The 57,671-nt window shown below is 38.4% G+C and carries 49 protein-coding genes (2 of these 49 running past the window's edge); 23 read left to right on the forward strand and 26 right to left on the reverse strand.

Features of this window, described 5'->3' with window-relative positions; all coding sequences use genetic code 11:
- Positions 1 to 301, reverse strand: partial view of a Crp/Fnr family transcriptional regulator gene (locus ACE1ET_RS09785; RefSeq protein WP_375728214.1) — the 5' portion only. The gene continues 266 nt to the left of window position 1, outside the view; only the first 301 of its 567 coding nucleotides appear in the window; the start codon lies at positions 299 to 301; its stop codon lies beyond the left edge, outside the window.
- A 147-nt stretch (positions 302 to 448) separates the two neighbouring features.
- Positions 449 to 2,143, reverse strand: a complete 1,695-nt coding sequence (gene ggt / locus ACE1ET_RS09790; RefSeq protein WP_375728215.1) for a gamma-glutamyltransferase — start codon at positions 2,141 to 2,143, stop codon at positions 449 to 451.
- Between the two features lie 128 nt (positions 2,144 to 2,271).
- On the opposite strand from ggt, the gene ACE1ET_RS09795 reads away from it, so the two are divergent.
- The gene (locus ACE1ET_RS09795) at positions 2,272 to 3,675 is read left to right on the forward strand and encodes a hypothetical protein (protein WP_375728216.1); all 1,404 of its coding nucleotides are present in this window, start codon (positions 2,272 to 2,274) and stop codon (positions 3,673 to 3,675) included.
- Here ACE1ET_RS09795 and ACE1ET_RS09800 read toward each other — a convergent pair.
- Entirely contained in the window at positions 3,672 to 3,929 is a 258-nt protein-coding gene (locus ACE1ET_RS09800; RefSeq protein WP_375728217.1) for a YkgJ family cysteine cluster protein, read from the reverse strand. The two genes, ACE1ET_RS09795 and ACE1ET_RS09800, sit on opposite strands and share 4 nt — an antisense overlap.
- A gap of 90 nt (positions 3,930 to 4,019) precedes the next feature.
- Entirely contained in the window at positions 4,020 to 5,297 is a 1,278-nt protein-coding gene (locus tag ACE1ET_RS09805; protein WP_375728218.1) for a bifunctional folylpolyglutamate synthase/dihydrofolate synthase, read from the reverse strand.
- Between the two features lie 158 nt (positions 5,298 to 5,455).
- Here ACE1ET_RS09805 and ACE1ET_RS09810 point away from each other — a divergent pair, with 158 nt between their 5' ends.
- From ACE1ET_RS09810 to xseA, 3 genes are all read left to right on the forward strand, one after another.
- Positions 5,456 to 6,784 carry a PhoH family protein gene (locus ACE1ET_RS09810; protein WP_375728219.1) on the forward strand — a complete coding sequence of 443 codons (1,329 nt, stop codon included), beginning with the start codon at positions 5,456 to 5,458 and terminating at the stop codon, positions 6,782 to 6,784.
- A gap of 134 nt (positions 6,785 to 6,918) precedes the next feature.
- A complete protein-coding gene (locus ACE1ET_RS09815; protein ID WP_375728220.1) occupies positions 6,919 to 8,523 on the forward strand; it encodes a S8 family serine peptidase in 1,605 nt (534 codons plus the stop codon).
- Complete coding sequence (gene xseA, locus ACE1ET_RS09820) at positions 8,523 to 9,902, forward strand: exodeoxyribonuclease VII large subunit (protein WP_375728221.1); 1,380 nt, start codon at positions 8,523 to 8,525, stop codon at positions 9,900 to 9,902. Before ACE1ET_RS09815 ends, xseA begins: the two co-directional genes overlap by 1 nt.
- Before the next feature lie 5 nt (positions 9,903 to 9,907).
- On the opposite strand, the gene ACE1ET_RS09825 is transcribed toward xseA, so the two are convergent.
- From ACE1ET_RS09825 to ACE1ET_RS09835, 3 genes are all read right to left on the reverse strand, one after another.
- Complete coding sequence (locus tag ACE1ET_RS09825) at positions 9,908 to 10,090, reverse strand: (2Fe-2S)-binding protein (RefSeq protein WP_375728222.1); 183 nt, start codon at positions 10,088 to 10,090, stop codon at positions 9,908 to 9,910.
- A 22-nt stretch (positions 10,091 to 10,112) separates the two neighbouring features.
- A complete protein-coding gene (locus ACE1ET_RS09830; protein ID WP_375728223.1) occupies positions 10,113 to 10,490 on the reverse strand; it encodes a response regulator in 378 nt (125 codons plus the stop codon).
- 122 nt (positions 10,491 to 10,612) lie between these two features.
- The gene (locus ACE1ET_RS09835) at positions 10,613 to 12,121 is read right to left on the reverse strand and encodes a DUF6242 domain-containing protein (protein ID WP_375728224.1); all 1,509 of its coding nucleotides are present in this window, start codon (positions 12,119 to 12,121) and stop codon (positions 10,613 to 10,615) included.
- 160 nt (positions 12,122 to 12,281) lie between these two features.
- Here ACE1ET_RS09835 and ACE1ET_RS09840 point away from each other — a divergent pair, with 160 nt between their 5' ends.
- The 4 genes from ACE1ET_RS09840 (at position 12,282) to fabF (ending at position 19,059) form a co-directional block, all read left to right on the forward strand.
- Positions 12,282 to 15,032 carry a hypothetical protein gene (locus ACE1ET_RS09840; protein WP_375728225.1) on the forward strand — a complete coding sequence of 917 codons (2,751 nt, stop codon included), beginning with the start codon at positions 12,282 to 12,284 and terminating at the stop codon, positions 15,030 to 15,032.
- 85 nt (positions 15,033 to 15,117) lie between these two features.
- Positions 15,118 to 16,758 carry an AMP-binding protein gene (locus ACE1ET_RS09845; RefSeq protein ID WP_375728226.1) on the forward strand — a complete coding sequence of 547 codons (1,641 nt, stop codon included), beginning with the start codon at positions 15,118 to 15,120 and terminating at the stop codon, positions 16,756 to 16,758.
- A gap of 424 nt (positions 16,759 to 17,182) precedes the next feature.
- Positions 17,183 to 17,743 (forward strand): TetR/AcrR family transcriptional regulator, encoded by a 561-nt coding sequence (locus tag ACE1ET_RS09850; protein ID WP_375728227.1) that lies wholly within the window; start codon positions 17,183 to 17,185, stop codon positions 17,741 to 17,743.
- Between the two features lie 68 nt (positions 17,744 to 17,811).
- Positions 17,812 to 19,059, forward strand: coding sequence for a beta-ketoacyl-ACP synthase II (fabF, locus tag ACE1ET_RS09855; protein ID WP_375728228.1), 1,248 nt, complete (start codon positions 17,812 to 17,814; stop codon positions 19,057 to 19,059).
- Positions 19,060 to 19,225: 166 nt separating this feature from the next.
- Here the strand turns inward: fabF and ACE1ET_RS09860 are convergent, their stop codons facing one another.
- The 4 genes from ACE1ET_RS09860 to ACE1ET_RS09875 form a co-directional block, all read right to left on the reverse strand.
- Complete coding sequence (locus ACE1ET_RS09860) at positions 19,226 to 19,699, reverse strand: GNAT family N-acetyltransferase (RefSeq protein WP_375728229.1); 474 nt, start codon at positions 19,697 to 19,699, stop codon at positions 19,226 to 19,228.
- Positions 19,700 to 19,970: 271 nt separating this feature from the next.
- On the reverse strand, positions 19,971 to 20,774 hold the full coding sequence (locus tag ACE1ET_RS09865; RefSeq protein WP_375728230.1) for an SDR family oxidoreductase: 804 nt from the start codon (positions 20,772 to 20,774) through the stop codon (positions 19,971 to 19,973).
- 43 nt (positions 20,775 to 20,817) lie between these two features.
- Positions 20,818 to 21,630, reverse strand: a complete 813-nt coding sequence (locus tag ACE1ET_RS09870) for an SDR family NAD(P)-dependent oxidoreductase (RefSeq protein ID WP_375728231.1) — start codon at positions 21,628 to 21,630, stop codon at positions 20,818 to 20,820.
- 275 nt (positions 21,631 to 21,905) lie between these two features.
- Positions 21,906 to 22,229 (reverse strand): hypothetical protein, encoded by a 324-nt coding sequence (locus tag ACE1ET_RS09875; RefSeq protein WP_375728232.1) that lies wholly within the window; start codon positions 22,227 to 22,229, stop codon positions 21,906 to 21,908.
- Positions 22,230 to 22,446: 217 nt separating this feature from the next.
- On the opposite strand from ACE1ET_RS09875, the gene ACE1ET_RS09880 reads away from it, so the two are divergent.
- A complete protein-coding gene (locus tag ACE1ET_RS09880; RefSeq protein WP_375728233.1) occupies positions 22,447 to 23,328 on the forward strand; it encodes a helix-turn-helix domain-containing protein in 882 nt (293 codons plus the stop codon).
- A 237-nt stretch (positions 23,329 to 23,565) separates the two neighbouring features.
- On the opposite strand, the gene ACE1ET_RS09885 is transcribed toward ACE1ET_RS09880, so the two are convergent.
- Positions 23,566 to 24,450, reverse strand: a complete 885-nt coding sequence (locus ACE1ET_RS09885) for a YitT family protein (RefSeq protein ID WP_375728234.1) — start codon at positions 24,448 to 24,450, stop codon at positions 23,566 to 23,568.
- A gap of 178 nt (positions 24,451 to 24,628) precedes the next feature.
- Between ACE1ET_RS09885 and ACE1ET_RS09890 the strand changes: the two genes are divergently transcribed.
- The gene (locus tag ACE1ET_RS09890) at positions 24,629 to 25,411 is read left to right on the forward strand and encodes an amidohydrolase (protein ID WP_375728235.1); all 783 of its coding nucleotides are present in this window, start codon (positions 24,629 to 24,631) and stop codon (positions 25,409 to 25,411) included.
- Between the two features lie 7 nt (positions 25,412 to 25,418).
- Here ACE1ET_RS09890 and ACE1ET_RS09895 read toward each other — a convergent pair whose 3' ends face one another.
- The 8 genes from ACE1ET_RS09895 to ACE1ET_RS09930 all read right to left on the reverse strand — a co-directional run bounded on the left by ACE1ET_RS09895 (position 25,419) and on the right by ACE1ET_RS09930 (position 37,078).
- Positions 25,419 to 27,188 carry a sensor histidine kinase gene (locus ACE1ET_RS09895; RefSeq protein WP_375728236.1) on the reverse strand — a complete coding sequence of 590 codons (1,770 nt, stop codon included), beginning with the start codon at positions 27,186 to 27,188 and terminating at the stop codon, positions 25,419 to 25,421.
- A gap of 25 nt (positions 27,189 to 27,213) precedes the next feature.
- Complete coding sequence (locus ACE1ET_RS09900) at positions 27,214 to 27,900, reverse strand: response regulator transcription factor (RefSeq protein WP_375728237.1); 687 nt, start codon at positions 27,898 to 27,900, stop codon at positions 27,214 to 27,216.
- 174 nt (positions 27,901 to 28,074) lie between these two features.
- A complete protein-coding gene (locus ACE1ET_RS09905; protein ID WP_375728238.1) occupies positions 28,075 to 29,322 on the reverse strand; it encodes a hypothetical protein in 1,248 nt (415 codons plus the stop codon).
- 28 nt (positions 29,323 to 29,350) lie between these two features.
- Complete coding sequence (locus tag ACE1ET_RS09910) at positions 29,351 to 32,128, reverse strand: TonB-dependent receptor (RefSeq protein ID WP_375728239.1); 2,778 nt, start codon at positions 32,126 to 32,128, stop codon at positions 29,351 to 29,353.
- Positions 32,129 to 32,372: 244 nt separating this feature from the next.
- The gene (locus ACE1ET_RS09915; RefSeq protein ID WP_375728240.1) at positions 32,373 to 33,041 is read right to left on the reverse strand and encodes a 2-C-methyl-D-erythritol 4-phosphate cytidylyltransferase; all 669 of its coding nucleotides are present in this window, start codon (positions 33,039 to 33,041) and stop codon (positions 32,373 to 32,375) included.
- A gap of 2 nt (positions 33,042 to 33,043) precedes the next feature.
- Positions 33,044 to 34,690: an AMP-binding protein gene (locus ACE1ET_RS09920; protein WP_375728241.1), complete on the reverse strand. Its 1,647-nt coding sequence runs from the start codon at positions 34,688 to 34,690 to the stop codon at positions 33,044 to 33,046.
- 85 nt (positions 34,691 to 34,775) lie between these two features.
- Positions 34,776 to 35,849 (reverse strand): glycosyltransferase, encoded by a 1,074-nt coding sequence (locus tag ACE1ET_RS09925; protein ID WP_375728242.1) that lies wholly within the window; start codon positions 35,847 to 35,849, stop codon positions 34,776 to 34,778.
- Positions 35,850 to 35,851: 2 nt separating this feature from the next.
- Entirely contained in the window at positions 35,852 to 37,078 is a 1,227-nt protein-coding gene (locus tag ACE1ET_RS09930) for an alanine dehydrogenase (RefSeq protein ID WP_375728243.1), read from the reverse strand.
- A gap of 129 nt (positions 37,079 to 37,207) precedes the next feature.
- Here ACE1ET_RS09930 and ACE1ET_RS09935 point away from each other — a divergent pair, with 129 nt between their 5' ends.
- A complete protein-coding gene (locus tag ACE1ET_RS09935) occupies positions 37,208 to 38,371 on the forward strand; it encodes a sigma-54-dependent transcriptional regulator (RefSeq protein WP_375728244.1) in 1,164 nt (387 codons plus the stop codon).
- Positions 38,372 to 38,447: 76 nt separating this feature from the next.
- Here ACE1ET_RS09935 and ACE1ET_RS09940 read toward each other — a convergent pair whose 3' ends face one another.
- Positions 38,448 to 39,686, reverse strand: a complete 1,239-nt coding sequence (locus ACE1ET_RS09940; RefSeq protein ID WP_375728245.1) for a lytic transglycosylase domain-containing protein — start codon at positions 39,684 to 39,686, stop codon at positions 38,448 to 38,450.
- A 244-nt stretch (positions 39,687 to 39,930) separates the two neighbouring features.
- Between ACE1ET_RS09940 and ACE1ET_RS09945 the strand changes: the two genes are divergently transcribed.
- The 3 genes from ACE1ET_RS09945 to ACE1ET_RS09955 all read left to right on the forward strand — a co-directional run bounded on the left by ACE1ET_RS09945 (position 39,931) and on the right by ACE1ET_RS09955 (position 42,026).
- Positions 39,931 to 41,124: a hypothetical protein gene (locus ACE1ET_RS09945; protein WP_375728246.1), complete on the forward strand. Its 1,194-nt coding sequence runs from the start codon at positions 39,931 to 39,933 to the stop codon at positions 41,122 to 41,124.
- Positions 41,125 to 41,264: 140 nt separating this feature from the next.
- On the forward strand, positions 41,265 to 41,651 hold the full coding sequence (locus tag ACE1ET_RS09950) for a response regulator (protein ID WP_375728247.1): 387 nt from the start codon (positions 41,265 to 41,267) through the stop codon (positions 41,649 to 41,651).
- An 18-nt stretch (positions 41,652 to 41,669) separates the two neighbouring features.
- Entirely contained in the window at positions 41,670 to 42,026 is a 357-nt protein-coding gene (locus ACE1ET_RS09955) for a diacylglycerol kinase family protein (protein WP_375728248.1), read from the forward strand.
- A 51-nt stretch (positions 42,027 to 42,077) separates the two neighbouring features.
- Here the strand turns inward: ACE1ET_RS09955 and ahcY are convergent, their stop codons facing one another.
- Positions 42,078 to 43,502 (reverse strand): adenosylhomocysteinase, encoded by a 1,425-nt coding sequence (ahcY, locus tag ACE1ET_RS09960; RefSeq protein WP_375728249.1) that lies wholly within the window; start codon positions 43,500 to 43,502, stop codon positions 42,078 to 42,080.
- 209 nt (positions 43,503 to 43,711) lie between these two features.
- Between ahcY and ACE1ET_RS09965 the strand changes: the two genes are divergently transcribed.
- The gene (locus tag ACE1ET_RS09965; protein ID WP_375728250.1) at positions 43,712 to 44,254 is read left to right on the forward strand and encodes a carbonic anhydrase; all 543 of its coding nucleotides are present in this window, start codon (positions 43,712 to 43,714) and stop codon (positions 44,252 to 44,254) included.
- Between the two features lies 1 nt (position 44,255).
- Here ACE1ET_RS09965 and ACE1ET_RS09970 read toward each other — a convergent pair whose 3' ends face one another.
- On the reverse strand, positions 44,256 to 45,185 hold the full coding sequence (locus ACE1ET_RS09970; protein WP_375728251.1) for a bifunctional riboflavin kinase/FAD synthetase: 930 nt from the start codon (positions 45,183 to 45,185) through the stop codon (positions 44,256 to 44,258).
- 93 nt (positions 45,186 to 45,278) lie between these two features.
- On the opposite strand from ACE1ET_RS09970, the gene ACE1ET_RS09975 reads away from it, so the two are divergent.
- From ACE1ET_RS09975 to ACE1ET_RS09985, 3 genes are all read left to right on the forward strand, one after another.
- Positions 45,279 to 46,223 (forward strand): Ppx/GppA phosphatase family protein, encoded by a 945-nt coding sequence (locus tag ACE1ET_RS09975; protein WP_375728252.1) that lies wholly within the window; start codon positions 45,279 to 45,281, stop codon positions 46,221 to 46,223.
- Positions 46,224 to 46,264: 41 nt separating this feature from the next.
- Positions 46,265 to 47,299 (forward strand): zinc-dependent alcohol dehydrogenase, encoded by a 1,035-nt coding sequence (locus ACE1ET_RS09980; RefSeq protein WP_375728253.1) that lies wholly within the window; start codon positions 46,265 to 46,267, stop codon positions 47,297 to 47,299.
- A 147-nt stretch (positions 47,300 to 47,446) separates the two neighbouring features.
- A complete protein-coding gene (locus ACE1ET_RS09985) occupies positions 47,447 to 48,013 on the forward strand; it encodes a hypothetical protein (protein ID WP_375728254.1) in 567 nt (188 codons plus the stop codon).
- Between the two features lie 15 nt (positions 48,014 to 48,028).
- Here the strand turns inward: ACE1ET_RS09985 and ACE1ET_RS09990 are convergent, their stop codons facing one another.
- Both ACE1ET_RS09990 and ACE1ET_RS09995 read right to left on the reverse strand, forming a co-directional pair.
- Entirely contained in the window at positions 48,029 to 48,682 is a 654-nt protein-coding gene (locus ACE1ET_RS09990) for an outer membrane beta-barrel protein (protein WP_375728255.1), read from the reverse strand.
- Entirely contained in the window at positions 48,679 to 49,134 is a 456-nt protein-coding gene (locus tag ACE1ET_RS09995; RefSeq protein WP_375728256.1) for a type I restriction enzyme HsdR N-terminal domain-containing protein, read from the reverse strand. The genes ACE1ET_RS09990 and ACE1ET_RS09995 overlap by 4 nt, the downstream gene beginning before the upstream one ends.
- Positions 49,135 to 49,185: 51 nt before the next feature.
- Here ACE1ET_RS09995 and ACE1ET_RS10000 point away from each other — a divergent pair, with 51 nt between their 5' ends.
- The 5 genes from ACE1ET_RS10000 to ACE1ET_RS10020 all read left to right on the forward strand — a co-directional run bounded on the left by ACE1ET_RS10000 (position 49,186) and on the right by ACE1ET_RS10020 (position 56,255).
- Entirely contained in the window at positions 49,186 to 49,962 is a 777-nt protein-coding gene (locus ACE1ET_RS10000) for an AMP nucleosidase (protein ID WP_375728257.1), read from the forward strand.
- Positions 49,963 to 49,967: 5 nt separating this feature from the next.
- Positions 49,968 to 50,969 (forward strand): DNA polymerase III subunit delta, encoded by a 1,002-nt coding sequence (gene holA, locus ACE1ET_RS10005; protein ID WP_375728258.1) that lies wholly within the window; start codon positions 49,968 to 49,970, stop codon positions 50,967 to 50,969.
- 407 nt (positions 50,970 to 51,376) lie between these two features.
- Positions 51,377 to 52,051 (forward strand): tRNA (5-methylaminomethyl-2-thiouridine)(34)-methyltransferase MnmC2, encoded by a 675-nt coding sequence (mnmC2, locus tag ACE1ET_RS10010; RefSeq protein WP_375728259.1) that lies wholly within the window; start codon positions 51,377 to 51,379, stop codon positions 52,049 to 52,051.
- Entirely contained in the window at positions 52,048 to 54,717 is a 2,670-nt protein-coding gene (locus tag ACE1ET_RS10015; protein WP_375728260.1) for a cytochrome c biogenesis protein, read from the forward strand. Before mnmC2 ends, ACE1ET_RS10015 begins: the two co-directional genes overlap by 4 nt.
- 152 nt (positions 54,718 to 54,869) lie before the next feature.
- The gene (locus tag ACE1ET_RS10020; RefSeq protein ID WP_375728261.1) at positions 54,870 to 56,255 is read left to right on the forward strand and encodes a tetratricopeptide repeat protein; all 1,386 of its coding nucleotides are present in this window, start codon (positions 54,870 to 54,872) and stop codon (positions 56,253 to 56,255) included.
- Positions 56,256 to 56,262: 7 nt separating this feature from the next.
- Here the strand turns inward: ACE1ET_RS10020 and ACE1ET_RS10025 are convergent, their stop codons facing one another.
- Positions 56,263 to 57,671, reverse strand: the 3' portion of a protein-coding gene (locus tag ACE1ET_RS10025; protein WP_375728262.1) for a family 43 glycosylhydrolase. 115 nt of this gene lie beyond the right edge of the window; 1,409 of the gene's 1,524 nt are visible here — the last part of the coding sequence; the start codon falls outside the window, past its right edge — the gene reads right to left on this strand; it ends in the stop codon at positions 56,263 to 56,265.

The following is a 57,671-nucleotide window of genomic DNA, read 5'->3' on the forward strand; positions in this document are numbered from 1 at the left end:
CTTCTGTATCCTCGCATGCCTGTAGAAATTCGTCAGACGGGGTATTTTGAGCATAACTTTGCAGGGATGTAAACGTTTCATTTTCAGTATGAATCCATGTTGTAATCTCCTTGCCATCACATAAATGGAATTTTCGTACCATTCCCTTTTTCAGGAACCAGATTTTGTTGCAACGTTGTCCGTTTTCAAGGATATATTGGTTTTTTCTGTAGATCTCAATTTCTGCAAGGTCCTTCAGTGCCTGAATAGCCTCATCATTCAGTTTCACAAATTGTGTGATATAATCAATAAGTTTTTGCATGTTTGAATCTCAACCTTAGTTAGAATAATTATAAACCTTTCTTAATGCAATATCTACCTTTCCTGAGTTTATTTTAATAGTATGTATGTTCTGCATCATCTTTATGTATATGGGCAATAGATTAACAGGATTGCAAGATATCTTTTATCAATATCCGGCAGCCTGTCCGTCTTTTCTGGATTCAGATGCACCATAATACACACCTTTTTCGGCATCGTACATTATGGCCTGGTAACCGCCGTAAATGCCATCGTCAAAACCCACTTGATGTCCCATGCGCATCAGTTCCCTGATGACAACCTGTGAAAAACCGCTCTCCAACGTAATTTCTCCGGTATCTTCTGCTTTTATTCCTGTTGGTGTGGATGACCCGTTATGATTGATACGCGGTGCGTCGCCTGCTTCCTGGAGGTTCATTTTAAAGTCGATCAGGTTCATCACAATCTGCACATGTCCCTGGGGCTGAAAATCGCCACCCATAACACCAAAACTTATATAGGGTTTGCCGTCTTTGGTAATAAATGCCGGGATGATGGTGTGGAAAGGCCGTTTCCCGGGTTCATATACATTGGCATCCTCCGCGTTAAGACTGAAGAGTTCACCACGGTCCTGCAACATAAAACCCAGGCCGGGAGGTACCATGCCACTTCCCATACCGCGGTAGTTGCTTTGAATCATCGAGATCATATTACCATCCTTATCGGCCACCGTAAAATAAACTGTTTCGCCTTTGCTGATATCACCTGCATTGTATTTTCCAGCTCTGTGCAGATCAATTTCTTCTCTGCGTTTATCTGCATACGCTTTTGAAATCAGGTAATCAACCGGAACATTTGCAAAATCCATATCTGCATAATATTTAGCGCGATCCTCGAATGCCAGTTTTTTCGCTTCTGTGAACAGGTGAATGTGACGTGCTGATCCGTATTCTCTGGGAGAAAATTCATAACCTTCCAGAATATTAAGCATTTCAAGTGCCGTGATGCCCTGTCCGTTTGGCGGAAGTTCCCATACATCATAACCACGGTAGTTGGTTGACACCGGTTCAACCCATTCCGAATGGTGTTTGGCCAGATCCTCAGCCGATAAAAATCCTCCCTGATCCTGAATGAACCTCACCACAGTTTCAGCCACTTTCCCTTTGTAAAATCCATCGCGTCCTTTTGTTGCGATCAACCGGTAAGTGTTTGCCAAATATGGATTCTTAAATACATCACCCTTCCCGGGCGCTTTCCCATTAATAGTATAGGTTTCTCCTACATTCGGAAAACCTTTTGAAATGTAGTAGGGAACGGATCTTTGAATGTAATAGCCGATTAGTTCGGTCACAGGAAAACCGTTTTCTGCATATTCGATAGCAGGTTGCAGGATTTCTTTCATTGATAGCTTTCCGAATTTTTCATGCAGCGTAAACCATCCGTCCACACATCCCGGAACATTGACCGGTAAAGGACCCAGCGGCGGAATCTGCTTATATCCGTTTTCGGTGAAATATTTCAGGGTCAGCTTTTCCGGTGATCTTCCACTGCCGTTTAATCCGTACAGTTTTTGGGTTTTGGCATCCCAGACTATCGCAAATACATCACCTCCAATTCCGCTACCGGTTGGTTCCATTAATCCTAAGGCGGCATTAACTGCAATAGCCGCATCTGCTGCTGTTCCTCCTTTTTTAAGAATGTCAAGTCCTATTTGAGTGGCCAAAGGATGGCTTGTAGCCACCATACCGTGCTGACCCAAAACTTCAGAACGGGTAGCAAAGGGCTTGCCTGTTACACGATCCTGTGCGGATAATGAAGTTAAAAGACACGCAAGCATTGCAGACATTACTATTTTTCTGACCATAATGTTCTGTTTTACGTCCTAAAGATAATAAGCTTTTATTTGAATTCATGTGCAAACATCCGGCTATCTTTGTTGTTAATACATCAAACACCTGCAATTATTTTTACATTTGTATAAATGCTGATATTATGAAAACCCTTGGAATAAAAGAAAAGTCTGTTCATATCAACCTCGATTCAAATTACTATGGAACCATAGCTGAGATTGGTGGAGGACAGGAAACTGCACGTCATTTGTTTCAGGCCGGTGGTGCGTCAAATACTGTTGCCAAATCTATTTCAGCATACGACAAACTGTTTAGCGATCATTTTTACAACGAAGGTAAGCCGGCACGTTATGTTGCTCAGGACCGTTTAAGAAAAATGGTGACGTATGAATATAATGAGCTTATAAAAATACTTGATAAAAAGAACGATCAGAAATTTTTTGCCTTTGCCGATACTGTTGAAACACTGAATTACCATAAAACAAATAATGGTCACGGTTGGCTGGGAATAGCAGTTGAAGGTACACAACGGTATGAGCCAAACCATATATATATTCACGTAAAACTACTTGAAAACGATACCCTTTTGCAACAGTATACACTTGGAACGCTGGGCGTGAATTTGATCTATGGTGGATTGTTTTTGTGGGAGGATCCACGAAAAATTTTACAGGGACTCCTTGATAATCTGGATAGTGACAGGGTGGAGGTGGATTATGTGTATGTGGAAGGTCCCGATATGGATTGGGTAGATAACCGATTGCTAAATCTTATGCTGGTTCGTACCAATATGACACCAGCCATTATGTTTGACAAGGATGGACAGGTGCAGCAACCGGGGGATATGTTATACCGGAAAAATGCCCTTGTTTTCAGAGGCTATTTCAGGCCGATCAATAAGCTTGGGATGGATTTCATTCAGGATAGCATGGAAATCTTTGAACATGACGAAGATTACAAGCCTGATAATACCATTTCGTTCTGCGAGATTTCGCTGAATTATCTGATACAGGATGCTAATCTGGATGAGAAGGACTTTCTGCACAGAGTTGATCTGCTCAATATAATGGGGCAAAGTGTAATGGTTTCCAAGTTTAACCGCTTTTTTCAGTTGGTAGATTATTTCGGACAATTTAAGATGATCAAACTTAGAATTGTTGTTGGATTGCCAACGTTTGAAAAAATTATTGACAGTACTTATTATAACGACCTTCGGGGCGGTTTACTTGAAGCTATGGGAGCCCTTTTCCAGGAGAATGTAAAAATGTATTTGTATCCTTCTCTTGATCATGAAACAGGGGAGGTTATTTATCCTGAAGATATCAGGTTTTCCGAAGAGAATGGTCTGTTATGGCAGTATTTGAATGCAACCAGAAAAATATTAATTCTGAGAGATATTTCACCTGAGCATCTTGGGATTACCACAGAACATGTTACGCAGTTGATAGAAACCGGTGATGAGAAATTATGTGAATACATTCCTGAAGAGGTGATGGATCATATCGCCAAACACCATCTGTTTGGTTACAAAGGAAAGCAATGTTAGGATTGCCTGCAGGATGCTTCCAATTCACTGAGAATCGTTAATGCTTCTTCTCTGCTGTGACCGCAAACCAGCTCTTCTGCCATAAATCCGGCACATACTTTGGGCCTTTCGGGACTGGTAAATATTCCGCATCTGAAATCATTCGTGAGATGGATACACTGTTCTCCGGCTTTTTTCCCGTTTGGCATTCCCGGTATGGGAGACGATATGGATGGAGCTATACAACATGCTCCGCAGTTTTCCCTACATTTCATGAAGCGCAAAAATAATGCAAAATATCAAATGATGGATGCAATTTAGTCAACGGGAGAATATATTAAATCTTTGAGCTACTCACCCGGTGACTAATTGAGATACTCCAGAGCATCTGCAATTAAAAAAATACTTCCGGTAATAACAATAACATCATCAGGTCGGGCCGCTTTTCGGGCCGCATCTATGGCTTGGTCAACTTTCGGATATGAGTTCCCGTTTAAGGCATATCTGCGGGCGTGGTTCTGAAGATCAGTTTCAGGCATTGCCCTTTCAACCTGTGCCCGTGTAAAATAATATCTGGCTTTTTGTGGCAACAGAGGTAATATGGCATCCGGGTCCTTGTCGTTAACCATACCAGTTATAATATGTATTTGCTTTGATCCAAACATTTTCAACTGTTCTACCATTTCCCTGATGCCGGCTTCGTTGTGGCTGGTCTCGCAGATGATATCAGGTGACTCACTGATCACATCCCATCTGCCTTTCAGGCCTGTAATCGATTTTACAGCAGTAAGGGCATTCGCAATAAGATCATCATTCAGATAATATTCAGATTTTAATACATCAAGTGCTGCCAATGCTGTGGTCAGGTTTTTGCGTTGGTAACTTCCTGTTAAATCTGTTTTGTAAGTTTTTTCTCCAACTTTAACTGTCTGAGAAAATGTTTCCCTTAGCAGGATATCAGATTTGTATCGCTGGTCAGCGAAAGTTATGGTTGAACCGGATTCGAGTGCTTTGCTTTTAAAAACAGGCTCCGTTTCTTTTTGAGTTTCTCCTATTACGACAGGAATTCCGGGTTTTATGATGCCAGCTTTCTCACCTGCAATGGCTTCCAGCGTTGATCCCAAGAACTGGGTATGATCGTATCCAATATTGGTGATCACCGAAACCAAAGGTGAAATTATATTCGTGGAATCCAGCCGTCCGCCCATGCCCGTTTCAATAATGGCAATATCTACGCCTTCATCCTTAAAAACTTCGAATGCCATAGCAACTGTCATTTCGAAAAAGGAGGGCTGAATGTTTTCGAAAAGTGCTTTGTGTTCTGCTACAAAGTCAATGACAGATTCCTTGCTAACCGGTTCCCCGTTAATTTTTATGCGTTCTCTGAAATCAAACAGGTGAGGAGAGGTATATAATCCGGTTTTAAAACCGTGCAACTGAAATACAGCTGCCAAAATATGAGAAACCGTTCCTTTGCCGTTTGTTCCGGCTACATGAACTGTTTTAAATTCACGATGCGGATGATCAAAATATGCATCCAGTGCATGAGTATTGTTAAGATTAGCTTTATAGGCTGCTTTTCCAACACGTTGGTACATCGGGAGGCTGCTGAATAAATATTGAAGTGTTTCTTCGTAGTTCATTTATTGTTGATAAAATAACCCGCCGTTTTAAGTTTTGATTTCCAGCTTTTAACCTAATTTATGCTGAGCGAACCAGATGTAAAATTGGGGATAAAAAACGGGGTAAAAAATTCGGGTTCGATATTTTTTTATCTTTAAACCATTACAATATTATACATATGCCTAAAGTAAAAAAATCTTTTGTTCTGGACACTAACGTTATTCTGCACGATTTTGAGTGCATCTATCAGTTTCAGGAAAATGACATTTACCTGCCAATACATGTACTGGAGGAGCTGGATAAATTTAAGAAGGGTAACGACCAGATAAATTTTAACGCGAGGGAATTTACACGAGAGTTGGATAAAATTGCAGGAGACGAACTTTTCACTAAGGGCGTCAGCCTCGGAAGGGGTAAGGGACGTTTGTTTGTGGTTGCCGGTAAGCCTTTCCCTGAATCCATGCAGGAATCATTTTTTGAAATGACGCCTGATCACCGGATCATTGCCATTGCAGACTGGATAAAAAACAATAATCCAAAACAACCAACCATTTTTGTTTCCAAGGATATCAACCTGCGATTGAAGGCTAAGTCTATTGGCGTTATGGCTCAGGATTACAGGACCGATAAGGTTAAGGATCCGGAGGTTATTCATAAGCAGATTAAAATTCATGAAGGCTATGACAGCGACCTGATTGCTAAGCTGTACAAAGAACATGAGGGCATGCCACTGGAGGAATTCAATTTTAAGGAGAAGGTAACACCCAACGACTGTTTCATCCTTAAAAATCATTCAAGCAGTGTTCTGGCTCGTTATGATGCATTTAGTGGTCATATAAAAAAGGTGATGAAGGAGAAATGTTTCGGTATTGAAGCACGAAATGCGGAACAAGCCTTTTCTCTGGATGTGTTGATGAATCAGGATATTAAACTGGTGGCGCTTACCGGTCGTGCCGGAACAGGAAAAACGTTGCTGGCGTTAGCCGCTGCCCTGGCACAACATCAAAGTTATAACCAGATTTTGCTGGCCAGACCAATAGTTCCGCTGGCTAACCGCGATCTTGGATTTTTACCCGGGGACGAGAAACAAAAAATTATGCCTTACATGCAGCCGCTGTTCGATAACCTGAATGTGATAAAACATCAGTTTACTCCGGCTTCAAAAGAGGTGAAGGAAATAGAGATTTTATCAGAAGAGGAAAGATTAATGATTACCCCGCTGGCTTATATTCGCGGACGCAGCCTTTCTGATACATTTTTTATTATTGACGAGGCTCAAAACCTTACACCACACGAAGTAAAGACTATCATTACACGTGCAGGTGAAGGTACAAAGATGATATTTACAGGTGATATTCAACAGATAGATTCTCCCTACCTGGATGAACATTCCAACGGACTGGCGTATCTCGCAGACAGGATGAAAGGACAGGATCTGTTTGCACACATTAACCTGGTGAAGGGCGAACGTTCGTACTTATCGGAATTAGCCAGTATGTTACTTTAATTAAGGCTCTTTAGTTTCAATTTTTCTATAATGGGGAGGTTTTACGGCTTCCCTTTTATTTTTCTAAAACAGATCAGGATTGTAGTGTTAAATTTGATCCTTTCTTTTGTAAATTTGTTGTGTAACTAAGTATTATGTTAAAACACCTGCTGATTATACTGTTCTTTTTAAGCCTGACCCTGAATTCTCAGGGACAGAATAAGAAATATCTTGTCTGGTTGCATGATAAAAACGGAACAGAATATTCCCTGGAACATCCCGAAAAGTATCTCTCTCAAAGATCTTTACAGCGCAGGTTGAACCAGAATGTTAGGATCGATTCGCTGGATATACCTGTATTAAGTAATTATGTGAATATTATAAGGAGCCTGGGGGTGGATATTCGCTGTACGAGCCGTTGGTTGAATACTGTAACCGTTATGACAGACGATACCCTCATAATTAAACAAATTCGGCAATTATCTTTTGTTGATTCGGTAAACCTGACGTGGATTGAACCGCAATTGAAATCCGCTAAAATGAAATTTGAAACCCTGAATCCTGCAACATTTGATTATGGTGCGTCACTGGATCAGATAGCCATGCATAACGGGCAGGAAATGCATGGCATGGGTTTTACAGGAAAGGGAAAATGGATTGCAGTGCTTGATGCAGGCTTTTATCACGTGAATGAACTTCCCGCCTATGATTCTTTGTGGATGAATAATCAGATATTACTCACAAAGGATTTTGTTAATCCGGGCGGGAATATTTTTGAAACACATTCGCATGGAATGGCTGTGTTAAGCATAATGGGTGGAAATATTCCCGGATACCTTATTGGAACAGCACCTGGTGCGTGTTATATGTTGATTCACACAGAAGATGCTGCTTCTGAATATCCAGTTGAGATGGATTACTGGATTGCAGGAGCTGAGTTTGCTGACAGTGTTGGCGCTGATATTATTAATTCATCCCTGGGGTATTCTGAATTCGATGATCCTTCTATGAATTATACACAAAATGACCTTAACGGAAAAAATATCAGGGTTACGCGTGGTGCTGATATTGCAGTTTCTAAAGGTATCTTAGTGGTTAATAGTGCCGGAAATGAAGGGAATAAGGTTTGGAAATCAATTATTGGTCCTGCTGATGGGAAAAAGGTGTTGGCTGTGGGGTCTGTAAATAAAGACAGTACATACACATATTTCAGTTCGCGTGGACCGACTGCGGATGGCAGAATAAAACCAGATGTTGCAGCCAATGGTTATCATACAGTTGTTCAGCTTACGAACGGAACGGTCGGAACCGGCAATGGAACCTCTTTTTCTTCTCCGGTAATGGCTGGTATGAGTGCTTGTTTGTGGCAGGCATTCCCGCGCAAAACAGCACTTCAGATCAGGGACCTTATCATATCTTTCAGCAACAGATATACCTTTCCCAATGACAGTGTAGGGGATGGTATTCCCAATATATACCAGGCATGGCTTGAGGAATCGAAAAAGGAAACCGAACGGTTTAGCATTATTAAAGTGTATCCCAATCCGGCTGTTAAATCGATTTTTGTGGAAACACCTCCGGGGGAAACACTTTCTGTTCTGACTTTATATTCCATGGAAGGCAGAGTTATGGAGGTACGTAGTTTAAATAACGAATTTATACAGAAAATATATTTCCCTGAAGGCATTGCACCCGGAATGTACGTCTTAAAAATTGTAACAAATAAGCGGACCGTAAGTCAAAAAATAAGCGTATTGTAATGCATAACGGTGGACAAAAGCAACTAACACTATCCGAATTATCATCAGTGATCAAACAGACGCTTGATGAACACCTTGAAATTTCATATTGGGTTATAGCAGAAATTGCAGAATATAAGGTCAATTCGTTTTCAGGGCATTGTTACCTTGAGTTGGTTGAAAAAGATGAACAGACCAATACTATCAGTGCCCGGATGCGGGCAACAATCTGGTCGGCTGCATTCAGAATGCTGAAGCCCTTTTTTGAAACCAGTACCGGTATTGAACTGGGAGCAGGATTAAAGGTTATGGTCAGGGGCGTGGTGGAGTACCACGAAATGTACGGAATGAGTTTAAATATCCGTGATATTGATCCTGCATATACTGTAGGAGAGATGGCCCTGAAGATGCAGCAAACTATTGATCTGCTTACAAAAGATGGTGTAATTGATATGAACCGGGAACTGGTACTTCCGGTGCTCCCCAAATCAGTGGCGGTTATATCTTCTTCCAGTGCTGCAGGCTTGCAGGATTTTATGGATCAGCTTAGTAATAATGGGTATGGTTATCACTTTCATGTTAAATTGTTTGAGGCAGTAATGCAGGGAGAAAAAGCGCCTGAATCCATAATGGATGCGTTTCACCGCGTGTTTGAATATGCTGATGTTTTTGATGCTGTAGTGGTACTAAGAGGTGGAGGTGCTGTTCTGGACCTGAATTGTTTTAATGATTATGAACTGTGTTTCATGGCGGCTCAGTTTCCTTTACCGGTTCTTACAGGCATAGGTCATGATAAAGATGAAACGGTACTGGACCTGGTGGCTCATACCAAACTGAAAACGCCAACAGCTGTGGCAGAATTTTTAATTTCCTGCTTTTCGGATTTCGATTCACGTTTAAATGATTTGGCTGACGGAATTTTTTCTGGAACAGAAGATATCCTGAATGACAGCAGAAACAGGCTGACGATGGCGATTTCACAAATTAAACCTGTAACGCAACAACGTATGCTGGAACATGGGTTCATTCTTGATTCATTATCGAAAGATATGCAGGCAGGTGTTCATTTAAGCATCGCGGGACAAAGAACACAGTTGAATTCATATATGAAAGAATTGCAGAAAGATTCGGTTCATTCTGCAAAGTCGAAAACTGAAGTGCTGAATCAGTTATGGTCAAAATTATATTCAGCAGTCTCACAGAAGATTGAGAATTCCCGCCAACTTTTAGTGAAGTATGAAATTAAAGTTAATTATCAGAATCCGGTTAAGATTCTCGAAAAAGGGTATTCAATAACCAGTAAGAACGGATTGGTTGTAAATAAAGTCAGTGAACTTAAGAAGGGCGACAGGATTGTTACTATATTCTCTGATGGTAAAAAATCAAGTACCGTGGATTGATTACTTTAGAGTTTTCCGTCCAGGACATCGTTAAGGATTTGTTCAATATCCGGAATACAGGTTCCACATACACTCCCGGCATCGGTTTCATCCAACACCTCGTCCAGAGTGGTCAGGTTCTTTTCCTTTATTATATTTATAAAATCATCTTTTGATATTCCAAGATGATTGCAAATTATTTCACTCATAAAATTTAAATTAAAAAGCCGATTATAAATAATCGGCCATTGTATCCAGTAAGAGTTTTGACTTTATCGGTTTGGACACATGGGCATTGAAACCATAGTTTCGTATTTTTTCTTCATCTTCCCGCATTGCATAGGCTGTAAGTGCAATGACAGGCATTTCACTATTCTCAGATTTTAATTTCTCCATGACCTCATATCCATCCATTTCAGGCATTCTGATATCCAGAAGTAACAAATCAGGCTTTAATCCATTTTCCAGTTGTTCAAAAACTCCCAGTCCATTTGTAACCCATGTTATGTTAATCTTTGTCTTTTTTAAAATAGCCTGAACTAACAGGAAATTGGTTTCCACATCTTCGGCAACCAAAACCTTTTTATCGTCCCATTGGTAGGTATCCATACAACTTTTTAATTCAAAAACCAGCGTAATATTAATAAAAAATTAACAGACTAAAAAAATTAATTTAGAATTTCTTAATTTAAAAAACCTTTCCGGCTTTTTTCAAACTTTAAAGCTAGACTTTAATTGGAATACTTTTTCATTTCTCCTTCCCAGAAATCATATAATACTTTAACCTTTAAAGTATATTCAGTGGAGTCACTATTAGGAGTTAATGTACTGTTTTCACCGCCAATAACATAGACGGTATGATCCGGAGTTAAAACAACCTGCTGGCCAGCCCTTGCAACGTAATCAAGACCAGGGAATAAATTTTCTTCTTCCAGGTCGTAACCAGACAGGAAGGTTAATCCTCCGTCTTTTGAAACCTGGATGGTATGATTCGTAACACCATCTGAATTTATTCCACCAAATAACCAAAGATTACGGTCCAGTGTAATAAGAGTGGCATCCGACAATGTTTCCATATCTGTTTTAGGGAAATTAATCCATACGTTTTTATCTTGAAACGACCAGAACAAGCCCGAATTGCTTCCATCTGCCAATTCTCCGCCATAAACCTGACCATGATCTTCGTATTCGCATGAGGTACTGAAGCGGACAGCCATATCCGAGGGAATATTTGCTCCCTGAGACCATTCACTGCCATCAAAATACCACGCGGTATAGTCAGGTTCTGGTACTTCTCCTGATGTTGTATAGGGCATATCTTCTACAGTTGTTGCAGCTGTGTTCAGAGAACTTCCACCCCAAACAACCAATTCGTTGTTGAATACATCGGCATTTTTAAATACGGAATGCATTCCTGCCGGATATTTGGTTTTCGCCCAGTTCAACCCATCTGGAGTACTCCATATTTCTTCGTTTGCCGTAAACGTGTGCGAACTGCTATCCCAGCCAATGTATCCAATGATGTAGGCTTTTCCGTTATATACTTTAACAGTGTGGTATATGCCGTTAGGAAAATCTCCACGTATACTTACATTTTGCCATGTTATTCCGTTATCTGATGAATATAATGTTGTCAGGACTTCATCTGTTTCGGGATCAATATTTCCGGATAAAACAAATAATTTATCATTTAAATAAAACGATTCAGAATAAGCGGTCAGACCGGTAGGGATGCTGTCGGAGAGCTGCGCCCAGGTCATTGAACCCGGATATGTTTTATTGGCATTAATCACCACATGGTAAAATGTAAGATGATTTCCATCCTGTGAAAGTACTTTTAGCAAAACAGTATCCGAAAAGTCAATTGCAGTTTTACCGGATGTAATAGAAGTAGTAATAAGAGAATCGATCATCACACTGTCTACCTCAACTTTTTCCATGTGTTGCCAGTATATTCCGGCTTGACCCTCTGCCACAAAAACAGGTACCAGGGGATCTTTCAATGAACCGTAGGGGAACACTTCATACGGGTTGGTTATTAATCCTGTATCTTCTTCTGTTGCAGGTTGTGTTATAATAAATTCAATATTTGATACTTCTATGGCATTATTCTGATCCGGAATATAGAAAGAAGTCATGATACCTTTGTCGGAATAAGTGACTGTATTATTGAAACAGGATGTCAAAGTGAAAATTATTGCTGTTATAAGCAGGAGTGTCCAAAGTTTAGTGTTTGTCATTTTTTATTATTTGTTTGCAAACCTATTAATAATTTTAATTCTACAAAAATAACTGTTTTTCGCTTATAATATTTTGTTGATTAAATATTAAAAACCTTCACTGCTGTAATGTTGGGATTACGTTCTGAATTTCAGAAATTTGCTGAAAACAATCACCGATATGTTACGCAGGATCCTTTATTTTCTTTCTGTCATTTTGTTGGCTCTTGTAATTATACTGTTTTATAGACGATTAAATGAAAAGCCTGTCAAAGAATTGGACAACCATATGTTTCAGGCTATTCCATCTGACGCAGCTTTTATTATTACGTCTGAGTCGATGATTAGTTTCATAAGCGAACTTGAAACGCAGAATTTAGTTTGGAAAGACCTGATTAAAACACCAATGATCGGAAAAATTTCTAAAAGTTTAACAGTTTTAGATTCCCTTCTAAGTAGTAAATCTGAATTGAAAGCGGGTCTTGATAACAGCGAGATAGCGGTCTCTTATCAGGTGACAGGAAAGGATGATGTGGTTCCGCTTGTTGTCATTCCTGTTCTTGCCAAAATATCTTCTGCGAACATGAAAAGTTTCATTAACAACAATTCACAAGGCACCAGGACGGATAAGAAATACGATAACATAACCATTTATAATTTTATTGACAGCAGTGGATATTCAGGATATTATGTATATGATAACTACCTGGTCTGGAGTTCGTCTGAAATTGCCCTGGAAAGAAGTGCCCGGGAGTTTCAGAATAAAGCTGGAGTTACCATTAAAAAGGGTTTTAATGAGATATTTGCTACAAGGGGATCGAATGCACTGGCAACTGTTTTTATTAATACAGACGAACTAATGTCCATGTTAAAACCTGTAGCTTCAAAACCATTGGTTAATAAGCTGGAACAAATTGCCGGAGATAACAGCTGGTTTGGTGTTGATGTAAGTCTTCAGAGTAACCTGCTTTCTTTTATGGGATTTTATTCCATAAATAACTCAAACTATGTTTCAGCTTTCAAGGGACAAAAACCTTCAGAAATCAATATTCTGGATGTTGTGCCTGTTGGTGCGCAGCAGTTCTCTGTAGCAAACATTAGTGACTTGAACCTTTTTCGAAGTAACTATAAAAAATATCTGGAAGCACAAAATAAGCTGGAAGCCTATAATATATGGATCAACAAGACCGGAGATCTTCTGGGGCAAAATCCGGAATTGTTTGCAGATGATTTCTTCAGTGGTGAATTTCTGAAGGTCACTTATGCCGGGTATACCAATAATAAAAGAAATTCCTATCTGATTGCTAAAGTTAAGGGAAACAGTCTTGCAGAAAATGCCCTGAACGGAAAAATAAAATATTATGCGGAAAAGGAACGCAAAAAGCCTAAGGCTTTTATCGATGAACTCAGGATTGACAAAGATTTACAATATATCTGTTACGATTTTGACCTGTCTGAAATGATTGGCATTCTGTACGGGAATATTTTAAAAAGTGACGATCTTCATTTCTGGGCACTCTATGACAATTATCTTTTTGCAGCACCGAGCAAAAAAGTCCTGAAGGATATTATTTATGCCAATGTTCTCGGTAAAACATTGCCCAGACAGTCGTATTTTGATGATTTCTACCACAATCTTTCCATCTCTTATAACCTGTTGTTTTATCAGGACAGCAGATCGATACCGCTGACATCAAAAGATTCCTGGAGTGAATCATTCTATAAATCTCTTCCGGGAAATAACGACGTATTTTCGAATCTTAACGGAATAGGATTTCAGGTTGATGCTTCCGGTAAATTTCCATACGTTAATATGATAATGGACTATTCAGGTCAGCAAAAGTCTGATGCTGAAACTATCTGGCAAAGTCTTCTGGATACAAGTTTCATCATGAAACCGGCTTTGGTATTGAATCATTATACCAAAGAGAACGAAATTTTTGTTCAGGATTTGAAGCATACAATATATCTCATTAATCCTTCCGGCAGAATTTTATGGAAGAAGTCGCTGGGTGAACCAATAATAAGCGAAATATATCAGGTTGACAGCTATAAAAACGGCAAATTGCAGCTTCTGTTTAACACAGCGACCCGGTTAATAATGCTCGACAGGAACGGTAATTATGTGGAACGGTATCCTGTTAAGCTACCTTCCGGGGCAACAACGGGTCTTGGATTGGCAGATTATGATAACAGCCGAAATTACAGGATATTTATACCTGTTAAGGATCGCAGAATATTGCTTTATTCAGTGGATGGGAACAGGGTTAAAGGCTGGAATTTCGGTAAGACGGATCACGAAGTATTACGTCCGGTTCAACATATAAGATTTGGTAAAAGAGATTATATTCTTTGTGCGGACAGAAACCGGGTATACATTCTTGACAGACAGGGAAAAGAACGTGTAACGCTTTCGGATCAGTTCAGTAAAAATGAGAATGTGGACTTCTACCCACTTGCCAAAGGCCCGGGAGGTGCAGAAGCGATACTGACCGGTGACACTCAGGGTAACCTTGTGACCATAATGATGTCAGGGGTGGTGAACAAACGTAAATTACCACTGAAAACCCAAACATATCAAATGGTAGTTGAAAATATAGATGGGAGTGGCGGTACCGAGATTATTACTGTTGAAGGCACATCGATGAAAGTTTTCGATTATACGGGTAACCTGCTATTCGAACGCGTATTCCCAAACAATATAACTGACTGTCCCAATATATATAAATTTTCTGCACGCGATTATAAAATTGGAATAGTGGACAGGATACAGCAAAACATTTATTTGTTTAATAATGACGGTTCTGAAAAAAGTGGATTCCCGCTGACAGGCAATACGCCATTTTCCATCGGATTTTTAAAATCTTCGGGAAGTTTTAATCTGATTGTTGGAGGAAGGGATAACTACATTTATAATTATATTGTAAAATAGCTTTAATCCATCCGCTTTTATAATTCACATGCAATTGCATTTATGGGAATTTATGCGTACTTTTCACGGGTAAAATCCCATGATGATGAAAAAGAAACTGAACAAAATCTTTAGTGATACCCTGAGATTAAACTGGAGTCTAAATGCTTTTTCTGACTATGAAGGTTCAACCTATGCCTACAGTGATGTTGCTAAACATATGGAGTTGTTCCATTCGCTGTTTAAAGATGCCGGTATAAATTCTGGTGATAAAATAATTTTATTAGGAAGAAATACTGCCAACTGGGCAATCTCATATATTACTATTGTTTCGTATGGTGCGGTAGTGGTTCCCATTTTACCGGATTTTAAACCTGACGACGTGCATTATATTGTTAACCATTCAGAAGCTGTACTGATGATAGTTTCGGATGCGTTGGCAAAACCCTTGGATATGGCTCAGATGAAAAAGGTTAAAACTACAATTTCGCTGGATTCATTTGACGTGACATGGGAACGACGTGGACAAAAGGTTGCCAGGTTACTGGCTGAAAAAAGAGGAGCTGATAAAGAGGATGAAGCGACACAACCTAATATTAAGCTGGATGAATTTCCCGAGAATGATCTGGCTGTGTTGTCCTATACTTCGGGAACCACAGGTTTTTCAAAAGGGGTGATGATCAGTCGGAATAATCTGGTGTCGAATATAATCTTTGCACAGGAGCACATGCCTTTGGAGGCTGGGAATAAAATTTGTTCCTTCCTGCCGATGGCGCATATTTATGGTCAATTATTCGAATTTTTATTCCCGTTCAGTCTGGGTTGTCATACAACCTTCATCGACCGAATGCCTTCGCCACAGATGGTAACCAAAGCCTTTGGTGAAATAAAGCCTCATCTTATTCTTTCGGTTCCGTTGGTACTGGAAAAAGTGTATAAAAAGCGAATTGCACCGGCTCTTGAAAAGGGGTCAATAAAATTTATGTTGAAGATTCCAGGTCTGAATAAAGTTGTCTACAACAAAGTACGGAAGCAGCTGACAGAAAGCTTTGGCGGAAAATTTTATGAAATTGTAATAGGTGGTGCACCTATGAACAAGGAAATTGAAGACTTCCTCCGTAAAATTAAATTCCATTTCACTATTGGATACGGTATGACAGAATGTGCCCCTTTAATCAGTTATGATGCGTGGGATACTACACAGCCGTATTCTGCTGGAAAGGTGGTAGACCGTATGGTGGTTAAGATAGACTCGGATGATCCGTATAATGTGGTGGGCGAAATTCTGACAAAAGGTGAAAATGTAATGCTTGGCTACTATAAGGATGAGAAGAGTACAAAAGCCACCATTGACAAAGACGGATGGTTGCATACCGGCGACCTTGGAGTGATTGATAAAAACGATTTTGTTTATATCAGAGGGAGAAGCAAAAATATGATTCTGGGTGCTAACGGAAAAAACATTTATCCCGAAGAGATAGAAAACCGCATTAACAATATGCCATTGGTAATGGAAAGCCTTGTGGTAGAACGCAACAGTCAGTTGGTAGCTTTGGTATTTGCTGATCAGGATGTATTAAAAACAGAAGGAATTACCGCAGAAGCTCTTCCCGAAAAAATGGAAGAGATGCGTAAAGAGGTCAATAAATCACTTCCGAAGTACGAACAGCTGCAAAAAGTTGAAATTCAGAAGGAAGAGTTCGAAAAGACACCCAAAAGAAGCATAAAGCGGTTTATGTACAGTTAAAACAGTGAGACTGTGATTCCAGCGAAGTGAACTGAAATTACAAAGTCGAACTGATCCCGGGCTTTTGTAGAGGGATCAATGGATTTTATTCCCCACCTCTTGGGCGTTTAAACGAATAATTCCTTATTGATAACCCGTTTACTCTGCGGCGGGGGCATTCATTCCTGAGGCTGAATGGTATATCTTATCGGGAGGATCTGTACCACAACTTTTCAAAAAGGATAATCTTCCAGGCCTGTCGGAAATATGGGTAAACTTTAAACCACTTCATAAAGATATCTTAATTTAGGTGGGCGCTATTTTCATATTATCATTTACTTGATGAGTTTCCCATCTGAAAGAATATTCAAAACATAAAAAGTCATAAATTTTTTTATACTTACTAATTAGTAAGTATATTTGCATGTAATAAAATTGAATAATCATGTCCGGTACCAGAGAAAGGATTATTGAGTTGGGTGAAGACCTTATAAGAACGAAAGGTTATAATGCATTTAGCTATCAGGATATTTCTTCTGAATTAGGCATTAAAAATGCAGCGATTCATTACTACTTTCCGGCAAAAGCTAATTTAGGAACAAGTATTATTAAGACAAATATCCAACGCTTTGAAGAAATGGTGGACAATATGCATAGCAGAGGATTTGATGAAGTTCAACAGCTAAATACCTTTATAAAAATTTATTTAAAGAGTCATCGGGAGAAAAAGGTGTGCTTAGTAGGGGCGTTAAGTCCTGCGTTTGACACACTAAATGAAGTCACGCAAAAGGAACTCAACAAAATGATTACGTTAATACTTCAATGGCTTTCAGATATTCTCAATACCGGAAAGCAAAAGGGATTGTTTGCATTTGATGAATCACCTGAAAACAAAGCTGCAATTATTTTTTCAGGTTTAGTTGCCAGCTTACAGCTTTCTAAGGTTATTAATACGATTGATTATAAAAATATGTGCCTTTCCATTGAAGAGAGTGTAAAAGTCTAAAAAAATTTATCCGATAAACTTATTTATTAGTAAGTATATTGTGATTCGTTCAGCATAAAATAATATAAATGAAAAGAGCAGTGATAACAGGAATGGGAGCAATAACACCAATTGGTAACAGTGTTAATGACTTTTGGAAGAACCTTCTGGAAGGCAGGAGTGGGGCTGCTCCAATAACAAAATTTGATGCAGCTAACCATAAAACAAAGTTTGCCTGCGAAGTAAAGAATTTTGACCCTTTGGCATATGTAACAAAGCCGGAAGCCAGAAAGATGGATTTATACACGCTTTACGCTTTAGCTGCAACAGAGGAATGTATTAATGATTCACACTTACATATTGAATCATGTGATTTAAATAAAATCGGGGTTATTTTGGCTACAGGTATTGGCGGCATGCAAACTTTTGAGAAGGAAATCATGAAGTTTAGTGAAAATATTAATTCTCCCAGGTTCAACCCTTTTTTTATAACAAAAATGATTTCGAATATTGCCGCAGGGCAGATTTCCATGAAATACGGGTTGCATGGCGTAAGTTATTCGGTTACATCTGCCTGTGCCTCATCCAACCACGCCATCGCAAATGCTCTGGATCTTATTCGTCTGGGGAGGGCAGATATTATTTTGGCCGGAGGGTCTGAGGCCACTATCACTCAGGCAGCAATTGGAGGTTTCAATTCAATGAAAGCCTTATCTACATTGAATGATTATCCTGCAAAAGCATCACGGCCTTTTGATAAAACCCGTGATGGTTTTGTGGCTGGGGAAGGAGCAGGAGTTCTTATGATTGAAGAACTTGAACATGCAAGAAAAAGAGGTGCTAAAATTTATTGCGAATTAGTTGGTTATGGGGTTGCTTCTGATGCCTACCATGTTGCTGCTACACATCCGGAAGGACTTGGTGCTAAGATTGCAATGACAGATGCATTAAACGATGCAAAAATTGCTGCCAGTGATGTGTCTTATATTAATGCACATGCAACATCAACTCCGGTTGGAGATATAAGTGAATGCATTGCAATTGAACATGTATTTAAAGATTCGTTGGATCAAATACAGATTAGTTCTACAAAGTCAATGACGGGACATTTGCTGGGGGCGGCAGGTGCAATAGAGGCAATAGCATGTATTAAGGCTGTTGAGCAGAATATAGTACCACCAACTATTAATCTTAATGAAACAGACCCGGAAATAAGTCCAAAACTCAATCTTACGCCGAACAATGCAATGGAGAAGGAAGTTGTTGTAGCGATCAATAATACCTTCGGATTTGGCGGACACACATCTACTTCTGTTTTTAAAAAGTATGAGTCTTAGTTGAAATCTACTCCTTTCTGATATAATTTTGGAAAGGAGTTCTCTATTGAGAGGAATAGGATATATTAATCAATCCCAAAGACTCAATTTATGGGAGACCGTTGAATATTTTCTATTTATATCACTCGGACCACCTTGAAATATATAAAATGTTATCAGATCACATTTAATTATTTTTTAAATCCATTTCCATAGGTAAATATTTAATTCCATGTTCTTCCTGCATTTTACCGGTGGCCTTAAATCCCAGTCGTTCGTAAACAGGAATTGAAAAGGGCGATGCATGAACATAAAATTTATTTAATTGCTTATCTCTGGAACAACAAATTTCTAATGCTGCCTTATAAAGTTCTCTTGCAATTCCTTTCCCGTGGTAATTTTGGTCTACAAAGAGCAACGATATATTCCTGTTTTCTCTTATCTCAATCATTCCGATGATTCTGGTATTATTTGTCGCAACAAGAAGGTTTGATTGTTCAACTTGTCGATCCGCTATTTTTTCCGGTTCGATCCAGTCATAAAAGAATCGATTTCCTTTTTCAGTATAATCAGGAGCTACATATTCGTCATATACTTTCCCAACAAGTTTGCTGATATCTTTTTCCTGTCCTTTCCTGTAGGGTTGAATTTTATATTCCATTTTTAATTTTTGTGTAATCTGTCAATAACAGAATTCATCAAGCAAAATTATAACAAAAAGTATTCCAATCAGGAATTGGCTTGGTTCATTTCAACGAATTAAAGGCAAGTAAAAAAATACAAAGTTGTATTTTACCTTTCCAACAGTTGAGTAACTGTATAATGCACTAAACTTCCAAAATTTATACTGTATGTTTTATACCAGTATTTATGTTAAGGCCGCATTGTATATCTCATACTAATTAGTTATTAGTTTCTGTTGATTTCTTCAGTTAACCGGAGGCGATACAACCTCCATCACATAAAATATCGGTACCGGTTAAATAACTGGCTTTGTCGCTAACGCAAAAACTCAGAAGGTTAGCTATCTCTTCAACGTGTCCCATTCTTTTTATTGCACTGTTTTTAATATAAGCATCCGTACGTTTTTTTTCTAATTCGCCCATTGGTGTTTCAAAAAATCCCGGAGATACACTTAACACGCGCATTCCTTTATTCCCAAATTTAACAGCATCTGTTTTTGAATACCATATAACAAAGTTTTTTGAAACAGCGTAAGCTACTTCTGCTTTTAATTTACCGGGCAGTATTTTAATCCGGTTCAACATTTTTCGTAGAAATAAATCTTTATCAATCCTACTTAATCGATATAATTTTTTGGGAATTATTAAGGAAGGTACCATATGACCCGACATAGATGAAACATCAATAATACTTGAACCTTCTTCCATTACCTCATAAAAAGCTTCATGAATATTTATTGTTCCTATAGCGTTAACTTGTAACAATGCTTTAGCATTACCCATATTGGGAGATAATCCGGCAGCATGGATTACGGTGAAAATATTCCCCAATGAGGTAGCTTTTGCAACCAACTCATTCACCGAGTCACGATCAGCAACATCACACACAAAATATTCCGCTTCAATCCCTTCACAAGCAAGTTCAGCTACAGCATTTTCGAGTTTCTTTTGTGTCCTGCCTACGATAAGAATATAATTGTCTTTTCCTAAAACTTTGGCGGTGGCAAGCCCCATACCACTTCCTCCCCCTGTTATTACACAAACCTGTTTCATATATCTATCTGTTAAATTTCAAATCTTTGTCCTTTTATCACCTTTAATCCGGAACATGTGACTTCATTTGTTTTGCAATAAGGCTGGCTGCAAACATTGGATTTATCCTGTAAAGGGCATCCATTACTTTTGAGTCATTTCCAACAAATACGCGTTGTTTATTTTTTTCAATGGCACTAATTATAATCTCTGCTGCTTTAGAAGGGAGAAGAGGTTTAATAAGCGAATTTTTGGCTTTATCATCGTTTTCCCCTGCTTCCTCAGCGCCGGAATTAACTTTTATATCAGTGGCAATTGCACCAGGAAAGATAACTGTGGTGTGAACATTAGTATTTGACAGTTCTTTTGATAAGCCCTCTGTCATGATTTTAACGCCTGCCTTAGCAGCGCCATAAATACTTTGCCCTGGAACCGGCAAAAATCCTCCCATACTTGATATATTTGCGATATGTCCTTCCGGTTGTTTTAACAAATAAGGCAAAAATGCCTTTACCATAAAGAGGGTGCCGTAAAAATCAATATTCATTACTCTTTCAATAATATCATATCCTATAATATTAACCTTTTCAAAAGGTTGAATTATGCCTGCGTTGTTAATTAATCCATCAACTGTACCATGCTTCTGAATAACAATTTCAGGGAAAGCTTCAACCTCTGCCTTATTGGTAATATTTAAAACATGTATGGATAAGTTCCCGGCTAAATCTCCGGCTAATGTTTGAGTTTGTTCCAGTGCCGGTTCATTAATATCAACTGCCGCTACTTTAGCTCCCTTTTTAAGAAGGTTTAAAACTATTTCCCTTCCCATTCCATTGCCACCACCGGTGACAACTATCACTTTATCTTTAACCTTCATCGTTAGTTTTTTAGAGAGGCTGTATAAAAAGTCATATCAGGATTATCTTTACTTACGGATTGTAAGTAGTTTTTACAAAATTACCCCTAAATCCCCTTGCACCTCCACTATAGCTTCGGCGACACGCGAAAAGGGGACTTAAAGCCTTCCGTCAGCTGACGGAGAGGTTTGGAGGGGTAAAAAAGATTGCTTACAATTTATAAGTTCAAAATATTTTTATTTGTCTTTTTGGACAGCCTCATTTAGAATTTATTATTGTTTACTTCAGTGTTCAATTAACTTTTCAATCTGTTTTTAGCTTCCTCAATTGTTTCATCATCTTTTCTGAAAACATTATCTACAATTTTGTCTTCTACTTTTTTGTACCCTGAAACAACGCCTTCTTCTATTTTTTTGTACCCGGAAACAACGCCGTTTTCAATTAATTTATAGCCCGACACAACTCCGTCTTCAATGAGTTTGTGAGACTTTTTAATTTTTTTTGTCATTTTAACCTCCTCTGTTTGATGTGTGTTATTAATTACATTTTGTGCACCGATTTCAGATGTTGTTGAAATTCCTAATGCCATTGCGACTGATAAAATAATTTTTGTATTCATTTTAGCCTCCTGTTTTTTAATGTTTACCAGTAAGATTTAATGCTACAAATGTATGGGGGGATTTGTATTACGACAATGGCAGATTGTCGCATGTATTGGTTTATTGGTAGAATATTATTATTTTTATTGGTCTATATGACTTATATATTGGTATTATTATCGTATTGTATGGTTGGTTATATACAACTGTTGTACATTTATTCAAACTATGAATGATATGGCAAAGGAAATTAAGCCATTAACATGGCGGTTAGATATAAAAAACAGTTTCGATGGTAAGATTTTAGGAATTGATGATGATTTCGTGTTGTTTGATAATATTAAAGTTTTACCTGCTTTTGCACATCCGTTCAGGAGTGATGTGACAACATTTATCATTTGCACTAAAGGTATAACCCGTGGGAAAATAGGGTTGTATTCGTACGAAACGAAGGCTCCGTGTATGATTACCTTACTTGCGGATGAAATCCTGCAGCATGAATTTGTCAGTGATGACTTTGAAGGATTGTTTATTGTTATGTCTAAACGAATGACTGATAATTTGTTGCCTGATATACAAGAAAGATTGCCATTAGCTATTTCAGTACGACAAAATCCGTTTATGCCGCTAAATGATGAGGATTTGAATCTATTAAAAACATATTATTTTATGCTGAAAAAGGTAGTTGAAATGACTGAAAATATTCACCGAAAAGATATTGTACAGCATTTAATGATTGCGTTTTACTATCATTCAAATTCATGGCTGCATAAGGTGCCACAAAAGGAATCGATTTATACGAAACAAAATGAGAGTGTGGAACAATTTTTAGAACTAACTGAAAAGCACTTCAAAACCGAACGGCAAGTTAAATTTTATGCAGATAAAATAAATCTGACTCCCAAATATTTATCACAGATTGTTAAGGCAGATACAGGTAAAACAGCAAATGACTGGATTGACGATTATGTGATACTGGAAGCAAAAGCATTGTTAAAATCGTCAAAACTTACGGTTCAGCAAATTAGCGATGAACTAAATTTTGCTGATCAGTCGGTTTTTGGCAAATATTTTAAACGTAAAGTAGGCCTATCGCCTAAAGAATACAGAAGCAAATAAAAATCAGAATGTTTAAAACCTGAGTTGGATTAGAATATATCGACTCATCTAATGGGGCTCAGTTCAGACAATTTATTTTGTAACTATGTTTTCTTTTTAAATCTCCCGATCCCGACCGAAGCGTCGGGACCACCCTCTTTTTTAAAGAGGGACAGTTTATTTGGTTAATTACAATCTGGTCACCGGATGGATATAACCGGTTTTTGCATTAATCACCCGGTAACTAAAGCAACGAGATTAATTGTCCTCTTCAAGTTGCCTGAAACCTTCTCCAAGGATTTCCCTGGTATCGATAACTGTTACAAAGGCATTTTTATCGATCTGGTGAATCCAGCTTTTTAATATGGTGAGTTCGCGGCGTGAAACCACTACAAAGATGACATTCTTCTCCTGGCCGGTAAACATGCCTTCACCTTTCAGGTAAGTTCCGCCACGTTCAAGATCGTGAATGATCCTGTCCTTTATCTCTTCATGCTTTTCTGAAACAATCATCAGGGCGTTGTCATAACTTATCCCTTTCAGTACAATATCTATAACCTGTCCGGTTATGTAAATAACCAACCATGAATACAAGGGGATTTTCCAGTCCTGGAAGACCAGCAAACCCACCAATACGATGGAGGAGTCAATCATGATTAAAAGCTGTCCAACAGGCAGGTTCGAGAATTTGGCAAAGATCATGGCTATAATATCCGATCCGCCAGATGTGGCTCTTGACCGAAAAATTAATCCAAGTCCTACACCCAGCAAAATGGCTCCAAAGATAGATGCAAGGAGCAGGTCGTCAGCCAGTTTTAATGGATCGTTTTCTCCGATAAAGTACGTCAGTCCATCCATAAAAGCAGATGTCAGAACCATTCCCAAAACTGTTTTAATGCCAAACTTAGGACCCAGAATGCGGATGCCCAGTAAGGTGAGCGGAATATTTAACGCGAGTCCGAATGTTCCTATCGGAATGGCAGGTATTAAATGATGAATCACTATTCCGATCCCGAAAACACCACCAGGAACAATATTATAGGGATTAATGAAAAACACAAAGCCGGATGCCAGAATAAATGCACCAAGTATGATCATGCCATATTCTAAAATGCGTTTCTTAAGTGGAATTCGTGGTTTCATATCTAATTAGTTTAAAATCAGCTTTTATTGCCGCAAAAATCCGTTATCCTTACGGAGTTTAAAATGATAATTATCATTCGTAAATCCAGCCTCAGGTCGCTTTATTAATAAAGGATAAAATGCTTTTTGACGGGCTGTCATTGACAAAAATTGTTTAAATTTATGCAAAAGCTGATATATGCAAAAGGATAAGTTATTTATATATGGTCACCAGGGTGAGATAGTATGGGAAGATCCGGAAGCAAATCTTAACAGAAACCTTCGTATAATCGATGATCTGAGGATAAAACCCGATATCTTTATTTTACCCGAGACTTTTTCTTCTGGTTTTTCAAATCACGTGGAGGCCATTTCAGAACACATGGATGGCCCTACCGTATCAGCATTTATAGATGTCGCTTCAAAATATGATATGGCTATTGGCGGATCTATGGTAATCAACGAAAACGGGAAGTATTATAACAGGTTTTTATTTATTCATCCTAACGGTAAAGTTGATTATTACGACAAACGGCATCTGTTTAGTATGAGTGGAGAAGATAACGCATATACGAGAGGAGAGGAGCGAAAAGTTGTGGAATTCAGAGGCTGGCGGATACTGTTGCAAGTGTGTTATGATTTACGTTTTCCTGTGTGGAGTAGGAATCAGAATGACTATGATCTTATTATTTACACGGCAAACTGGCCTAAACAAAGGCAGCATGTATGGGATACATTACTTAAAGCCCGTGCCATCGAAAACCAATGTTATGTTTTTGGATTGAACCGAACGGGAGCAGACGGAAATCAGATTGGATATACAGGGGGTTCTGTGTTTATTGATCCCAAAGGAATGCTCATGAATTCTCCGCATGGGCACGAAGCTGTTGTAGCTATTCAGATGTCATTGTCTGATTTACAGGAATTCAGAGAAAAATTCCCGGTGTTGAAGGATAGAGATAAATTTGGTATAAAGTTTTGAACTAATTTTATTGTAATGCCTTCTTAAAGCTGAACAGAAATTCCAGTCCGCCACTTACTCTGTTTTTAACGGTGATTTCGCCACCAAGCAGACTTACTGCATTTTTTACGATTGCCAGTCCAAGTCCGGTTCCGCCCATCTTTCTCGATCTTCCTGAATCAACGCGGTAAAAACGCTCAAATAACCTGCTAAGGTGTTCTTCTTTTACACCACTTCCGGTATCGTAAAATCTGAAATAAAAGAATCGCTCATCCTGCCGGTAACAACTTGCCATAAGTGAAATGTTTTCTCCGGCATATGTTATAGCATTATCCACAAGGTTCCTGAAAATAGAATAGATCAAAGACTGGTTACTATTCATAATCACATCGTCGTTGATGTCTACAGAGTAGGAAATGTTTTTTTCTTCCAGTTTCAGGTGTACATCGAGAAATACGTTGGTAACCACTTCCTTGATACTGACCTTCTCGCGTTCGAATACAGAACTTGCTTCTTCGATCTTGTTTAAGAATGAGATGTCATTTATAAGGTCAGTGAGCCTTTGGGTTTGTGCATAAGAGCGTTCAATAAAAAAACGTTGTTTATCCCTGTCAAGATTTTCGTTTAGAACAATGGTTTCAAGATATCCGCGTATTGAACTTACCGGAGTTTTTAGTTCATGTGCAATATTACTAGTCAGTTCACGCTTCAGAATTTTTTCGCGTTCACGCATGGTAATATCTGTAATGGAAATTTCAAAACTCTTATCCTGAAAAATAATGCAGTATATCTGGAAATACCTGCCGTTTTTTGTGATGTTCATTTCTTCCCTGACAGAACCGTCCAGCATTTTTTTGTCTTTCGACAATTCCACGTCAATAAAATCACTGATAGGTTTGAATTCTTTTAATCCAAATACTTCATCTGACCACACAATTTGCTGATCTGCAATAACATTGGCAAATTGAATGAAATGGTTATTCGCCAGAATCTCTTTTTTGTATTTTGAAAATATAGCCAGACCTTCCTGTGAGGTATGCAGGTGTTTGATCAGCTTCTCTTTTTCGTTTGAAAGGGCGTTCTGGGTCTTTTTCAAACTTTTGTAAATATTGACAATTTCACGGCCTATGGTTCCCAGTTCATTATTCGGAAACTGAACCTGTACATCAATAGGTTCATTGTTGGCTGCTGTTTTTGCAAATAACTCCAGCTTTGATATAGCTTTCCCCATTCTGTCTGCGACATATATGAGTGAAACAGATGAAATGAAAAATAAAATTATAATGAAAAATATGAATACATTATCAGCCCTTAGCAACTTCTTTACTTCAATGTTGTAGGGTAGAGCAGTTCTGACAATATATTCGGGGTATTTGTACGCGTAGTAGTAATAATCGCGTTTTGTAGAATTTGAAAACCGGATACGGCTGCCACTTTTTCCTGATTGTAAAGCTTCCTGTACTTCGGGACGGTAAAGATGGTTTTCAAGATCCTCATAATCTTCAACAAATGAGTCATATATTACAACACCATCGAATTTTATAATGGTGATCCTTAGATTTGAATCGGGAAAGTAGGATATGATGCTTCCCGTTGATGTTAATGAAGAAGGATTAGCTTTCAGATAGTTATGCACCATCTGATTATACGTAAACAATGTTGTTTCGAGAGATTCTGTTTTTGCCTGTTTTTCGCGTTCAAACTGAAACACACCAACTGCAACCGAAAAGATGGCAAATATTACGAAGAAATAGAAAAACAGCTTTCTGTTATAGCTGTTCAGTATGCGAAACTTCATTGGTATTGTATGTTGCTATGCTGTATTAGTTTATCTCGAAACAATATCCGTATCCCAGGCGAGTAACAATGTTTTTACCATATTCGCCTATTTTTTTTCTTAAACGGGTGATGTTAACATCAATAGTACGGTCCAGAACATACGATTCATTTTTCCATACCCGGTTAAGGATTTCATCACGGGAGTAGACTCTTCCCTGATTTTCCAAAAACAGTTTCAGAATTTCAAATTCCTTTTTCGTAAGTTTTACAGCATCACCATCAAGTTTTACCTTTTTCTCATTAATGTTCATCTCCAGTCCTTCATAGGCAACAACCTCTTCAGGTGCTTCTTCAGCTTCTTTTACACGGCGTAATACTGCTTTAACCCTTGCAACAACTTCTTTAATTGAAAATGGTTTTGATATGTAATCATCCGCACCTAAGGTAAAGCCTGTGAGTGTGTCATTTTCTGAATCTTTGGCCGTAAGGAATATGATAGGAACCTTTTTTGTCTTAGGATCTTTTCGCAGGATACTGGCCATTTTGAAACCGGAAATATTGCCCATCATCACATCGAGCAGAATAAGATCGAAACCGGCTATTTCTTTATCTAAGGCTTCTTCGGCGGAAAATGCAGTCTCAACATAAAAACCTTCACTTTCCAGGTTAAATTGTAAGATTTCACATAAATCTTCTTCGTCGTCTACGACAAGTATTTTATAATCCTCCATATCAACACTTGTTAATGTACAAATATAATTAAATTTAAGAAGACATCCCCCGCAGGGGATGTCCTGATTGCTAACGCTGTAGCAATCCAGCAACTTAAAACAACAATGAAGAGAACAGTTAAACAAGCTCCTGCTCTCAGGAGCGTTGTCTAACGTTTCATCTTTTAATTTATCTTATTCTTTGATCCATCCTGCTGTCCAGTCTGCCCCAGCACCTATTGTGTCATCTGATGTGAACCATGAATCAATAGTTGCAGCATCTTTGCCACCAGTGTAAGTTGTTGTCATATCAACACCACTTGTTAAGTCCATCAGGTGAATATTGGCAGAATTTTCAAAATAGTGGTCAGCTAAGTTGGCTGGTTTGTCATGTACACCGATTACATTACCATTTTCATCTAAATCTTCTGATGCAGAATATTTAATGGCAACATCGCTAACGTTATTGTTGACATATCCATAATCAACCATCAGTGATCCATCCACAACATTTAACAATGTCTGATCGTGTTCTACGTGAATACTTCTTTTATCAAAGTTCGTTACAATGAAGTTGTAAATCTGTCCTTTGGTTCCTTCACGCAGTTTCATACCATAACCGCTGTTTGTGTTATCACCAATAAGTGTAACCTGTGAAAACATTGGGTTAGCATAAGGGGTAGCAGTGTTGTTTGATCCGAGGTTGTCACCTTCGAAACCACGGTCACCATCAGGAGTCTGAACAGCAATCAGGTACTGGCCTTTACCTCTCCAACCTTCAGTCCAGTCAAAGCTGTCATCCTGGGCGCCGTATACATAAACATGTTTAATGCTTACTGTTCCACCAAAGAATTCGATACCATCATCGGCACCTGCATAAATCTGTACATGGTCAACAACAGTACCATTACCAACACCGTAGAATGAAATACCGTTAGCTTCATGTTCGGCATCCAAAATAGTACCTGAATATTCAACGCGTACGTACTTTAAGGTTCCTGAATTATCAGCGTCGTTTGTTCCGCCATACGTTGCATTACCAATTTCTGACAGTCCGGTAGCTCCGGAATTGATGGATGCTTTACCGCAAATATGCAGACCGCCCCATGCGCCGGCTTCATGTGTGTCAGAAGTAAATACAATTGGTTCATCAGCTGTACCTTCAGCCATAATTTTACCACCCTGTTTTACTAAAAGGTATGACAGGTCTGCTGCATCTGCAACGATTGTAACACCTTTTTTAATCGTTAATGTTACGCCGTCTTCTACAGTTACGGCTCCGGTAAGATATACATCTGTTGAAATTGTTCTGTCAGAAGTAATAGCACCAGAGAGATCGGTAGAAGTAGTTTCGCCTCCCTTGTCATCCGGATTACAGGAAACAAGGATCATGCTGAATCCCAAAAGGACTGCGAACAAGTAGTTTAAAGTTTGTTTTTTCATTTTGTAAATAGTTTGATTATACATTTGTTTAAAATTTATATGATATTCCAAGACTTGCTGTAATTCCTTTTTTGTACTCATAAACCAGTATCTGGCCCGTCTTAACATTCGGATTTGACAGATCGGAATAGATATCCTGTTTATACTGAACTGTGGAGTTCAGAATGTTTTTCACGTTAAAGCTTATTTCAAGCTTTTGGTTAATACTGTTTTTCAGTACAAAATCAAGTGCGTTGAATGGTAATTCGTATTGGTTCCCAATTCCATCCGATGCCACAGCATAAAGTCTTTCACCGAATGAGTTAAACACAAAACCAAAATAAGTTACATTGGTTTTTCCTTTTCCATACCTTAGATTATATCCCAGGTCGGCGTTAATAATATATGGAGAAGCGCCCTGTAGGGGACGTTCTTTCGTTAATTCATCGAAACTGGCCGGCACCTTGATATTGGTGTATATATATGCTGCATTCAATCCTGCAAAAATATTGTTGAATCGCTTTTTGAGTTCAATTTCTGCACCGGCTGCAGTTGCATTTTCAGGTGTGCTGACAAATGTTTTTATAAAGTCCGTTCCACCTGTTGACGCAAGCTTCTGCTCTATAGGTTCAATAATTTGCTTATAGTAAGCACTTATGGAGATCAATTCATTTTGTTTAGGAAAAATCTCATATTTTACATCAATGTTATTGCTGTATGAGTTTTCAAGATAACCATACGCAGCGGGATTAGCTTTTGTCCCAGGATTACCTACGGTTAATCGTTCGCCAAGTTCAGGAATCATCTGAGCCGGAGATTTCTCATAAAAACTCGGACGAGTTACTGTTCGGCTTACAGCAAAACGCACATTCGATTTGTCGTTTACACTATATTTCAGGTTCAGTACCGGAAATAAATCCAGATTACTGAAAGAATAGGATGTTTCGTTATTGTTGATTCTATTTGTGTTCGAGATAATCTCCATGCCGGAGTATTCGGTTCTTAAACCTGCATTGATGGTTAATCTGTTTAAGTTGTATACAAAATCAACAAACCCGGAGTAGATATTTAAATTCCCGTCGTAACCCATTCCATCGTTTGTGTTTGACTTGACCCTGTCAAAAATTTGAGGGCCGAAGTATGCATCCGGATTCGAAATATCAACGGCATAATTCTCCAGATTTGACTGATTAAATAAGTAACCAAACATGTATGAGTTATAGGTTTGGTATTTTGAACGGTAATACGCTCCAACTGAAACGTTTCCTTTATCATCGTTCAGGGCATAATCTAAACTAGCCGTACCGTTATATTCAATGGCATTTTGCTGAATGATAACGCGTTTTGTGTCATTACCATTGTTTAAAGCAAAATATGTCCATTGAAGATCCGGGTTTTGCTGATAGACAATTTCACGTCTGTCAGGAATGTCATACATAACATTCATTAAGCTACCGTTCCAGTTAAACGATAATTTATCATTCAGTTTATGTTTTCCTCTAAGCTGGTTACTAAGCAAACGGTATTTAATATACTCCGCATTTCGGATCAATGCAGTATCCTCTTCACCCCAGTCTGGAGATAATCCTTTTTTTTGCTTAAAACCATTTTCGCCATTGTTAAGGTACACCATATTATAAGTGATGTTATTCCTGTCGCCGTTTAAAAATGATAAGCTCAGAAGCGATGTGAAATAGGTGTTATAAGAATATATCTGGCTGACATAATTGCCATCAATATTTCCCTGTTTATTCGAGATGTTGAGATCGATAACATTGGGACTGTATTCGTATTCATTATCAAATGAGACGCTGGCAAGTACGCCTATTTTACTGCTGCCGTTTAAATCGAAAAGCTTGCCTCCATTAATTGAGAAGCTACTGTTTGGACTGGCATTATTTGTTGTGAATCCAAAAGATGCCGGATGAAAATCCTCTCCGATATTCATGATACGGTTCACTACCAGGTAATTCTTTGGCGTAAGACTGCGGCGCGCATTTACATCAAAACCGAAAAACTTGTTGCCGGCAGAATTGATCATGTAAAATGGTTTGCCTGTACTGTTGGAGTTATATTTCCCTCCTATGCTTACAGAAAGAAAAGGTTCTGTTGGATAATCTTTTGTTTCAATATTAATTAAGGCTCCGGTGTAGTCGGCATAATTTTTAGCGTTAAACACTTTGCTAACTTCAAGCAGCTTTACGATATCAGCCTGAAACATATCAAGCTTTACTACTTTTTTTGCCGGATCCGGAGAGGTAATCGGAAGCCCATTTAACTCAGCACTGTTATAACGGTCTCCCAGTCCTCTTACAAAAAGCTGTTTAGATCCCATCATGGAAACTCCGGTTACCTTTTTAACACCAGCAGCAACATCTGAAACAGCTTTACGTGACATCTCTTTTGCCCCAATGGCTTCAACGGCTATAACCGCTTTTTTCTGTTCCAGCATCAGCATGTTTTCCGATTCACGGTTAGCCTTTCCTGCTACTTCAACTTCCTGAAGTTTTTGTCCTTCACCGGCTTTAAGTGTCACATTAATTTCTATCGGAGTTTCTCCGTCGGCAGTTATTTCTTTCGAAACTTTTTCGTAACCAATAAAACTGAATGAGATGGTGTATGTACCAGGTTCAAGTTTAATCTCGTAGTAACCATCAAAATTTGTGGTCGTTCCAAGCGTAGTTCCTTCTATGTAAACGTTGGCAAATGGGAGAGGTACTTCCTTGTCCCCCTGGATCTCCTTAACAATTCCCTTCACAAGAGTTTGTGCACTTATGGAAACAGATAAAATGAATAGTGCAAAAACTAACGTTAGATTTCTCTTCATTATAAAAATATGTTGTTGTTTAAATTACGCTGCAAGTTTAGGGGTGCTTTATTACAGTGAAACTAAGCACCAGTTACAACAAAGAGAAATATATGTTTCAAAAATATTACAAAAAATGGATATGTTTTTTTGTTGGGTCTGAGGTGTTAATATGTTTAATAATAGTTGTTTATGCTGTTTTGTGTGACGTTGTTATCATAAAATTTCAGGATATTTTTCCAAAAATAACGGTCGATGGACAGCTTTATTCTGATTTTAAAAGTGCATTTCCAAGTATAAAATCGAATGGAGTTGTAATTTTTATGTTCTCGCGGTTACCTTCAATCAGGTGAATTTTAAAGCCCGATCGTTCGACTACAGATGCGTCATCCGTAAACTCCGGAATATAAGGTTTTGAGTAGGCTTCTTTAATAATTTTTGTTTTGAATACCTGTGGGGTCTGTACCACTTTCAAGTGATCACGGTTTACAGCGTAATTGGTGCTCTGATCCGAAAATCTAAGTGATTCCTCCATGTCACGGATCGGAATGACGGCGCCTACATTCGATGCTTTTTGATAGGCACGTTGTATGGTGTCGACTGAAACAAACGGACGTACGCCGTCGTGTATGCCGACGACACCTTCTTCTGTTATATGCTTCAAACCGCTTTTTACAGATTCAAACCGCACACTGCCACCATGTGCAATTTTAAATTGTACATGATAGTTATATGTATCGCACAATTCATTCCAGTATTCAATCTGTTGTTCTGGTAATACAAGGATGATCTCAATTTTGGGGTCATAATCCAGAAAACGGTCAATGGTATGCATCAGAACAGGTTTGTCTCCTAAAATCATAAACTGTTTAGGGATATCTGATTGCATGCGCGTTCCGCTGCCTCCTGCTACTATGATGACGTAATTCTTCAAAGCTAATTAATGTATAGATAGCGTTTAATACTTTTCTTTGGCGTTTTTTCAAATTCGGACGGGAAGAGTGTGATTTTTGAAATATTCATATAAGCCGGCAATAATTCATTCAGCATTTTACGATGTCCCTGAATTGTATTTTCAACTTCCTGTATGGTCATTCCGGCTGCATCTGTTGTTTCAAAATCAGGATATACCAGTGCTTCCAGTTTTCCATTATTATCTCTTACCAGACTTTCCATTACAAAAGGCATATTATTGATTACCGCTTCAATTTCTTCGGGATAGATATTCTGTCCACTTGCTCCCAGGATCATATTTTTGCTTCTGCCTTTAATATAAATAAAGTTTTCATCATCAATTACACCAAGGTCACCGGTTCTTAACCAGCCATCATCTGTAAAGGCTTCTCTTGTGGCTTCAGCGTTCTTGTAATATCCAACCATTACATTTTTGCCTTTCACCAGAATTTCGCCGGGAATATTTTGGGGGTCTTCTGAATCAATTTTTACTTCCATCCCGGAAACTACACGACCTGCAGCTTCAAGCTTGTGGTTCTGCCAGTTTCGGTAACTGATCAGCGGTCCGCATTCCGTCATGCCATAACCCACCGAGAATTTGAATCCGATGCGTTTCAGGAACTTCTCAACATCTTTGTTAAAGGCGGCGCCACCAATAATTACATCATCAAATTCTCCGCCAAATACAGCTGTGAGTTTTTCATTTATTTTTTTGAAAATGCTTTTATTGACCAGGGGAACCTTCATGATCAGCTTCATGGTGGATTTATCGATGGCAGGCAGTATGTTCTTTTTGTAAATTTTTTCAATAATAAGTGGAACAGCAAGAATCATATTTGGCCTGACTTCCCGGAATGCTTTTGTAACCACCTGTGGCGACGGGGTTCTGGTCAGGAAGGTTATATGACACCCAAAAATAAATGGTGTCAGAAATTCGAATAAACAGCCATATGCATGGGCCAGTGGAAGAAAGGACACAATTTTGTCTCCTTCCTTAAGGTTTATTTCATCATCGAATACAATGCGGGCATTATTCCAGAGACTTCTGTTCGGGAGTACTACACCTTTTGAGAATCCTGAGGTTCCTGATGTATAGGATATCACTGCTACATCATCAAGAGACGCTTTGGGCAGTTCAAAATTTTCAGCAGTTGCCTGAACCGGTATATTATCAAGTGATTCGATTGCTTTTCTTACAACACACTTCTCATTTTCATGTACGAGATGAAAATCATTCAGGGATACAATACCTTTTAAGTTAGGCATTTTTGTTTCATCGATCTTTTCAAAAATATTATCCGAAATAAATAGGAGTAGTGAATCTGAATGAGTTACGATATGATGAATGTCACTGGTCTTAAAATCGGGTAGAATAGGGACTATAACAGCACCGTAACTTACCACAGCAAGATAAATCACTCCCCAGTTTGCCTGGTTCCTTCCTACCAGCGAGATCTTGTCATTTTTTTTAATGCCACACTTTTTAAATACATGATGAAGTTTTAAAATTTTATTTCCCACTTCGCCGTAGCTTATGGTTTGCCCTTCATAATCTGAAAATGCCGGAGAGTCCCAATATTTTTTTATGGCATTTTCTACCAGAGTGATAAAAGTTTCAGTATGTTCCATGACCAGTGAGTATCAAAACACAAATGTGTATATTTTAAAATAAATTTGAAAATTATTGAAGCTGCTAAAAAACTACTTTTGTGCATTACCATCTACTTTTATCCTGACGTCTCAGGATGCCTGTCAGGCTTATGATTATGCTATAAAATGGATAAATAACAGATAGTGGTATTGTCATCCATAGAAGAGAATACTCATCTTTTTTTAAAACCGGAATGGTGATAAGCAGGTCTGCGAAGAATTTAACAAGAACCAAATCGTAAAATATACCTACATGGTTAGAATCAATACAAGCCATAAAAGCAGTTATAACTACAGAAAGATTCATTAATAATACTGTTAGGCCGGTGATCAGGGTCATAAAATCGGAGTAACCTGTTGCTTTGCCGCTCCATCGCACTCTTTGGCGAAGGAGTTTCTTTAGCTGTTCTGTCCGGATTTCAACAACAGAGTTGTTGCGTTTGATTGTTTTTTTGTGTCTTTTGAAATAATGCAGTAAAAACATATCATCACCCGATGTATAGTTCATATTCAGAGCGTCATTTATATCTGTTACAGCACTTCTTCGAAAGGAAAGGTTCGCGGCACTGCACATAACCGGTAGCTTCAAAGCCGCCATTCCATTGGTGATGGAGGAAATTGATTTGTATTCAAGAACTTGTAGCAGATACCAGAAGGATCTTTTTGACGGATTCATTTTTACAGATCCTATCAGCATATCTGCGTCTGCATTATATTGTTCAGAATGCGATGTAAGCCAGTTTTCAGGAACAGTGGTGTCGGCATCTGACATTAATATAATTTCATTGATTGAAGCCTTGAATGCGGTAATCAACGCATCTTTTTTACCTGATCCCGGATTTTGAATGAGATGTATATTGGGATGATGTTTTCTGAACCGTTCTATTATTTCTTCACCTTCATCACTGGAGTGATCGTTTATAAGGTAGATTTCATAATTGCTGGCAGGAAAGGTTTGGTTCGTTAGTGAAGTAAGTAATGCTGAAAGATTTTGTGCTTCGTTCTTAAACGGGATAAGCACATCAAATTTAATATTGACAGTCTGGTCATGTTTTGGATCATTGCTTAAAAGTAATCCTGAAAAAACAGAGACAGCAAAAATTAAATATAATCCTGAAATAATCCCGAAAAGTATCATTTCTAAAATGCAGCCAGGAGTAAGCCAATATCTTTAGATGGTATATTATACAATTGTCCGATGTAATGATTTGTCAGAATGCCCTGATAGATATAAACACCGTTGCAGAATCCGTTATCGGATTTTATGTGTTCCATGATGCCGCCGCGTTCTCCCATCTCCAGCAGTATGGGTGTAATTATATTACTGAAAGCAATGGATGCAGTACGCGGAACCAGGACAGACATAACCGGTAGACAGATATGTTTGACGCCATGGTCTTCGAACATTGGGTTCTTTAGCGTTGTACATTTTGACGTTTCAAAACAGCCACCCTGATCCACACTCAGATCCACGATAACAGTACCCGGTTTCATAAGGCGGATGAGTTCTTCAGTGACCATAAAACGTCTGGACCCATATAAAAAACGTAATGTTCCGATGACCACATCTGCAGATTTCAGGGATTTGGATAATACGCTCGGATGCAGGTTAGAGGTAAAGACCCGTTGTCCCAGATTGTGTTCAAGTTCACGTAGTTTAGCAATTGAATAATCAAAAACTTTCACTACTGCTCCCATGCCCAAAGCTGTTTTAGCTGCAAAAGTCCCTGCAGTACCGGCCCCGAGAATTACTACTTCGGTCGGAGAAATTCCTGTTACACCACCTAAAAGCACGCCTTTGCCTCCGTGAATAGTGCTCAAATGCTGGGAGGCCAGAGTTATGGACAAATTTCCCTCAATTTCACTTAAAGAACGCACAATGGGAAAGGCTCCGTTTTCATCCATAAGTAAATCAAGTGCAATGGCAGTGAGCTTCTTATCCATGATCTTTTTCACCATGGTTATGTCCATTCCCAACAAATTGAGGGTGGAGAAGAGTATCCCTCGTTCTTTCATCATGCCTATCTCTTCCTCTGTTGGCAACGTAACTTTTATTACAATATCCTTTGTGAATACTTCACTTCGGTTTTCCGTTATAAAAGCACCAACTTCACTGAAGTCTGTATCCTTAAAATTAGCAGCGTTTCCCGCACCGGATTCAATGTATACTTCGTGTCCGTTATCAACCAACAAGCCTATTCCCTGCGGTGTGAGTGGAATTCGCGTTTCAACGTTATGATTTTCTTTTGGGATCCCGATGGAAAAACGTTTGTTATTCTTTTTTATGTCAAGAAGTTGTTCCTGAGGATATAAGGCTTCCCTTCCAATTCCGTAAAAATTTTTTGGTGGTAAATTACTCTCTGTCATTTCACTTAAGCTTATCCCGGTTATGTCTTCAAATTTAAAAAAAACAATGTAATAAACCGTATAAATCCAAAACTAGGTTTAATAAGGGTATTATACAATATTTGGTTATTTTTGTTTAAAACTAATTTTATGGCAAGTATTTTAGTAATAGATGATGAAAGAAGCATCAGGAATTCGTTGAAAGATATTATTGAATATGAAAATCATTCTGTTGATGTAGCGGAAAACGGGACAGAGGGTTTAAAACTGGTTCAGTCCAATGCTTATGATGTTATATTTTGTGATATAAAAATGCCTGAAATAGATGGTATGGAGGTGTTGGAAAAGATTAAAGCGTTGAATGAAGAACAGCCGGTGGTAATGATTTCGGGTCATGGTGATATTGATACGGCAGTTGAAGCAATTAAAAAAGGGGCCTTTGATTTTATACAAAAGCCTATCGATCTGAACCGTTTACTGGTAACCATAAAAAATGCTCTGGAAAGAAATACCCTTGTTACGGAAACCAAAGCATTAAAAAAGAAACTTTCCGGTTCTATGAAAATGGTCGGTGAATCGGAGGAAATCAACCGGATCAGGGATATGATTAAGCGTGTGGCACCATCGGATGCCCGGGTATTGATTACCGGCGAAAATGGTACCGGTAAAGAGATTGTTGCCAGGTTATTGCACGAGAATAGTCTGCGAAATAAAGAACCTTTTGTTGAAGTGAACTGTGCAGCTATTCCTTCTGAATTGATAGAAAGTGAATTATTCGGGCACGAGAAGGGTGCGTTTACCTCGGCCATTAAGCAACGGAAAGGTAAATTTGAACAGGCTGACGGAGGAACGATTTTTCTGGATGAGATAGGTGATATGAGTGCATCGGCTCAGGCCAAGGTACTTAGGGCATTACAGGAAAATGTTATAACACGTGTGGGAAGTGATAAAAATATAAAAGTTAATGTACGGGTAGTAGCAGCAACAAATAAGAACCTAAAGGATGAGATTGTAAAGGGGAACTTCAGGGAGGACCTTTACCACAGGTTAAGTGTTATTATTATTCATGTGCCTGCTTTAAAGGAACGGGCGGAGGATGTTCCATTGCTGGTTGAGCATTTTAATCATTTACTTTCGCAGGAACTGGGTATTCCCTCAAAAAAGTTCAGTGAAAATGCAATCATGGAATTGCAAAATCTGCCATGGACCGGAAATATTAGAGAATTGCGGAATGTTGTTGAACGGGTTCTTATATTATGTGATACTGAGATTACAGATAAGGATATCAGAACATATGCAATGCCGCTTGAGTAACAGCAAATTTTATTAAAAAATACAAAGGGTTGCCGAATGTTTCCGGCAGCCCTTTATTATATTTAAGATTCATCAATTAGTGGTTGTCTACCAATAATACGGGTTCTTTTTCTGTCCTTTTAAGTTTGGGAACATTTTTATTTACCTTTTCATTCTCTTTGTATATAACAAGAGCCTGTCCGGCTTTTAGGTTTTTGTCAGCCATGTTGTTCCACTTCATGATATCATATAATGTACAACTGCTGTTCATTGCAATTTGGTGAAAGTATTCTCCCCGCTGCACAAAATGTATCGTTTTATATTTCCCTTCTATTCTACCAGCTTCAGCTCTGATGTCATTATAATCTTTTGCTTCAAGCTTATAGGCATAGATTTTCTCCTCGTTCATGATAAACTGTTTTATCGCATATTTGGGAAGATTAATTTTTACCGCATTGTCGTAAACGGGTACGTAATCCTGTTTGTATACCGGATTCAACATACGAATATCACTTTCATTAACTCCGATGACTTTTGAAATTTGTTTGTACCAGATTGATTGTTTCACACTGACAGACTCAACTTCATCGTATTTATAGTCAAATTTAGATGATTTGATTCCATGTGTGTCATGAAATGAAGTGATATAGCAGGCGGCCACAAATTTTGGATAATAATCCCTTGCCTCTGCTGATAAATATTGTCTTATTTCCCAGTAGTTTGTACTCCCACCAGCTTTTTCAATCGCTTTTTCAATCATACCCGGACCGCAATTGTATGCCGTTATTGCTAGTTGCCAGTCGTTGAAAATTCTGTAAAGATACGATAGGAATTCACAGGCGGCTTCTGTCGATTTTTCAGGATCTCTTCTTTCATCTACGTATGAATCAATATTGAGATGAAACATTCTGCTGGTATGAAATAGAAATTGCCATAACCCGGTAGCACCGGATTTGGATACTGCAAACGGATTTAGCGCAGATTCAACAACTGTCAGATTTTTTAATTCCAGTGGTAGATTATGTTTAGCAAGTATATCATCAAAAATAGGATAATAATATTCACTTCTTCCTGCAATAACTGATAACATTTCAGGGTTGTCTATTATATAGAAATCTATATATTTTTTTACATCCGTATTATAATCCAGTTTTATAGGAGTTCTTTTATCCAGATATTCAATATTAGCGGGATATATATGATCCCTGTTTTTTTCTAGCAGGACCATTGCATTTACAGGATTATTGACCTCTGTGCTACCACTGCCAAGTATGTCAATTCCTGGTTGAATAACCATGAAGAAACTTAAAAATATAAGTATACTATATATTCTCATAAATAAAAAATGTAGATTAATTCATCCAGTAGGTCGATACAATATTACAATGACGAATTGATATGAGCAAAAAATAAGAGGTTTTTTTTAGTCGTAACTGTCAGTTAATCAAAAAGTTAATTAAATGTTTAGTTTGTAATATGCTAGTATTTATTTATTATTATGAATTTGAAAACTTAACTTTTACTTGATACATGTAAGTGAGTTTGATTGTATATTTGAAATGTATCATTATTATTGAAATATGAAAATTATTCATGCGTTTAAAATATATGTAATTTGGATTTTTTATTTTGTGATTCTCTTTTTTATAAGGGGTTTTGAGGCGTATGCACAGGATGGGGATCAGAATATGCTTGAGGTTTTTGGACAGCTGACAAGTGACCTTGGAACGTTAAATAATGCCGAAATAAAAATTAAGGAAGATGACTTTGAGTGGCTTAATGTTAAGTTTAGTAAACGTAGTGGTGAGTTTAATTTAGCATTGCCGGTTGGTCATACCTTTTTGTTTAGCTTTACTCAGGAGGGAACTATTGCAAAACAGATCTCATTTTCTACCAAAACACCAAAGGAATATGAGAAGGTTGAATTTGATCCTTTCTTCTTTATGGTTCATTTAGAGGATTATACAGATACACCGGAACTGGATACCTTGTTTTATAAGGAACCCGTTGGGAAAATATTCTTTTCGGAAGAGTTTATAAAATTTGATTACGACCGGGACTATAATCTGTATGTTAAAAATAAAATTGCACAGGTAAAAGAGGAGGTGCAACTCAAACAGCAATTAATTGCACAGCGGGAAGAACAGAGAAGGTTAGATTCCATAGCAAACGCAAATATGCTGGCTCAGATGACGACACTTAAAGATACGCTTATTCTGGATGAGAATTCAGCCACGGGACTACCGTTAGATACAATAACAGTTGCAGTTGTGGATTTGAAACCAGACTCAGTTTTAAATATACATGAAAGGGAAGGAATTGTTGCTGTTACAGAGGATTCTGTTTTAACAGCTTATGTAGATGAACCGCAAGAAATTCCTGTTGAAGCTACATTGGAGCAACCTGTTACAGAGATCGAACCGGAGGAAAAGGAACAAAACGTTGAACCTTTAAAAGAAATAGTAGAAGAACAGCCTATCGCTGAAACAAAAAAAGAAGAGTTGAATGAACCAATGAACCCGGTTCAACCCAGGGCAGAGAAAAAGCCTGAGCCGGTTCCTGTGGCAATGGGGAAATCCAATGGCAATGAGTATGAATTTCATGAATATAAAAATATGCAGGTGACGAAGATATATGTAACGCGTTCGAAAAAGACGATTATATATTCAATGTACCAGTATAACAACGGTAATACGAGATATTATAAGCAGCAGCCTTTTACAAACGATTCAATACCGATAAACAGAGACGTTTTTACACGTTCAATAAGATAGAAAGAAGTATTTAAAAGTTTGTAATTTGAATATTATTCATAAATTTACAAAGTGTAGGTTATACAAAATGTTTGTTGATGTCTTTGTGATCTGTTGCTAATAGTATTTAAAGATGAAGTTGTTTGCACAAAATCTATTATATGGGAGTTACAGAATCAAAATACGAAGGTAAGCTTATGTATGTTGCCGAGGATGATGAATATTCATTTATTCTCATCAAGGAATTTCTTTCGGGTACAGGTTTTATTATTCAACATGCTGGTAATGGCGATATCCTGGTTGATATGGTAAAGAAAAAGGTGCCTGACATTATTTTACTTGACATTAATATGCCTCAGAAAAACGGATTAAACGCACTGAAAGAAATTCGTAATATGGGAGTTAAGATTCCTGTTATAGCAGAAACTGCATATGCGATGCCCGATGAACGTCAGCTAATTTTAGATTCAGGTTGTGATGAATATATTTCAAAACCGATCTACAAATCACAAATGATGAATCTGATTGATAAGGTGCTACAAAAATAAACACAGCTTATGCTTTTAATGAAGATTCTACAAAGTTTCAGATATGCGTTTAGTGGGATCTTTTACCTTTTTAAAAATGAACGCAACGCAATAACCGAGTTTATAATTTTTATTCTGGTCATCATTCTTGGAATATATTTTGGTGTCAACCGGTTTGAATGGCTTATTATTCTGTTGTTTGCATCGCTGGTATTTGGACTGGAAGCCGTTAATACGGCAGTAGAAGGCTTATCTGACTTTGTTTCTCCGGACCATGATAAACGAATTAAACGGATAAAAGATGTGACAGCAGGCGCAGTTCTTATGGCTGCAATATTTTCGGTGATTGCCGGAGTTATTATTTTCCTTCCTTATATTCTGGAATCACTTCAATAATAAACAGGCTGCCATTTCTGACAGCCTGCTACTTATAATAATTATTATTTATTAATATCTGTAATGATCCGGTTTATAAGGACCCTCTACCGGAACACCAAGGTAATCAGCCTGCTCTTTTGAGAGTTTAGACAGTTTTACGCCGATTTTTTCAAGGTGCAAACGTGCCACTTCTTCATCAAGGTGTTTTGGTAAGCGATATACATCAACCTCGTAGTTATCTTTGTTGACCCAAAGGTCAATTTGAGCAAGGGTCTGGTTTGTAAATGAGTTACTCATTACAAACGATGGGTGACCGGTCGCACAGCCAAGGTTTACCAGACGTCCTTCTGCTAAAAGGAAAATAGAGTGTCCGTCAGGATATTTATATTCGTCAACCTGTGGTTTGATGTTGATTTTCTCAATACCATTCCATGCTTCCAGTTCAGCAACCTGAATTTCGTTGTCAAAGTGGCCAATGTTACACACAATTGCCTGATTTTTCATGGCGGCCATATGTTCAGCAGTAATGATATCTTTGTTACCGGTAGTGGTCACAAACACGTTACCTTCTTTAATTGCTTCTTCCATGGTGGTTACCTCGAAACCTTCCATTGCGGCCTGAAGTGCACAAATCGGGTCGATTTCGGTTACAATTACACGTGAACCATATGTTCTCATTGAGTGTGCACATCCCTTACCCACATCACCATAACCTGCAACAACTACCACTTTTCCTGCCAGCATAACGTCGGTTGCACGTTTTATACCATCAGCCAGTGATTCACGGCAACCATAAAGATTGTCGAATTTAGATTTAGTGACCGAGTCATTAACATTAATAGCCGGAACCAGGAGCTTACCCTGTTCCTTCATCTGGTACAGCCTGTGAACGCCCGTGGTAGTTTCTTCAGATACACCTCGCCATTCTGCAACTGCCCTGTGCCACTTTTGTGAATCCTCAGCCAGAGTTTCCTTAAGTAAATTCAGGATAACCTGTTCTTCCTTGCTTTTTACATTTGCATTTAGAACCGATGCATCTTTTTCTGCTTCATATCCTTTGTGAATCAGTAATGTGGCATCGCCGCCATCATCCACAATTAACTGCGGACCTTTTCCATCTGGAAAAGAAAGCGCCATCTTAGTACACCACCAGTATTCTTCCAATGTTTCACCTTTCCAGGCAAAAACGGGAATGCCTGCTTCTGCAATTGCTGCAGCAGCATGATCCTGAGTTGAAAAAATGTTACAGCTCGCCCAGCGAACATCTGCTCCAAGTGATGTAAGTGTTTCAATTAATACAGCAGTTTGTATCGTCATATGGAGTGACCCCATAATACGTACACCCTTTAAAGGTTGTGTGGCTGCATATTTTTTTCTGATCGACATTAAACCGGGCATTTCCTGCTCAGCAATCTCTATCTCTTTTCTACCAAATTCAGCTAAAGTAATGTCCTTAACTTTGTAAGGTACTGTTTCGGTTAATGTTTCTGACATAGTAATGTTTCTTGATTTTAATTCAGCATGCAAATATAGCGGATTTAAACCCAACTGTCAAGCGGCAAAATAAAACAAGCGTTATATTGTGTTAAACGTTTGAGATGTAGCAGAAAAACATTACGGGAAGGGCATTCGAAGTATGATAAGCAACAACAAAATAAACATTTAGGATTGACCGCTGTTATAAAAACGACCAAATAATTATTATGGACAGACTAGTAAAAATTAAATCCAGGGAAGACATTTTTTCGGAATATCTTGATACTCCAATAGGTGACCTTATTGAATATCAGAATCTGGGTAAAAAGCATGAAAGTTTTGATTCGGCACAACTTCTCGTAGGAATGTGTATGGACAACCGGAAACACCTGAAGATTCCGGAAAATTTTGCTTACATCATTCGTTCAGGTGGAGCTAATTTAAGATACAGCGAGTTTAAGGTTTCTTACGCCATTGCGGTTGGTGGTGTAAACCATATCGCTTTAATTGGCCATAACAATTGCGGAATGGTAAATCTTGCAGCAAGAAAGGAGTTGTTTATTGAAGGGTTGGTTGACCGTGCCGGCTGGGAGAGAGAGGTTGCTGTGGATCACTTTAATAATTTTGCACCTCTTTTTGAAATTGTGAATGAGGTTGATTTTGTGTTGAGCGAAGCCAGACGTTTAAGGATGAAATATCCAAATATTATGATTGCTCCAATGCTTTATCTTGTTGAGGATAATAATTTGTATCTGATTAAAGAGCAATAGATTATTTTGAAAGCTGAACCAGTGCTTTTTTCTCATCCTCGTGGAGCTGCCTGATCAGTGCATTAAGATTTTCGAATGCCATCTCATGTCTCAAATGTCCAACCAGGTGTAATCTGATTTTTGCACCGTAGATATCTTTATCAAAATTAAGGATATTTGCTTCGATGGTAACATCTTCCTTATTTTTATTCAGGGTAGGACGATAACCAATATTCAACATTGCCGGATATTTTAATCCTTCAAGTTCTGTCCAGCAGGAATAGACGCCCTGAGCAGGGATAAGTTTCAACGGGTCATCAAGCTGAATGTTGGCTGTTGGATAGCCCAGTTTCCGTCCAATCTGAACACCTTTCACAACCGTTCCGCTTAGCATGTATTCATAGCCCAGCATACGATTGGCATGTTTAATTTCACCCTCTCTCAGATGATCCCTGATCAAAGAAGAAGAAACCACTTTATTTTCCTCAAAATGTGCCTGCACCTTCTCTATGCCAACTCCGTGAGTTTCACATATGGTCTTGTAGCTTTCAAAACCCTTCTCACGATCTTTACCAAAACGATGATCATAGCCAATGATAAAATGAGCCATATTCAGTTTATGGATCAGATAATGGTTAAGAAATTCAGTGGCAGATTGTTTGGCAAATTCTTTGGTAAATTCCAATACAATTACAGCATCAATACCGGATTCTTCAAAACGCCTGATCCGTTCATCATAAGATGTCAGCAGTTCAATGCCTGGTTCTTTTTGTAAAACGATGCGTGGATGAGGTTTATAAGTTACAATTACAGACGGACGCTCCATCTCTTTTGCTCTGATGATGGTTCTGCTGAGCAAAATCTGATGCCCTGTGTGAACCCCATCGAACATCCCGGACGTAACAACGGGTTCCTTAAGACTTGTATTTTCTACACTGTAAAATAGCTTCACGATCAGAATTTGATTCAAATATACATGATTTTTTTCTGTTGTAAAACCTCATTTTGGTAACGAAACGTCTATTTTTGTGGAAACGAATTAATTATGATCAAAGCTATAATCGATATAGGATCCAATACCATTAACCTTTTAATTGCGGAATTTGTGGGTGGCAGGTTTAAAGTATTAGAGGACCGCAAGATTCATGCAAAACTGGCGAGGGGAGGAATTAATGATAATACCATAGCTCCGGATGCATTTACCAGGGGGGTAAATGCTCTTTCGGAACACCGGAAACTTTGTGAATCTTATGGTTTGGTGGATGATGATATTGTTACCTATGCAACAGCTTCCGTACGGGCTGCTTCTAATGGAGGGGATTTTGCGGCAGAAGCACTGAAGCAGTTTGGTTTATCGGTTCATACCATTGATGGTGAAACTGAAGCGCTTTTAATTCATGCAGGTATAAAAAGCGGATTTCCACTGGCCGATGATAAAGTGGTGATTATGGATATTGGTGGAGGCAGTGTGGAGTTTATTATAACGGACAGGTCCAAAATTTACTGGAAGCAAAGTTTTTATGTGGGTGTTACCAAATTACTGGATCGCTTTAAACCATCGGATCCACCATTAAAAGCAGAACTGGAAAAGGTAAGAGAATTTGCGCAGAAGGAATTACATGATTTATTTGTTGCCTTAAAACAATTTAATCCTGTAAGTATGGTCGGTTCATCAGGTTCATTCGATACCATTAGGGCCATGATAGAAACAGGGTCTTTTACTACTTTGGGTAAATCGGTTGATCCGGATGTAAAGACGTGGTTTAAAATTGAAAGCCCGGTTTTGCAAAAAATGGCTGATGAGTTGTCGGTAATGACAACTGAACAACGTAAACAGGTGCCCGGAATGGACGAAATGCGGGCCGAATATTTTCCGTTGGCTTTTGTTCTGATCCAAATCGTTCTTGAACAATTACCGGAGGCATCCATTTATCAATGTAGTTACGCCCTGAAAGAAGGCGCGTTTTTTTATCATTTTGATTCCAAGTAAAATCTTGTGTCTTACGTCTTATGTCTTAAATCTAAAGAAGAATGAAAGCAGTAGCACTTACCAATATAAAAACGCTTGAAGTGGTTGATATCCCTGACGTGAATGAACCGGGAAAGGGTGAGGTCCTTATAAAAGTTAAATCGGTTGGCGTTTGCGGATCGGATATGCATTATTACCGTACCGGTAGAATAGGTTCACAGGTTGTAGCCTATCCATTCGTTTTGGGGCACGAGTTTGCCGGGGAAATTGTAAAAGTGGGCGAGGGAGTTAAAAATGTAAAACCCGGCTCCAGAGTAGCGGTTGATCCGGCTATGTCGTGTGGTAAGTGTGATCAGTGCAGAGCCGGAAGAGAACATACCTGCCGTAACCTGACTTTCCTTGGGAATCCAGGACAATCGGACGGATGTATGAAGGAATATATTGTTATGCCTGCCAATACCTGTTTTGAATTACCAGAAAAGTTATCATTTGATGATGGCATGTTATGCGAACCGTTTTCAATAGGTATTTATGCGGTTAAGAGTTTTGGAAATGTTTCAGGTCTGGATATTGGTATTTTAGGTTTTGGCCCTATAGGTATGAGTGTTTTGAGTGCATTGAAACCGAACAATCCTTCATCCGTCATTGTATCTGAAAAACTGGACTATCGTCTGTATACTGCAGAAACTTTTGGTGCTGACTATGCCATTAATCCATTAAAGGAAAATCTTGTAGAAAAAGCAAATGCATTGTACGAAAACCAACTTGACGTAGTATTTGAATGTTGCGGACAACAGGATGCGGTAGCACAGGCTATTGAAATGCTGAAACCCGGAGGAACACTTATGATTGTTGGAATTCCCGAATTTGATGCGTGGCACCTCCCGGTGGATCAGTTGCGCCGTAAAGAAATTACCATTAAAAATGTACGCCGGCAGAACCATTGTATGCAGGATGCCATAGATATGCTGGCAGGCGTATCATCAGATTTGAAACAAATGATTACCCACCGGGTGGATTATACTAAATCGCAGGACGTTTATGATCTGGTGGAGGCCTACAAAGACAATGTGATGAAAGCTGTGGTGACTTTCTGAAGGAATTGATTTCGTTTTGATGTCCTGTAAGATTTGTATTGATTGATAATCCTTAGACAGGGATTTCGTTTTTAACAATAAATGAGTTTGTTAATAATTGTTTTATTGGTATATTGCTGAATATTACTTACTCTAAACCCGTATGTTATGAAGTCGTTGATATTTATTTTTTTAGGATTATTATTTTGTCAGCTTTTAGCTTCGCAGGAAATTAAGCAACCCGAATTTAGAATTGGAATAGGTGTACTGGATGAATTGAATATCGGAAATGGAGGTCCGTATATAATAAGCGAAGCAGTCTTTAGTATTTCTGAACGTCTTTCTGTTAATCCGGGCATTTCTTTTTTTCAATCTACTTTTATAACAAATGATGTACCATGGGGAAAACAAAACCATTCGGGTTTGTTTTTAGATTTGCAACTGGGCTATTCAGTAATTAAAAATGATGCATTTGGCTTTGCAGTTAAAGCAGGATCTTCTTATCAGCGCGGTTATGAATCTTATCGTGAAGCAGCCAGGTATGTGAATGACATTCTTGTTTATGAAAGGTATACCCATAATGACCTTAAACGTTTTGGATTAATCATTGAGTTTGAATTTGAACTTTTGTCAAATGATCGCTTTTCTCATTACCTGAGTCTACAAGCTAAAAGCTTTAATATATTTCCGGAAATGTTATCTGTTTCTTACAAATTTGGATTTCACATTAAATAAAAACCGCATTTCTATTCAATTTACATCACCCGGAACTAACCTCTCCGGTTTATATTCCGGGCGAGGCTTTCTATCCCTGGTCAGGTTCCATGAAACGCCCATGGTTACGATGCCAAGGTTTCCGGTGCCTACTTCAAGGTTCATGGCAAATTTATCTGTTATATAGTACCTAACTCCGGCTATAGGGCCAAATGAAAAATCTACCGTAGTTTCATCAAGCTTTTCAGGAAGATCATTCTGGTGATGGTAGTTCCTACGTATTGTTGTATTGGTTACTACCCAGTTTAATCCGAGTGTTACATACAGGTCAAAATCATTGAACCGGACCTTATCGTTTGTGATTTTTTCAATCCAGTTTCCGTAATGGAATGATGCCAAACCTCCAAACCCGATATTAAAATCCCGGTGAAAATTAGTCGATAATGTATCGTTTGTATATTTATTGCGGTAAAAACCAACTAAAACGCCGTAAGTAAAATAGTCATTGATGAACTTTTCAACCTGGAAAGCCAGTGGCGGGACTTTGTTAATGGAGTAACCTTCCCACTGATTTCTGTTTGAAAAATCCGCAAATGATATTCGGGGAGAAATCAAAAAACTGTCCCTTTTTGTCTGCGCCTGAAGGAGAACAGGAAATAAAATCAGTAAGATCAGTATAAGTTGTTTCATTTAACTATTGTATTCATATCCGGAATATCGGATAAAAACTTAAATGTGTTGTTGCTCTTCTCAATTTTTCCACAAAAATGTTGCAATCCGTTCGAAATAACAAAATAAGTTACATTCAATTTCAGATTGTAATTGCAAATCTGATCCATAGTTTTCTGGCTGATCTTTATTTCAGGTGCTTTGAATTCCAGAATCATAACCGGTTCACCCTTTTTATTATATACAACAGCATCGCACCGTCGGGAGAGATTGTTTATTTTTATTTCGGTTTCAACTGCAATAAGTCCGCGTTGATAATTTTTGTAGTTTAGTAAATAAGCCAAAAAATACTGACGGACATGTTCTTCCGGTGTCAGAACTACAAAGCGTTTTCTGAAAACATCAAAGATCAGTGTTTTTTCACCTTCTTTTTTTATATTAAACGGATGATCCGGAAGATTTAATCGGGTCATTTTGCTATTTTTGAACATTCGGATAAAAACAGGGTTAAAAATAATGTTCCTATGTTGAAAACCAAAAAAGATATTGTAGAGAATTGGTTACCACGGTACACCAAACGTAAACTGGAGGATTTTTCAAAATTCATCCTGCTTACCAACTTTAATCATTATGTTGAGTTATTTTCAAAATGGTATGATGTTCCTATTGTAGGGAAAGAAGGCAACATGCCGAATGCGTCAAATGGTGAAATAACCATTATAAATTTCGGTATGGGAAGTGCCAACGCAGCAACCATCATGGATCTGCTTCAGGCCATTATGCCGAAAGCTGTACTTTTTCTGGGAAAGTGCGGAGGCCTGAAAAAGAGAAATAATCTTGGGGATTTAATTCTGCCAATAGCGGCGATCAGAGGTGAGGGAACAAGCAACGACTACCTGCCACCTGTTGTTCCTGCCTTACCTGCATTTACCCTTCAACGAGCTGTTTCATCTGCTATTCGCGATTTTGAACGCGATTACTGGTCAGGAACAGTATATACAACCAACAGAAGGGTTTGGGAATACGACAATGAGTTTAAAAAATATCTGGTATCCACGCGTGCCATGGCCGTTGATATGGAAACAGCGACCTTGTTTACCGTAGGATTTGCCAACCATATTCCGACCGGATCCTTGCTGCTTGTTTCGGATCAACCCATGATATCGGAAGGTATTAAAACTGATAAAAGTGATACTATTGTAACCCGCGATTATGTAGAGGATCATCTGAAAATTGGCATTGAATCATTGCGTGAGATCATCATTAACGGACGTTCTGTTAAACACCTGAAATACGACTAATTCCGATGGACCATATTTCTGTACTAAATGACTTAAAGAACCGGAAGTTTAAGCCTGTTTATTTTTTGATGGGCGAAGAACCATACTACATTGACCTTATCAGCGACTACATTGAGGATAATGTGTTGAATGATATGGAAAAGGAATTTAACCAAACGGTAATGTATGGTCGTGATGTGGATACGGCTACAGTGATCAATGCAGCTAAACGCTTCCCCATGATGGCTCCTATGCAGGTGGTTATCGTAAAAGAGGCACAAAATCTGGGGAATATTGATCAGCTGGAACATTACCTGAAGCAGCCACAGCCTTCCACTTTACTTGTGATTTGCTACAAATACGGGAAGCTTGATAAACGGAAAAAAGTTTATAAGATGCTTGGGGATGTCGGTGTGGTTTATACCTCTGACAAAGTGAGGGATTATAAAATGGGGGAGTGGATAAACGATTATTGCAGGAACGTAGGTTTGTCCATATCTCCAAAATCATCATTAATGTTGGCGGAGTTTCTTGGCACAGATCTTAGTAAGGTTGTAAATGAGTTAGATAAATTGAAGTTGGTAATGCCGAAAGATTCCAATGAAATTACCCCGAAGCTGATTGAAGAATATATAGGCATTTCAAAAGATTATAATGCATTTGAACTGCAGGAAGCACTTGCAACACGAAATGTGCTAAAAGCAAACAGGATTGTGAACTACTTTGCTGCTAATCAGAAGAACTACCCGATGCAGATGGTTATGGTGCCTGTCTTTAATTTTTTCTCTAACCTGATGATCTTTCACTACCTGAAAGATAAGTCTGATGGATCGGTGGCAAAATCACTTGGCATTAATCCTTATTTCGTCGGGCAATACAAGTCCGCTGCAAAAATATACAATGCCTGGAAGGTCATGGATGTGGTGTCGTTGTTGCGTGAATACGATGCTAAGAGCAAAGGTTTTGGAAATGTGTCTTCGTCCCAGGGAGATTTGTTGAAAGAACTGGCTTATAAGATTATGCATTAAATCTGCGGAATCTCTATCCCCTTACAATATATAATAAGCTGTAACTGATTAAATAATAAACAGATTATAGAAATAAATCTGCAGGATTGATAATGTTTTTGTGAATAGGTGAAAAAGAAAAAGGTAGGCCACTTATCCAAAGCACCGCCTACCTCTTTTGCTAACCTTAAATCTAATACTATGAAAAAAATCCCACAACAAAAGTACGTAAATAATTATGCTGGACAACATATCAGAGCGTTAAAATACGTTAAAAAAATGCTATAAAACATAAAAATGAATTGCTGTATATTTTGCAACCCTTATTAAACGAGGGATTTAGAGCGAAATAATTGTTGAAAATACACTTTAAAAAGTGATATATTTGGATCTGTTTTTATTTTGAAGTATCACTAGTTTTACATGGTATGGATATTAAGGAACTTAAAATTAAAAAAACCGAAGATGGTTCGGCTACATTATTTGTGCCTGAATTGAATGAACACTATCATTCTTATAAAGGGGCAGTTAGAGAATCATTACATGTATTTATTCAGGCTGGTCTTGAAGAATTATCCAGGGCAAGAAAAAATATCAGGATACTGGAGATAGGTTTTGGAACAGGACTTAATGCGTTGCTTACGCTGGACTATACTTTTAGTGATCCCGAATTGAAGGTTCACTATACAACTTTGGAAAAATATCCGTTGGATCTTAATCTTATAATTCAATTAAATTATACTGCGCATTCAAACAATACGATCAGGGAGTTGTTTTCTGATATACATCAGGCTCCGTGGAATTTGGTTTCGGAGATTACAGATCGGTTTTCAATTTTAAAACTGGAAGCAGATTTGACTCAGGAGATAGATTTGGAAAACTGCGATCTGGTTTATTTTGATGCGTTTGCACCAGAAAAACAACCGGAAATGTGGGATGAAGCAATCTTTGAAACCATTTACGGTGCAATGAATAAAGGAGGCATCCTGGTGACATATTGTGCCAAGGGTGAGGTTAGAAGGCGGATGCAACGGGCTGGTTTTAATGTAGAAAGACTTCCGGGACCGCCTGGAAAAAGAGAAATGCTCAGGGCAAGAAAATGAAACATATAATCTATAAACTTTTTTCTGTAAGAATTCTGGCTTTGCTGGGATTGGTTTTTGCGATTGCTATTTCAGTGGCTACTTTTATTGAGTATAATGCCGGTACGGATGAGGCAAGGTATCTGATTTATGATGCATCATGGTTTGAATTCATGCTGGGATACATTGCTATAGGTTCTGTAGTAAACATTTTTTATTCCCGGCTTTACAGAAAGGGTAAGCTTGGGATAATGTTGTTTCATCTTTCTATTGCGGTGATAATCATTGGTGCCGGAATTACCCGATTTGTGGGCGAAACAGGCAGTATCGGTATTCGGGAAGGGAGTTCTTCAAATCTATTGCAACTGGACCAAACAGTGCTTAATGTAAAAGTTATGAAGGCCAGTTCCGTTATTTATGAGGATCATAGAAAAGTAAGACCAAACAAATTTAATCAGGATTACTATCACAAAAGTGTTGTGGTAGATGGTACTGATTTAAATATTCGTTCTGAGGTCTACTCAAAAGGCGAGATGCAATATCCGGTGACAAAATTCAGGATATCCCGGGATCAGGAAGTGGCAGAGGCTTTTGTTTACCATTATTCGCAACACGAACCTACCGAAGTTAAATTCGGTGACGTTTCTGTGGTACTGTCAATTGGTAAGGAGGAAAAAATTCTGCCATTCAAAATAGCGCTTGATAGTTTTATAGTGGAGCGGTATCCGGGATCGCAAAGTCCATCGTCGTTTATTAGTTATGTACATGTTAATGACCCGGAACAAAACAACAATTTTGCCTATTCTATTTACATGAACCACATATTGAAATACCGCGGTTACAGGTTCTTTCAGGCTTCCTATGATGAGGATGAACTTGGAACTATTCTTTCTGTAAACCATGACCCGGTTGGATCGTCCGTTACTTATCTTGGGTATTTACTGCTGGCGTTAGGAATGCTTAAAGCGCTTACAGACCGTAAGAGCAGGTTTGTAAAGTATTTAGGAAAAGTAAAAAATACGCATGTTGTTATTTTGGGATTGATCTTATTTACACTACCTCTTTCGGCACAATCAGAATCGCAGGTAAGCCCTGAAACAGCCAGGATGTTCGGAGAGGTCTGGGTTCAGGCAAACGGAAGAATAAAGCCGATGAATACATATGCGGGCGATCTGTTGCGAAAAATGAGCCGGAAAAGTGAAGAAAAAAACCGGAAAGCCGAAGGCATCATTCTGGAGATCATTAAAGATCCTTCTTCCAGCTCTGCCAAACCATATATTTACAAAAGTGAAACAGGAATTCCATTTCTGGATAATAACCCGGAAAAAAGGATTGCCTACAATGATTTGTTTACTAAAGACGGAGCGTATATCCTGCAAACGGTTGTTCAGAATATTAACCGGAAAAAACCTTCTGAACGGACTAAGACAGAGAACAATATACTGGCACTGGATGAGCGGGCGAACATATTTAATATGTTAAGGCAAGGTAGATTAATAAACCTGTTTCCATTGCCCGGTAAAGCGTCCGATCCATGGATTGATCTCAGGTCTGTGCCCAATGTGTTTATGACCGGAGACAGTCTGACAGAAAAAACATTTTCTCAGTTTTATCTGAATTTTTTCAGCAAAGACCCGAAAGAATTTCAAAAAGCGATGGATTTTGTGGACAGCTGGCAGAAACAGTTTGCTCCTAAAATACTGCCATCTGACAGGATGCGGAACATTGAGCTTTTATATAATAAACTGAACGTGTTTGAACGGTTGTCACATTTTTACGGGCTTGTTGGCTTTATATTTTTGATTGTGGCTATTATTGCCCAGATAAACAGGAAAAAGTTAGCACGATATTTATCTACAGGACTTGGAATACTACTGATTGGTGCAGCCCTTTTTCATGGTGTAGGCTTACTGTTGCGTGGCATTATGACCGGACATGTTCCGGTTAGCAATGGATACGAAACAATGATATTTGTGTCATGGATAAGTCTGCTCATCGGAATTTATTTCTTCAGGAAATCGGATATTACGTTTGCTTTACTGAGTTTACTCTCCGCATCGGCCTTAATGGTGGCTCACCTGAGTTTTATGAATCCGCAGATTACACCTTTGGTCCCGGTATTAAAATCGGTGTGGCTCAATATACATGTAACGGTTATTACGTCAAGTTATGCTTTTTTGGGTGGGAGTGCTATGCTGGCGTTAATTACCCTTTTGCTTATGACGGTTCTTACAGATAAAAACGCTCCCCGTATTTCCGGTACAATCCGTCAATTGATAGTCGTTAACAGGATGATCCTGATTCCCGGATTATACCTGATTACAATTGGTTGTTTTCTTGGCGGCGTTTGGGCAAACCAGTCCTGGGGAAAATACTGGGGGTGGGATCCGAAAGAAACCTGGTGCCTGGTTTCGGTTCTGGTGTACACGTTGGTTGCCCATCTGAATCATTTGCCTGGCCTGAAGGGGAGTTTTTACTACGTGGCAGGTTCGTTGGTCGCATTTTCAACTATTTTGATGACATATTTCGGTGTAAATTATTTTCTTGGTGGTATGCACTCTTATGCCGGCGGAGGAAGCATTTATTCACTGCCATCCTGGATCTATTATGCGGTATTATTTGTTATCGTTTTACTGATTTTGGCCTATAACCGGTATAAAAAGGTGTTTGCAGACACAGAGTGTTAATAACTTTTTAAAATATTAACATCTTGCTTTTTGTGATTAAGTTTCTGTAAATCAGTTTTTTGTGAAAAATGAGATGTTGATTTTGCAGAATTATGGCAATTACCTATTGCTACAGCCAAAATATCTTCCAAAATTTGTTCAAAATTGCTTTTATGCATCAAAAACAGTTTAATCAGGACGGAAATCGCAACAATGATGTTGTAAGTCGTTATGAGGATATGCTTTACCAACAAAAGATTGGGTATTTTGATGTTGAAGAGTTTGAAAGTCTTACAGAGTACTATCTTAACCATATGAAGGTTAAGAAAAGCCTTTTAGTTGTTGAAGAAGGTCTAAAACAGCATCCCGGTTCAATTACGTTATTGTTATGGCAGGCAAGGGTATTGCACAAAATGGGTAAGTATAATTCTGCCCTTGGAATTATTGAAACGCTTAGTTTTAAAATTTATGACGAAGAAGTGCTTATGCTTGAAGGTGAGTTACTTCTGCGTATGGATAAATTTCAGGCTGCAAATGATGTGTTCGAAAATCTTTTGAAAACAAGTGATGACGATATCGACAGAATGTGCCTTGATATTGCATTTCTGTATATGGGTATTCAACAACCTAATGTAGCATTGTATTATCTGAAAAAGGGATTGATGCATAATCCGTTTAATATTGATATATTGTTTGAACTTGCTCTTAATTCGGAAGAGAATGGCAAATCTGATCTGGCAATAACTTATTTGAATCAGCTTCTGGATGTTGATCCTTACAACGAAGAAGCCTGGTACAATATGGGAATGTCGCACAATTCGAATGAGGATTATGATAAAGCCGTTGATGCGTTTGATTATGCTTTAGTGATCGATTCTGGTTTTTATAATGCCATATTCCAGAAGGGCATTGCACTGTTGCGGCAGGATAAATTCCAGGAAGCCCTGGATTCATTTCAGGAATTTTTGAAAGCAGAAACGCATAACGAAGAGGTGCTGATATATCTGGCGGAATGTTATGAAGGTTTAGGTGATTATGTATCTGCAGAGCAAACTTACTATTCTATTCTTGAGTCTGAACCGGATGTTTATGATGCATGGATTGGTCTAGGTTATTGTAAGCAGTCTACTAAAGATTATATAGAAAGTGTCAACTGTTTTAAGAAAGCCATTGAAATGGATGAAACAGATGACGAAGCATGGACAGGAATGGCTGAGAGTTACTTTTATTCAGGTTTTAAAAAGGAGGCGTCGGAGGCATTTACAAAATCATTGAAGCTGAACCCTGAACAGGAGGATGTATGGGTCATGCTTATTGCATTGAGGATCGAAAATAATGAACTCGAAGTAGCACGTTCGGCTCTCGGCATGGCAATTTCGATAGTAGGTGATAATGAAAGTTTGCTGGAATTAAAACGTTTACTGGATATACTGGTCAGTGGTGAGTACGCTAATATACACGTCACCAGAGAAAACGCCTCGGATCTCATATTTAAGGGAGAGCGTTTTAATATGGTTAACCTGAGTAAATTTATCGACCCGGATCAGTATAAAAATTAGTTTATACCTAAAGTTTAGTATACGTAAAATTATCGAAGGTGGTATCGCCTGTTCCGTAAGAATAAATTCCAGGCCTTAAGCTCATAAATCCTCCGAATACATTATGATTGAAACCTGTAGCATCTATACTCCGTTCAACTTTTGTCCAAATTTGGCCATCTCCACTAAAATAGAAACTAATTTCATTTTCATCGTTTAATATTTTCAGGTATCCATGATTCCCGAGCGTATTGGGTTCACGTATTTTTGCGTTTTGTCTGTTGTAAACAGTAAATCTGGTTTTACTGACCTCTATCCGCATATTTCCTTCTTTATTGTAATAAAGACAAAGACCGGATATTGCATCACCGATTAAGTTATATTCCACAGTAACCTCATATTTACGATCGCTGGCGTTCACAAGAAATGGCGTTGTATCGTCAAATGATCTTCCTTTTGCAGACATAACCAGTTTTCCGTTCTTGACTTTTATTCTGTCAGGATCAAAGTCTTTATAAAACTGCCACTGCAAGCCCGGTTCATCTGCTGAAAAATTATCGGATAAAGAACTGTTCAGATTTAATGCTTTGCCGGTTGGTAATTTTAGTTTGTCAGAGCTGTTTATTCCATCCGGAACCTTAAACCAAAGATCATCTGTCCATACAACAGGGAGCATTAATGTTTGTCTCCCAAGCGTCTGAAAACATTTTTCATAACCATGATACATGATCCACCAGTTCCCATCGGTGTCATCCACTAAAGTTCCATGGCCCTGACACCACCAGCGCTGATCCCTGTTTTCTGTATGAACCACAGGATTATACGGTGAATTTTCGAACGGACCAAACGGGGATTTGGAACGGGCAGAAACTACCATATGTGCTGTAGCTGGTCCTGCAGTTCCACCTTCGGCAACAGTTAGATAATAGAATTCGTTTTTTACGGTTAGTTTAGGCGATTCAAGGCAGAAACATTCTGTACTCCATTCTTTAGGGAATTGCCATCCATCATAAATATGTTTCGGTTCACCTATAACACTTAAACCATCTTCTGAGAGTCCGACCACGAAACCTTTAGAGAGGTATAAATATCTGTTGCCCTCAGCATCAACCATGTGACCCGGATCAATAAAACCCCTGAGATTCAAATCAATGGGTTCGGACCACGGACCTGCAGGAGAATCGGCAGTTACTACCCAGTTTGTACCTCCGGCAGGGAAGTAAATGTAATACCGATTGTTGAACTTTAAAAAGTCAGGTGCCCAGACGGAACCTACATATTTATGCAAGGCATGTGCAATTCTTTCCCAGTGAATAAGATCTTTAGAGTGCCAGATCAATAATCCGGGATAGTATTCAAATGAGGAGTGTGTCATATAATAATCTTCTCCATCACGAAAAACGGACGGATCAGGGTAGTCCCCTCCGAGAACAGGAT

Source organism: Quyinboa mangrovi (assembly GCF_042219825.1).
Lineage (GTDB): Bacteria > Bacteroidota > Bacteroidia > Bacteroidales > UBA5342 > JBHJHP01.

Excerpts from the sequence above, each read along its gene's own strand:
- ggt (WP_375728215.1), bottom strand. The coding sequence starts at position 2,143 with ATGGTCAGAAAAATAGTAATGTCTGCAATGCTTGCGTGTCTTTTAACT.
- ACE1ET_RS09795 (WP_375728216.1), top strand. The coding sequence starts at position 2,272 with ATGAAAACCCTTGGAATAAAAGAAAAGTCTGTTCATATCAACCTCGAT.
- ACE1ET_RS09800 (WP_375728217.1), bottom strand. The coding sequence starts at position 3,929 with ATGAAATGTAGGGAAAACTGCGGAGCATGTTGTATAGCTCCATCCATA.
- ACE1ET_RS09805 (WP_375728218.1), bottom strand. The coding sequence starts at position 5,297 with ATGAACTACGAAGAAACACTTCAATATTTATTCAGCAGCCTCCCGATG.
- ACE1ET_RS09810 (WP_375728219.1), top strand. The coding sequence starts at position 5,456 with ATGCCTAAAGTAAAAAAATCTTTTGTTCTGGACACTAACGTTATTCTG.
- ACE1ET_RS09815 (WP_375728220.1), top strand. The coding sequence starts at position 6,919 with ATGTTAAAACACCTGCTGATTATACTGTTCTTTTTAAGCCTGACCCTG.
- xseA (WP_375728221.1), top strand. The coding sequence starts at position 8,523 with ATGCATAACGGTGGACAAAAGCAACTAACACTATCCGAATTATCATCA.
- ACE1ET_RS09825 (WP_375728222.1), bottom strand. The coding sequence starts at position 10,090 with ATGAGTGAAATAATTTGCAATCATCTTGGAATATCAAAAGATGATTTT.
- ACE1ET_RS09830 (WP_375728223.1), bottom strand. The coding sequence starts at position 10,490 with ATGGATACCTACCAATGGGACGATAAAAAGGTTTTGGTTGCCGAAGAT.
- ACE1ET_RS09835 (WP_375728224.1), bottom strand. The coding sequence starts at position 12,121 with ATGACAAACACTAAACTTTGGACACTCCTGCTTATAACAGCAATAATT.
- ACE1ET_RS09840 (WP_375728225.1), top strand. The coding sequence starts at position 12,282 with ATGTTACGCAGGATCCTTTATTTTCTTTCTGTCATTTTGTTGGCTCTT.
- ACE1ET_RS09845 (WP_375728226.1), top strand. The coding sequence starts at position 15,118 with ATGAAAAAGAAACTGAACAAAATCTTTAGTGATACCCTGAGATTAAAC.
- ACE1ET_RS09850 (WP_375728227.1), top strand. The coding sequence starts at position 17,183 with ATGTCCGGTACCAGAGAAAGGATTATTGAGTTGGGTGAAGACCTTATA.
- fabF (WP_375728228.1), top strand. The coding sequence starts at position 17,812 with ATGAAAAGAGCAGTGATAACAGGAATGGGAGCAATAACACCAATTGGT.
- ACE1ET_RS09860 (WP_375728229.1), bottom strand. The coding sequence starts at position 19,699 with ATGGAATATAAAATTCAACCCTACAGGAAAGGACAGGAAAAAGATATC.
- ACE1ET_RS09865 (WP_375728230.1), bottom strand. The coding sequence starts at position 20,774 with ATGAAACAGGTTTGTGTAATAACAGGGGGAGGAAGTGGTATGGGGCTT.
- ACE1ET_RS09870 (WP_375728231.1), bottom strand. The coding sequence starts at position 21,630 with ATGAAGGTTAAAGATAAAGTGATAGTTGTCACCGGTGGTGGCAATGGA.
- ACE1ET_RS09875 (WP_375728232.1), bottom strand. The coding sequence starts at position 22,229 with ATGAATACAAAAATTATTTTATCAGTCGCAATGGCATTAGGAATTTCA.
- ACE1ET_RS09880 (WP_375728233.1), top strand. The coding sequence starts at position 22,447 with ATGGCAAAGGAAATTAAGCCATTAACATGGCGGTTAGATATAAAAAAC.
- ACE1ET_RS09885 (WP_375728234.1), bottom strand. The coding sequence starts at position 24,450 with ATGAAACCACGAATTCCACTTAAGAAACGCATTTTAGAATATGGCATG.
- ACE1ET_RS09890 (WP_375728235.1), top strand. The coding sequence starts at position 24,629 with ATGCAAAAGGATAAGTTATTTATATATGGTCACCAGGGTGAGATAGTA.
- ACE1ET_RS09895 (WP_375728236.1), bottom strand. The coding sequence starts at position 27,188 with ATGAAGTTTCGCATACTGAACAGCTATAACAGAAAGCTGTTTTTCTAT.
- ACE1ET_RS09900 (WP_375728237.1), bottom strand. The coding sequence starts at position 27,900 with ATGGAGGATTATAAAATACTTGTCGTAGACGACGAAGAAGATTTATGT.
- ACE1ET_RS09905 (WP_375728238.1), bottom strand. The coding sequence starts at position 29,322 with ATGAAAAAACAAACTTTAAACTACTTGTTCGCAGTCCTTTTGGGATTC.
- ACE1ET_RS09910 (WP_375728239.1), bottom strand. The coding sequence starts at position 32,128 with ATGAAGAGAAATCTAACGTTAGTTTTTGCACTATTCATTTTATCTGTT.
- ACE1ET_RS09920 (WP_375728241.1), bottom strand. The coding sequence starts at position 34,690 with ATGGAACATACTGAAACTTTTATCACTCTGGTAGAAAATGCCATAAAA.
- ACE1ET_RS09925 (WP_375728242.1), bottom strand. The coding sequence starts at position 35,849 with ATGATACTTTTCGGGATTATTTCAGGATTATATTTAATTTTTGCTGTC.
- ACE1ET_RS09930 (WP_375728243.1), bottom strand. The coding sequence starts at position 37,078 with ATGACAGAGAGTAATTTACCACCAAAAAATTTTTACGGAATTGGAAGG.
- ACE1ET_RS09935 (WP_375728244.1), top strand. The coding sequence starts at position 37,208 with ATGGCAAGTATTTTAGTAATAGATGATGAAAGAAGCATCAGGAATTCG.
- ACE1ET_RS09940 (WP_375728245.1), bottom strand. The coding sequence starts at position 39,686 with ATGAGAATATATAGTATACTTATATTTTTAAGTTTCTTCATGGTTATT.
- ACE1ET_RS09945 (WP_375728246.1), top strand. The coding sequence starts at position 39,931 with ATGAAAATTATTCATGCGTTTAAAATATATGTAATTTGGATTTTTTAT.
- ACE1ET_RS09950 (WP_375728247.1), top strand. The coding sequence starts at position 41,265 with ATGGGAGTTACAGAATCAAAATACGAAGGTAAGCTTATGTATGTTGCC.
- ACE1ET_RS09955 (WP_375728248.1), top strand. The coding sequence starts at position 41,670 with ATGAAGATTCTACAAAGTTTCAGATATGCGTTTAGTGGGATCTTTTAC.
- ahcY (WP_375728249.1), bottom strand. The coding sequence starts at position 43,502 with ATGTCAGAAACATTAACCGAAACAGTACCTTACAAAGTTAAGGACATT.
- ACE1ET_RS09965 (WP_375728250.1), top strand. The coding sequence starts at position 43,712 with ATGGACAGACTAGTAAAAATTAAATCCAGGGAAGACATTTTTTCGGAA.
- ACE1ET_RS09975 (WP_375728252.1), top strand. The coding sequence starts at position 45,279 with ATGATCAAAGCTATAATCGATATAGGATCCAATACCATTAACCTTTTA.
- ACE1ET_RS09980 (WP_375728253.1), top strand. The coding sequence starts at position 46,265 with ATGAAAGCAGTAGCACTTACCAATATAAAAACGCTTGAAGTGGTTGAT.
- ACE1ET_RS09985 (WP_375728254.1), top strand. The coding sequence starts at position 47,447 with ATGAAGTCGTTGATATTTATTTTTTTAGGATTATTATTTTGTCAGCTT.
- ACE1ET_RS09990 (WP_375728255.1), bottom strand. The coding sequence starts at position 48,682 with ATGAAACAACTTATACTGATCTTACTGATTTTATTTCCTGTTCTCCTT.
- ACE1ET_RS09995 (WP_375728256.1), bottom strand. The coding sequence starts at position 49,134 with ATGACCCGATTAAATCTTCCGGATCATCCGTTTAATATAAAAAAAGAA.
- ACE1ET_RS10000 (WP_375728257.1), top strand. The coding sequence starts at position 49,186 with ATGTTGAAAACCAAAAAAGATATTGTAGAGAATTGGTTACCACGGTAC.
- holA (WP_375728258.1), top strand. The coding sequence starts at position 49,968 with ATGGACCATATTTCTGTACTAAATGACTTAAAGAACCGGAAGTTTAAG.
- mnmC2 (WP_375728259.1), top strand. The coding sequence starts at position 51,377 with ATGGATATTAAGGAACTTAAAATTAAAAAAACCGAAGATGGTTCGGCT.
- ACE1ET_RS10015 (WP_375728260.1), top strand. The coding sequence starts at position 52,048 with ATGAAACATATAATCTATAAACTTTTTTCTGTAAGAATTCTGGCTTTG.
- ACE1ET_RS10020 (WP_375728261.1), top strand. The coding sequence starts at position 54,870 with ATGCATCAAAAACAGTTTAATCAGGACGGAAATCGCAACAATGATGTT.